Here is a 54088-nt window from a genome sequence, read left to right on the forward strand (position 1 = left end):
ACAGCAGGTCCTGGACCTCCTACACATCCCCACCAACGTCTACAACTCGACCGAAGCCCAGTGAAGCGGGGGCCCAAAACGCGATCGAGAAGTGCGGAACGTCAGCCGACAACACCCCCTCAACGGGGGATTGTGGAGTCCGGCAACGAGGCGCTCTCGGAAGTGGAGAGACATCGGGCCCCTCGCCCATGACCGGTTCGCACGCCGTGCAATCGACCAAGAAATGCCAGTTCAGAGGATGTAATGATTGGTTTAGTGTGCCGGGTCTGCTCCGCCGATTCGGTTCGCATTCGCATCCGACTCGCGGCGCCGTGACCGTGGCGTTCCTTGGCGAGTTCATGACGATTCGTCACGGAATTAACCTGGCCGAAATCTGGGTCATCCGATCGGGCCCCCCAGTCCGGGGGCGGGGAGTCGTGCGGCGCGCCGGTGTGATTCGGGGGACATCGCCCGGGTGCGGCCGGCCCCGGCGCCCGTCCGCCCGGGTCAGGCGTCGGGCAGCGCGAGCGCCCCGTCGTCCCCGGCAACCGCCAGCCCGTCGTCGACGAGGCCCGCGAGCGCCCGCGCGAGCTGTGCGGCATCCGACCACACCGCGTCGAGCTCATCGCGGGGGACCGGTCGGTGCGCCGCACGCAGCTCCCGCATGACGAGCCCGCGTACCTGCCGGTCCGAACCCGCGAACCGGGACTGCACCGCGCGCCGGGGCCCGGCGTACGACGGGTGGCCCGCACCGCGCCACGCGCACGCCGTCGCGATCGGGCACACGTCGCAGCGCGGGGATCGCGCCGTGCACACCGTGGCGCCGAGCTCCATGGCGGCCGCGTTGAACACGCGCGCCGCGGCATCCGACTCCGGCAGCAACGCCGACATCGTCGCGATGTCGCGCGCCGCCGACGGCGGCCCCGGCTCGGCCTGTCCGAGCGTCGCTCGCGCGATGACGCGCCGGGTGTTGGTGTCGACCACCGGATGCCGCATCCCGAACGCGAACGCCGCGACGGCCCGCGCGGTGTACGGGCCGACGCCCTGCAGGGCGAGGAGGTCGTCGAGTGCCGAGGGCACCTCGCCGCCGTGCCGCTCCACGACCTCGACGGCCGCGCGGTGCAGCCACAGCGCCCGCCGCGGGTAGCCGAGACGGTCCCACGCCCGCACCGCCTCGGCGGGCGGCTCGGCGGCGAGCGCGGCGGCCGTCGGCCACCGTGCGATCCACGCCTCCCAGCGCGGCACGACGCGTGCGACCTGGGTCTGCTGCAGCATGAACTCGCTCACGAGCACGGCCCACGGGGACACCTCCGCAGCCCGCCACGGCAGCGGACGCGCGGCATGTGCGAACCACGGGTTCAGGGCGGCCGAGAGGTCGGCGGTATCGGAACGCGGCATCCACTCAGCCTATGTCGGGCCGGATGCCGCGGAGCTAGGCTCCTTGGCATGGAGCTCGTCACCACGCCGCGCGTCACGTTCCTCCGAGGGCTCGCCGACGAGATCCTGCAGCACTACGGGCGCGGACGCATGATCGTCGCGATCGACGGGCCGCTCCGGAGCGGAAAGACACGGTTCGCCGACGACCTCGCCGCGGTGCTCCGCGAGCGTGGGCACCGGGTGTTCCGCGCCAGCATGGAGGGCTTCCACCGATCACGCGAGGCGCAGGGCGACTTCGGTGAGGACACACCTGCCCGCTACTACCGCTACGGCTTCGACGAGTCGGCCCTGCGTCGCGTGCTCGTCGAGCCGTTCCGGATGGGCGGGTCGACGGCGTTCGTGACGAGCGTGTTCGACCCGTCGCGCGACGCCTGGGTCGAGCCGAAGTGGCTCACGGGACCGGCCGACGCGATCCTGGCGATCGACGGTCGCTTCCTGCTTCGGCCGCGGCTCAGCGACCTGTGGGACTTCCGCATCGCGCTCGACGGCGAGCCCGTCGATCCCGCCGACGTGCTCGCGTACGCCGAGAGCGACCCGCGGCTCGTGGCGTCTGCGGTCGTCGACGACCGCGAACCCGAGCATCCGAGGCGGCGGTTCTTCGACAGCTGCTGAGCCGTGCTCGTCACGCCGCGTCGGCGCCGCGGTCACGCCGAGAGGGCGGCGAGCACGCGCTCGACGGGGAGGCCCGTTCCGGACGCCTCGACCTCGTGCACGAGCGCCGTGAGCGCCGCGTTGACGGGCGCCTCCAGGCCGGCGGCGGATGCCTCGCGCACGACGGCCCCGTTGAGGTAGTCGACCTCAGTGGGCTGGCCGCGGCGCAGGCTCTGCTGCGTCGACCCCAGGTTGGGCACATTGCCCATGCGCACGCGCATGAGCCACGGCAGGAGCTGGCCGAGCGCGAGCGGCAGGCGCGCGAACAGCCGCAGCCGGCGGTCGCCGAGCCCCTGCAGCGACCCGAAGCGGATGCCGCGCGCGAGGCCCACCCGCACCGCCTCGCGCATCGACGCGGCGACGACCCGGCGCAGTCGCCGATGGTCGACGACGTCCTGCACGCTTCTGCCGACGATCGCGGGCACGGCGTTCAGCATGTTCACGATGAGCTTCGTCCACTGGGCGCCGCGGAAGCCGCCGATCGCGACGACGGGGACGGCCTCGGAGAGCACGGCGGCGGTGCGCCGGCTCTCGTCGTCGGGCGGGCCGTCGCCGCGGCCGAGGTAGCTCGTCGCGGGCGTCGTGACCCGCACGACCCCCGGCTCGGTGTAGTTCGCGGCGATGATCGACAGCAGGCCCATGCACGAGGAGCGCGGAAGCAGCCGGGATGCCGTCGCGACGCCCTCGAGGCCGTTCTGCACGACGACGACGGGCACGCCGTCGACGACCGCGGCGTTCGCCTCGATCGCGGCCGCGGCGTCCTGTGCCTTGGTGCACACGAGCACCAGGCCCGGGCGTGCGGCCAGCACCTCCGAGGCGGTGACGCGTGCGTGCGTCTCGCCGTACCCTCCCGTCAGCCGGATGCCGCCGGAGCGAATCGCCTCGAGCCCCGCACCGCGGGCCGTCACCTCGACCTCGTGCCCGGCCCGGACGAGCAGCGCCGCGAACGTGCCGCCGAGCGCGCCGGCGCCGATGATCCCGATCCTCACCCTCCCAGCGTAGGGGGGCGCCGGCCTCCGGGGCGGTCGGCGGTGCACGGGCTGTTAGCCTGTACGGCGTGAACAGCGGCATCCTCCTCGTCGACAAGCCGAAGGGGATCACGAGCCACGACGTGGTGGCACGCACGCGCCGCCTCGCCGGCACCCGCAAGGTCGGGCACGCCGGCACCCTCGACCCCATGGCCACCGGCTTGCTCGTCCTCGGCGTGAACCACGCGACGAGGCTCCTGCACCACCTCGTCGGCCTCGACAAGGAGTACCTCGCCACGATTCGGCTCGGGTGGGGCACGACGACCGACGACGCCGAGGGCGAACCGATCGCCGCGGCATCCGCCGACCGGCTCGACGCGGTGACCGAGGAGGCCATCGCCGCCGGCATGCGGCGGCTCACGGGCGTCATCGACCAGGTGCCGAGCGCCATCAGCGCGATCAAGGTGGACGGCCGGCGCGCGTATCAGCGCGTGCGCGACGGCGAACAGGTCGAGCTCGCGGCGCGCACGGTGACCGTGGCGGCGTTCGAGCTCCTCGCGATGCGCCGGGGTGACGGGTTCATCGATGCCGACGTGCGCGTCGAGTGCTCGTCGGGCACCTACGTGCGGGCGCTGGCGCGCGACCTCGGCGAGCACCTGGGAACAGGCGGCCACCTCACGGCGCTCCGGCGCACCAGGGTCGGCGCCTTCGACGTCGACGCGGCCGCGGAGCTCGAGGCCCTCGACGTCGGGGCCTCGCTGATGAGCCCGGCGGATGCCGCGAGCCGGGCGCTGCCCGTCGTGCGGCTCACCGCCCAGCAGGCGACCGACCTCGGACACGGCAAGCGCATCGAGGCATCCCGGGCCCTCGCCGCATCGCCCGGCGACGCCGTCGCCGCGATCGGCCCCGACGACCGGCTCGTCGCGATCGTCGAGCGGCGCGGGGAGGCGCTGAAGGTCGTGACGGGGTTCCCATCCGAGGAGGCCGGCGCATGATCGAGTGGTTCACGTGGGTGCAGCTCGCCGTCGCCGTCGCGGCGGGGCTCGTCTGCATCGTGCTCGGCCTCGCCGGACGCGCGCCGAACGATGTCACGAACGGCGCGCTCGCGCTCGTCGAGGTCCTGCTCGTCGTGCAGCTCGTCGTCGCCATCGCCGCGCCCGCGTTCGGAAACGAGGCCACCGGAAGCCTCCTCGAGTTCTACACGTACCTCGTCGGCGCACTGCTGCTCCCGCCCGGCGCGATCTTCTGGGGACTGCTCGAGCGCAGCCGCTGGTCGACCGTCGTGCTGGGGGTCGCCGCGCTCGCCGTCGCGGTCATGGTGTACCGCATGCTGCAGATCTGGACCGTGCAGCAGGCCTAGCCGCGTCTGAGAGAATCGATCGACATGACTGACGTGCAGAGTGCCCGGCCCGAGACCGAACGTGGGCGCCGGATGAGCGGCATCGGGCGTGTGCTCGTGGCCGTCTACGGCGTGCTCGCGCTCGCCGCGCTGGGCCGATCCTTCGTGCAGATCGTGGCCAAGTTCGACGAGGCGCCGCTCGCCTATACGCTCTCCGCGCTGGCAGCGACCGTCTACGTGCTCGCAACCGTGGCGCTCGTTCGCCCGGGCCGAGGCTGGTACCGCGTCGCGTGGGCGACGATCGTCTTCGAGTTCACGGGCGTCATCGTCGTCGGCACGCTCAGCGTCGTGTACCCCGAGCTGTTCCCGCATGACGCGGTGTGGTCGTGGTTCGGACGCGGGTACCTGTTCATCCCGCTCGTGCTGCCCGTGCTCGGCATGTGGTGGCTCGCGAAGCACCGCCCGGCGGCCCCCGCGTCAGCGGCGCCGCAAGGTGCGAGCGGGGCGGATGCCGCGTGAGGACGTTCGAGGGCCTCGGCGCCGTCCCACCGGGCTTCGGCCCGAGCGTCGTCACGATCGGCAAGTTCGACGGGGTGCACACGGGTCACCGCGCGGTCATCGACCGGGTGCACGACATCGCCGCCGCCGAGGACCTGCGGTCGGTCGTCGTGACGTTCGACCGCAATCCGCTGGAGCTCCTCGCCCCCGAGAAGTGCCCCGACTCGCTCGTGAGCGTGCGGCAGAAGCTGGAGCTCCTCGGCTCGACGGGCGTGGACGCGACGCTGCTGCTTCCGTTCGACCGGGCGCTCGCCTCGGTGCCCGCCACCGAGTTCGTCGAGCGCGTGCTCGTCGACGCGCTGCACGCGAAGGCCGTGCTCGTGGGCGCCGACTTCCGCTACGGGGCGCGTGGCGCCGGTGACGTCGACCTCCTCGTCGACCTCGGCGCGACGTTCGGCTTCCGGGTCGAGGTCGTCGACGACGTGCGGCCCGAGTCGGGTCGTCGAGTCTCGTCGACGTGGATCCGCGAGCTCCTCGCCGAGGGCGACGTGCGGCACGCGACCGAGCTCCTCGGCCACGCGCCCACCGTCTCGGGCATCGTCGTGCACGGCGCGAAGCGCGGTCGCGGGCTCGGATTCCCGACCGCGAACCTGAGTCCCGAGTCCGAGGGATTGATTCCCGCCGACGGCGTCTACGCCGGGTGGCTCACCGATGCGGGCACGAGGTATCCCGCGGCCATCTCGGTCGGCGACAACCCGACGTTCGAGGGGGTGCCGAAGAAGCAGGTCGAGGCCTACGTGCTCGATCGCGACCTCGACCTCTACGATCACGTCGTCGACGTCGAGTTCGTCGAGCGACTGCGCGGCATGGTCGCCTTCACGAACATCCCCGATCTTGTCGAGACCATGCGCGGCGACGTCGACCAGGCCCGCGCGGTGCTCGTGGACTGAGCCGGCTCGACCGTCGCCGCTCTGCTCACTCCTCGCCGATCTCGCCGTCGCGAGCGGGCCGCGGCGCCTCCGTGCCGATGCCGGCGAGGAAGCGGATGAGCTCGTGCGCCGTGCCGACGAGCGCGGGCCCGTGCCCGATCGTCCATCCGGCGTCAGTCGCGTGCAGATGGCGGTGCCGGTGGCGGATGCCGCGGGCTGGGCTCCTGGTCGGCATCGCCTCCGCGACGATCGTGGCGGGGTACTCGGGGCTCATCCTCGCCCCGACCGTGGCGACGTGGCTCTGGGTGGCGCTCGCGGGCATCGGCCCGCTCCTGTTCCCCCTCGCGCTCGTGATCGTCAACCTCCGCACCCGCACGCAACAGGGAGCGGTCGCGCTCTCGGGGGTCGTGCAGTCGGTGGGCTACCTGATGGTCGCGGTCGGGCCGTTCGCGGTCGGCGTGCTTCGAGACCTCACCGGCGGCTGGTTCTGGCCGCTCCTCGTCCTGCTCGGCTCCGCGGGGGTCGTCGCGATCGCGGGGGTCGTCGCGATCGCGGGGGTCGTCGCGTCGCGGCCGCGGTCTTCGAGGACGAGCGGTCTCGGACCTGACGTCGCCGGATCAGGCGAGGAACTCGGGGCGGTGCACGAGCGCGGCCGCCCCGATGAGCGGCCCCTCGTCGGAGAGACCCGACGGCACGATCTGCACGCGCGAGACGAACGGGAACGCCGCGCGCTCGGCGACGGCGGTGCGGGCGTGCTCGAAGAGCGCGGGAGAGACGCGGGAGAACCCGCCGCCGATCGCGACGAGGTCGAGGTCGAGGAGGCTCGCGGCCGATGCCACGCCATGCCCGAGCGCGGAGCCTGCCCGGGCGACCGCGGCGACGGCGACGGGATCACCCGCTTCGTGCGCGCGGGCGAGCTCCTCGCCGGTGGAGCCGGTGAAGCCCCGTGTCCGCGCCCACGCCACGGTCCGCGGCCCCGAGGCGACCGCCTCGAGGCAGCCGCGTCCGCCGCACGGGCAGGCGTCGTCGAAGCCGCCGACCTCGATGTGTCCGATGTGCCCCGCGTTGCCGGTGGGGCTCGGGGCGGCACGCCCGCCGAGCACGAGGCCGCCGCCGACCCCCGTCGACACGACCATGCCGAGCAGGTTCGGGACGCCCTGGGCCGCGCCGACCCAGTACTCGGCGAGCGCGATGCACAGGCCGTCGATCCGAAGCGTCACGGGCGCGTCGGGCACGAGTCCGGCGATGGATGCCGCGAGCGGGTGATCGCGCCAGGCCGGCACGTTGAGCGGCGACACGAGGCCGTGCTCGGCGTCGACCGGACCGGCCGCCCCGACGCCCACCCCCGTGAGCACGGTGCCGTCGGGCACGGCTGCCCTCGAGGCCTCGACGACCTCGCGCACCGAGGCGTCGAGCTCGTCGCTCGTCGCGGCCGCGCCCGTGGGGCGTCGGTGCCGGGAACCGGGCAGGAGTCGCCCACGATCGTCGACGAGGGCGGCCTCGACCTTGGTGCCCCCGAAGTCGACCGAGAGTGCCAGGGCCCGCTGCATGGCACCAAGCATAGGCGCGCGGCATCCCGGCCCCGTTGCTCATGTGAGCAGGATCACCCGCGAGCGTTGCCGATGCGCACCGGGCTGCCTACGCTGGAACTCGAGGTGGAAGGATGCATGTGGACGAGGTCGACGAGCTGCTCTCGATCCGGGCGGCCGAGCTCTACTACGAGGAGAACAAGACGCAGGACGAGATCGGGCAGGCGCTGCGCCTGACCCGGTGGAAGGTCGGCCGACTCCTCGCACAGGCCAAGCAGCGCGGATTCATCCGCATCGAGATCCTGCACCCGCGGGCGCGACGGCTGCCCATCGAGCGGCGGCTCCGGGAGGAGCGCGGGCTCGCCGACGCGATCGTCGTCTCGACCGCGGGCGTGCAGTCGCCCGAAGAGCTGCAGGAGCGCACGGCTCAGGCCGCCGCCGACTACCTCACGGCCATCCGGCCGGTGCCACGCACCCTCGGAGTGAGCTGGGGCCGCACCCTCTTCGAGATCTCGCAACACCTCCGCAGCGGCTGGGCCACGGGCGTCAACGTGGTGCAGATCAACGGGGGCGTGAGCCTCAACCGGCGCCCCGGCACCGCCGCCGCGACCGCCGTGGGCATCGCGCAGAAGGGCGGCGGCAGCGCCACGCTCCTGCCGAGCCCCGCCATCCTCGAACGGCTCGCCACCAAGGAGGCCATCGAGTCCGATCGCGTCGTCGCGGCCGTCATCGAGCTCGCGCGCTCTGCCGACGCCTACCTGTTCAGTGCCGGCGCGGCCGACCACAGCTCGGTGCACGTCGAGAGCGGCTACCTCTCACCCGCCGACGTCGACGTACTGGTGCAGAAGGGCGCCGTCGGCGACATCGTGGGACGTTACATCGACTCCGACGGCAACATCGTCGACCCGGCGCTCGACGCGCGCACGGTCGGGCTCACGCTCGACGAGCTCCGCTCCGCCGAGCTCGCCGTCGCGGTCATCGCCGGCAGCGCCAAGCACGCCGTCGCCGACGCGGTCGTGCGCAGCGGCCTCTGCTCCGTCCTCGTCACCGATGAGGCCACCGCCCTCCATCTGCTCAACGGCTGACGCGCGTCGCCACCGTCCGCGCCAGTGCCACCAACACGGAAAGCCAGGTCGCAACCATGCCAGCTCCGATCAGCGCAGGCACCTCCCTCGTCACCGCCCGGGAGCGCGCGCTCGCCGTGCTCGGGGGTGAATCCGACGACGCCACCCTTCGGCGCTACCTGCACGGCATCGCGGGCGTCGATGCGGTGGGACTCGAGCAGCGCGCCGCCGCGCTCGGCACGCGTTCCATCAAGACGACGTCCAAGAAGTGGGCGCTCGACCGCATCATCTCGCTCATCGACCTCACCACCCTCGAGGGCGCCGACACCCCCGGCAAGGTGCGCTCGCTCGTCGCGAAGGCGTTGAACGCCGATCCGGCGGATGCCACAACGCCACGCGTCGCGGCCGTCTGCGTCTACGGCGACATGGTCCCGTCGGCCGTCGATGCGCTGGGCGCGGCCCACGGCGATCCCGATGACGGCGGCATCGCCGTCGCGGCGGTCGCCACGGCGTTCCCGTCCGGGCGAGCCTCGCTCGACATCAAGCTCGCCGACACGGCCGAGGCCGTCGCGGCCGGTGCCGACGAGATCGACATGGTCATCGACCGCGGCGCGTTCCTCGCCGGGCGGTATGGGCTGGTCTTCGACCAGATCGCGGCCGTGAAGGAGGCCTGCCGCCGCCCCGACGGCACGAGCGCGAGTCTCAAGGTGATCCTCGAGACCGGCGAACTCATGACCTACGACAACGTCCGCCGCGCGTCGTGGCTCTCGATCCTCGCGGGCGGCGACTTCATCAAGACGTCCACCGGAAAGGTGCAGCCCGCCGCGACGCTGCCCGTCACGCTCCTCATGCTGGAGGTCGTGCGCGACTGGCACCTGATGACCGGTCAGCGCATCGGCGTGAAGCCCGCGGGCGGCATCCGCGCCTCGAAGGACGCCATCAAGTACCTCGTCACCGTCGCCGAGACGGCCGGCGAGGAGTGGCTCCAGCCGCACCTGTTCCGGTTCGGCGCATCGAGCCTCCTGAACGACGTGCTCCTTCAGCGCCAGAAGATCACGTCGGGGCACTACTCCGGCGCCGACTACGTGACGATCGACTGACCCTTCGATCGCATGAGACTGAGGACGACATGAGCTTTCTCGAATACGCCCCGGCCCCCGAGTCGCGAGCGATCCTCTCGCTCCGCGACCGGTACGGCCTCTTCATCGACGGCGAGTTCGTCGACGGCCGCGGCACGCCCTTCCAGACCATCTCGCCCGCGACAGAGGAGCACATCGCCACGATCGCGAACGCGAACGAGGCGGATGTCGCGGACGCCGTCGCCGCGGCCCGCCGCGCCTACGACCGCACCTGGTCGAGGATGAGCGGCCGCGACCGAGGCAAGTACCTCTTCCGCATCGCGCGACTCGTGCAGGAGCGCTCACGCGAGCTCGCCGTCGCCGAGTCGCTCGACAACGGGAAGCCCATCAAGGAATCGCGCGATGTCGACGTCCCGCTCGTGGCCGCGTGGTTCTTCTACTACGCGGGCTGGGCCGACAAGCTCGACCATGCCGGCCTCGGCGGCGACCCCCGTTCGCTCGGCGTGGCCGCACAGGTGATCCCGTGGAACTTCCCGCTGCTCATGCTGGCGTGGAAGATCGCGCCGGCGCTCGCGGCCGGCAACACCGTGGTGCTGAAGCCCGCCGAGACCACCCCGCTCACGGCGTTGATCTTCGCCGAGATCCTGCAGCAGGCGGAGCTCCCGCCCGGCGTCGTGAACATCATCACGGGCGCGGGCGACACCGGGGCGGCGCTCGTCGCGCACGACGGTGTCGACAAGGTGGCCTTCACGGGCTCGACCGCCGTCGGGCGCGCGATCGCCAAGCAGATCGCCGGCACCGACAAGAGGGTCACCCTCGAACTCGGCGGCAAGGCCGCGAACATCGTGTTCGACGACGCGCCCATGGACCAGGCGATCGAGGGCATCGTCAACGGCATCTTCTTCAACCAGGGCCACGTGTGCTGCGCAGGCTCGCGCCTGCTCGTGCAGGAGAACATCCACGACGAGGTCGTCGAGCGGCTGAAGCTTCGCCTGGCGACCCTCCGGCTCGGCGATCCGCTCGACAAGAACACCGACATCGGCGCGATCAACTCGAAGGAACAGCTCGAGCGCATCCACGAGCTCTCCGAGATCGGTGTCGCCGAGGGGGCCGACCGCTGGAGCGCGCCGTGCGAGATCCCCGAGAACGGGTTCTGGTACGCGCCGACCATCTTCACGAACGTGCAGACCTCGAGCCGCATCGCGCGTGACGAGATCTTCGGGCCGGTGCTCTCGGTGCTCACGTTCCGCACGCCCGCCGAGGCGATCGCGAAGGCCAACAACACGCCGTACGGCCTGTCCGCCGGCATCTGGACCGATAAGGGCAGTCGCATCCTCGCGGTCGCCGATCAGCTGCGTGCGGGCGTCGTCTGGGCCAACACGTTCAACCGCTTCGACCCCGCTTCGCCGTTCGGCGGCTACAAGGAGTCGGGCTACGGCCGCGAGGGCGGACGCCACGGCCTTGCCGCGTACCTCGCGCCGGCGGCGACCGTCGGTCGAGGAGGCGCGCAGTTCTCCACTGGTCGAGGAGGCGCGCAGCGCCGTCTCGAGACCGGTGCGGCCGCAGCACCCGCTGATCTCGATACGGCTTCCGAGCGGCCTACTCGATCAACCGAGACCGCAGCGAAGCCGGCGCGTCGCACCCGCCGAACCGCCAAGCCCGCGAAGAAGGGAGCCGCGAAGTGAGCCGCCTCGCCGTGCCGAAGACCTACAAGCTCTACATCGGCGGCGCATTCCCGCGCAGCGAATCCGGACGCACCTACGAGGTCGTCTCGGCTTCGGGTGCGTTCCTCGCGAATGCCGCGAAGGCATCGCGGAAGGACGCCCGCGATGCGGTGGTGGCCGCGCGCGCCGCCGTCTCGGGCTGGGGCGGAGCGACCGCCTACAACCGCGGCCAGGTGCTCTACCGTATCGCCGAGCTCCTCGAGGGGCGCCGGGCCCAGTTCATCGCGGAGATCGAGGAGGCCGAGGGCGTCACGCGCGCCGTGGCGTCCGCCCAGGTGGACGAGTCGATCGATCGCTGGGTCTGGTACGCGGGGTGGGCCGACAAGTTCGCCCAGGTCGCCGGCAATGCCAACCCGGTCGCCGGGCCGTACTTCAACATCTCGGTCCCCGAGCCGACCGGCGTCGTCGCCATCGTCGTGCCGCAGGACTCCTCCCTGCTCGGGTTCGTCTCCGCGGTCGCTCCCGCGCTCGTCGCGGGCAACTCGGTCGTGGCGGTCGCGAGCGAGCGGTTCCCGCTCTCGGCCATCAGCCTGGCCGAGGTGCTCGCGACGAGCGACGTGCCGAAGGGCGTCGTCAATGTGCTCACGGGCTCGCCGGCCGAGATCGCGCCGTGGCTCGCGAGCCACGCCGACGTGAACGCGCTCGACCTCGTCGGCGCGGGCGACCTCGACTGGATCTCGCTCGAGATCGAGGCGGCCGACACGCTGAAGCGGGTGCTCCGCCCCGAGCAGGGTCCGGATGCCGCGGCGCCGGCGCTCGGGCGCATCAGCGCGTTCACCGAGACGAAGACGGTCTGGCACACGAAGAGCCTGCGGTAGGCGGCGCGTGTCCGGGAGCAACGGCGCGTCGGACGAGTGAGCCGGCTGGTCTCCGACCCGTTCGACCACCGCGTCACGAAGCAGGGCGGGCTGATCGTCTCCCGCGGCGCTCGCCCATCGGGAGACCGCCCGAGCACTCGTCGAGCTGAAGGCCGACTGGCGGGTCGAGGAGATCCGCCGGGTCGTCGACCTCGTCGAACGCCACGGACTGCGCGGCCGGGTGGTGCTGCAGAGCTTCAGCCTCGAGACGCTCTTCGCCGTGCAGCAGGTGTCGCCCACCACGCCGCGCATCATGCTCATCCGCGAGCTGCCCGCCGAGCCCGTGGCACTCGGCGAACGACTCGGCGTCATCGGGTTCGGCACGACCGCGGCATCCGTCACCGCCGTGCCGGGCGCGCTCGAGGCGCTGCTCGAGGCGGGCGTCGCGGTGCTCTGCTACACCCTGAACACGCACGAGACGTGGCAGGACGTGAGCGAGCTCGGCGTCGACGGCATCATCACCGACCAGCCGAGCGAGCTCGACGAGAGGCTCGCGGTCACCGCGCCCGGGACGTGATCGAGGCTCAGGCCACGTCGAGGCCGAGCCGATCGGCGGCCTCGTGGAATTCGTCGTGCATGCGCGCCGAGAACAGCACGAAGCGCACGAGGGCCGGTGCCCGCTCTGCCTCGGTCGCCGCGTCGAGCGCCACGACCGCGGTGTCGTCGGCGGGCCAGCCGTAGATCCCGGCCGAGATGGCCGGCATGGCGACGGAGGTCGCGCCGAGCTCGGCGGCGAGGTCGATCGAGTTGCGGTACGCGTTCGCGAGGAGCTTCCGCCGTTCGTCCGCCTCGGGGCCGGGCCCGGGCCAGACCGGGCCGACGGCGTGGATGACCCATCGCGCCGGCAGCCGTCCCGCCCTGGTCGCCACGGCCTCACCCGTGTGCACCCCGTTGGGGTGGGAGGTCGCGCGGAGCCGTCGGCACTCCTCGAGGATCGCCGGCCCGCCCGCGCGGTGGATCGCGCCGTCGACGCCACCGCCGCCGAGCAGGCTCGAGTTCGCGGCGTTCACGATGGCGTCGACGCGCTCGCGCGTGATGTCGCCGAGAACGATCTCGATGCGCCGCATCCGCCGGCTATCCGCGGTTGTTGGAGAGCTCGAAGATGCGCAGCAGTTCGGCGACCGCGTCGTCGCGCTGGTCTCCGCCCGCCTCGTACATGTCGGTGACATGCGTGCGCAGGTGGTTCTCGACGAGCAGCTTGTTGAGCGAGCCCAGCGACTTCTGCACCGCGAGCGAGAGCGTGATGATGTCGACGCAGTAGTCCTCGTTCTCGATCATCTTCTCGATGCCGCGGAGCTGACCCTCGATGATCTTCGTGCGGTGCAGGGCGCGCTTCTTGATGTCGTCGATCACTACAACAGGATACCGCGCGGGTCCATGTACCCCTCTGAGGTATCACGCGGCGCGCGGGGCGATACCGTTGGGGCATGGTCCGTGCCTCCGTTCGCGCCGTCCTCGCACTCGCCGTCCTCGCGCTCGCGCTGGGCCCCGCCGGGGCGGCCGCCGCGGTTCCGGTCGCATCGGCGGCCGCCGGGTCCGCGGCATCCGTCACGGCACTGCCCGCAGATGTCGACGACTTCTCGTTCGCGTCCTTCGACGCGGTGTACGAGCTGAGCCGCGACGAGAACCTGCGTTCGGTGCTCGACACGACCGAGACCCTCGTGGCCGTCTTCCCGGAGTTCGACCAGAATCGCGGCATCCGGCGGGCGATCCCGCTGCGCTACCAGGGGCACCCGACCGACATCCGGGTGGACTCGGTGACGGACGAGACCGGCACGCCGCGGCCGTTCGAGGTGGAGCGCGACGAGGAGGGCGTGTTCCTGCTCATCACGATCCGTGCCGACGACTACGTGCACGGCGAGCAGACCTACGTCATCAGCTACCGCCAGCACAACGTCACGCTCGAGCCCGATGACGCGGACCTCGACGAGTTCTACTGGGACGTGAACGGAACCGGTTGGGCGCAGCCGTTCGGGCGCGTCCGCGCCGAGTTGCGGATGTCGGAGGAGGTCGCCGAGGGCTTCACGGGCGCCGTGGCGTGCTACCGCGGATGGGAGGGCTCCTCGACGCCCTGCGAGTCGCTCGAGGCCGCTGAGTCGATGCCGCCCGTCGTGACCGCGGAGGCGGCCGGCCTCGGACCGTACGAGAACCTCACGATCGCGGTCGGCTTCGACGCCGCCACGTTCGAGCCGCGCGACGAGTCGTTCGGCGCCTCGGCCGCGGCCGTCACGGGCGCGGTCGGCGCGGTCGGCGCCGTCGCGGCCATGGTCGCGGCGATCGTGCTGCGGCTCACGCGCTGGCGCGACCACCCCGGCCGCGGCACGATCATCGCGCAGTACGAGCCGCCGCGCGTGAGCGCCATGGTGTCGTCCGACCTCGTCGGCCAGTCGGGCAAGGGCGTGACGGCGACCATCCTCGAGCGGGCGGTCGACGGGGAGCTCCGGATCGTCGAGACCGGCCGCAAGCGCTACGCCGTCGAGTTCATGGGCGGCGAGGCGGGCGACGCCGACGCCCGATCGGTCGTGTCGGCACTGTTCAGCGGCCTGCCGACGCGGGGCGCTCGCCGAGACCTGAAGACCCGCGACACGACGCTCGGCAAGCGCCTGCTCGCGATCCGCCAGCGCGTCGGGAAGGGCGTCGTCACCATGGGCCTGCGCCGCAGGCCCGACCTGGGGATCCGCGTGCTGCTGGCGGTCGGCGCGGGGGCCTTCGCGACGCTCAGCCTCGTCTTCGGCATCGTCGCGATCGACGACAACATGGGCGGCGCGTGGCCCGCGCTGCTGTTCATCGTCGCGATCGCCGCGGCGATCACGGCGATCATCGCGGTCGCCGTCGTACGCCCCCTCACCGAGGCGGGCCGTGGGCTCCGTGATCACCTCGAGGGCCTCCGGCTGTACATCCGACTCGCCGAGGCAGACCGCCTCCGCGTGCTGCAGAGCCCGAGCGGCGCCCTGCGCGTCGACCGCCCAGGTGCGACGACGGCAACGGTCGATTCGGCCGTGGTATTGAAGCTCCACGAGCGACTCCTGCCCTACGCGGTGCTCTTCGGCCTTGAGCGGGAGTGGAGTCGCGAACTGGCGGCGCTGTACGAGCAGCGCGGCGAGAGCCCCTCGTGGTACGCCGGGCGCGACGGCTTCAACGCGGGGCTGTTCGCGGCATCCGTCTCCTCGTTCACGGCCGCATCGAGCGCCTCGTGGTCGGGATCGAGCTCGAGTTCGTCGTCGAGCGGATCGGGTGGCGGTGGCTCGTCGGGCGGCGGTGGCGGCGGTGGCGGCGGTGGCGGCGTCTGACGCCGCAGAGGCCAGATCCCGGCGGTCAGTCCTCGTCGGCGGACGCGGGCTCGTCGGCGAGCGGCACCCGGCGTTCCTCGTCGACGCCGGGTACCTCGTCGTCGAGGCTGTCGTCGAGCGTGCGCTCGTCGTCCTCGAACGCGAGTTCGCCCTCCTCGAACTCGGTGTCCTGCGCGACCGTGAATTCGTCGTCCTCGGGCGTGACGTCCGCCCCCGCGAGATCGTCCATGCCTGAAGCATAGGCGGAGACGCGGCCCTCCGCACCGTGCGCCAGACGCCCGGCCTCGCCGCTGGCGGCGCGCTCGCGGCCGCGGCGTTCGGATCCGCGTCGCCGACCGCGCCGCGGAACCGCTAGAATGGCAGGGCGCCCGACGAATCCGTTCTTCGGCCGACCGCGTGGACTCAGTCCATGTGCTGCTCGGTTCGGGATTCGGCGTACCGCGAGCTGGGCTCCGATGCCCCGAGCGGCCCGGCCACCGCGACCCGGTGCAGGAGGCGCGCAGCAGTCGGCCAGAAACGGGAGGACCATGGCCCAGCAGACGAGGCAGCGTCAGCGCACTCGATCGCGTGACGACGACGCGCCCATCATCCCGATCCTCGCGCGCAAGGTGCGCGAAGTCGAGACCAAGGCCCAGAAGGGCAGGCTCGGACCGACGAACCGCACGAAGTTCCAGGTGATCGCGCTCCTCATGCGGGAGGAGCGTGCCCGAGTGAAGGCCGACCCCGACCTCACCGACGCCGCCCGTGCCGAGCTCCTCAAGCGCCTCGACGGCATCGCGCAGATCCTCGCGAAGACGGCCGCACGCGACACGAGCCTCATCTCGCTGCTCGAGCCCGATGCCTCGATCTCGACGGTCGCGCAGCGCTTCCGCCGCGACTGGCTGCTCGAGTCGGGGGCTGAGCTCAGTCCCGACGAGCTCATCATCACGCGCGAGATCGCCGCGCCCGCACCCGAACTTGCCGAGAACCAGGTCATCCCGGCGTCCGTGCGGGCACGCCAGCTCGCGAACCCGTTCCTCCCGCCGGACTTCTCGCGCGCCGCGTCGCCCATGGTGCCCGTGCGCCGGCTCGCGAACTGGGAGCTGCTCGGCCCGCTGTTCAAGTCGTTCGAGATCGGTTCCGGGGGCCAGGCCGCTTCGATGGATCTGCCGGAGGCGCCCGCGGTCGACCGGCTCTCCCCACGCGGCCTCGAGCTCATGAAGCACCAGGCCCGATTCATCGAGGCGGCACGGCTCGGCCACCGCTCGTTCCTGCTGGCGGACGAGCCGGGTCTCGGCAAGACCGCCCAGTCGGTGCTGGCGGCATCCGTCGCCGACGCGTATCCGCTGCTCGCGGTCGTGCCCAATGTCGTGAAGATGAACTGGGCGCGCGAAGTGGAGCGCTGGACCCCGCACCGCAGGGCCACCGTCATCCACGGCGACGGCGACACCCTCGACGCGTTCGCCGACGTGGTCGTGGTGAACTACGACGTGCTCGACCGGCACATGGCGTGGCTGTCGACGCTCGGCTTCCGCGGCATGGTCGTCGACGAGGCGCACTTCATCAAGAACCTGCAGTCGCAGCGCTCGCGGAACGTGCTCGCGCTCGCCGACCGGATCCGTCGCACGACGCCCGGCGGCGACCCGCTGCTGCTCGCGCTCACCGGCACGCCGCTCATCAACGACGTCGACGACTTCCGGGCGATCTGGCAGTTCCTCGGCTGGATCGAGGGCGACAAGCCGTCTCCGGCGCTCCTCGGCAGGCTCGAGGAGACGGGCCTCACGCCCGCCGACCTCGGGTTCTACCCCGAGGCCCGGCGCATCGTGATCGACCTCGGCATCGTGCGTCGCCGCAAGGTCGACGTCGCCGCAGACCTGCCGGCCAAGCGCATCGCCGACCTGCCCGTGGAGCTCGACGACGAACTCGGGCGCTCGGTGCGCGCCGCCGAGCGCGAGCTCGGCAATCGGCTCGTGGGCCGTTTCCGTGCGCTCGTCGAGTCGCGGAACCTCCGCATCGGCAGCCTCGACGACGACCTGCGCGACCAGTTCATCCGCACCGTCGCACACGCCGAGCTCGAGGAGTCGAAGTCGGCGAAGTCGGGAGAGAACGTCTTCACCATGGTGCGGAAGATCGGTCAGGCGAAGGCGGGCCTCGCGGCTGACTACGCCGCCCAGCTCGCGCGGTCGGTGGGCAAGGTCGTGTTCTTCGCCAAGCACATCGACGTCATGGACCAGGCCGAGGCCGCCCTCGCCGCCCGTGAGCTCCGCACGGTCTCGCTGCGCGGCGACCAGACGGCGCTGCAGCGCCAGGCCGCGATCGACGCGTTCAACAAGGACCCCGAGGTCGCCGTGGCCGTCTGCTCGCTCACGGCCGCCGGCGTCGGCGTCAACCTGCAGGCCGCCTCGAACGTGGTGCTCGCCGAGCTCAGCTGGACCGCGGCCGAGCAGACGCAGGCGATCGACCGCGTGCACCGCATCGGCCAGGACGAGCCGGTCACGGCGTGGCGCATCATCGCGGCGCACACCATCGACGCGCGCATCGCCGAGCTCATCGACTCGAAGCAGGGCCTCGCCCTGCGAGCGCTCGACGGAAGCGACGTCGAGCCCGGCTCCGCCGACTCGGTGCAGCTCGACTCGTTGCAGCACCTGTTGCGCTCGGCCCTCGACGACACCCTCTAGGCGCGGAACCGAGCACCGCTCGGCAACGCTATAGACTGCGGCAGTCGAAGCGCCCCGCCGCAGTGGCCCCGACAGCACCCATGTTCGAGTCGAGCACCCTGGAGTCGTCCACACCATGAAGATCGGGATCCTCACGAGCGGCGGCGACTGCCCCGGCCTCAACGCGGTCATCCGCGGGGCCGTGCTGAAGGGCGTCATCTCGCACGACACCGAGTTCGTCGGGTTCCGGTGGGGCTGGAAGGGTGTCGTCGAGGGCGACTTCACGTCCATCACGCGCCACGACGTGCGCGGCCTCTCGAAGCAGGGCGGCACCATCCTCGGCTCGAGCCGCACGAACCCGTTCGAGGGCGAGCACGGCGGCCCCGAGAACATCCAGCGGATGCTCGACGAGAACGGAATCGAGGCGATCATCGCGATCGGCGGCGAGGGAACGCTGGCGGCCGCGCAGCGGCTCACCGACGCGGGGCTGAGGATCATCGGGGTCCCGAAGACCATCGACAACGACCTCGCGGCGACCGACTACTCGTTCGGCTTCGAGACGGCCGTCGAGATCGCCACCGAGGCGATCGACCGACTGCGCACGACCGCCGAGTCGCACAACCGGTGCATGGTGCTCGAGGTCATGGGCCGCCACGTCGGCTGGATCGCGCTGCACTCGGGCATGGCAGGTGGCGCGCATGCCATCCTCATCCCCGAGCAACCGATGGGCATCGAAGAGATCTGCCATTACGTCGACTCGGTGCGGGAGCGCGGCCGGGCCCCCCTCATCGTGGTCGCCGAGGGCTTCAAGCTCGACACGATGGAGGAGGCGCACTCGCACCTCGGCCTCGACGCGTTCAACCGTCCGCGACTGGGCGGCATCGCCGAGAAGCTCGCCCCCATGATCGAGGAGCGCACCGGCATCGAGTCGCGCCACACCGTGCTCGGCCACATCCAGCGCGGCGGGGCGCCGAGCGCCTACGACCGGGTGCTCGCGACGCGCCTGGGCATGCACGCGGTCGACGCCGCCTACGACGGCGCGTGGGGATCCATGGTCACCCTCCGCGGCACCGACATCGAGACCGTGTCGATCGCCGAGGCCGTCGGGAGCCTGAACCGCGTCCCGCAGCACCGCTACGACGAGGCGAAGATCCTCTTCGGCTGACCTTCGGCGAGTTCAGGGAACACGGATGCCGCTGCCACAGGTCTGCGTCTGCTACCTCCTGCGCGAGCACGCGGGCGGCACCGAGGTGCTCCTCGGACGCAAGAAGAAGGGCCTCGGCATCGGCAACTTCGTGGGACTCGGCGGCAAGCTCGAGCCGGGGGAGTCCGCGGTCGACGCGGCCGTGCGGGAGGTCCTCGAGGAGTCCGGGCTCGTGGTCGCGGCATCCGACCTCGAACCGCGCGGGCTCCTGAGCTACCATTTCCCGCACCGCGAGTCGTGGAGCCAGGAGTCGAGCGTCTTCGTCTGCCACACGTGGGCGGGGGCGCCGCGCGGCTCCGACGAGCTCGATCCCGAGTGGTTCCCGATCGAGCTCGTGCCGTATTCGGAGATGTGGGACGATGCGCGCCGCTGGCTGCCCGGTGTGCTCGTCGGGGCATCCGTGCGTCGCACCTTCGTGTTCGGCGCCGACCTCGCGACCGTGGTGGAGGAGCGGGAGTCGGTCGCGGGCACCGGACCCACCGAGGTCTTTCCCACGCCGGGATGCGGGGGATAGCACCATGAGCGCAAGCCCGCGTCGCGCACCATGGCGATCTGGGGCATCGTCCTCAACGCCGTGATGCTCGGCGGTGCCGTGCTCATGACGCTCGGCGCCCCGGCCTTCGGACTCGCGTTCCTGCCGTTCGCATGCGCCGACGACGGCGGCGGATGCCACGGCCCCCGTTCAGGCGTAGAAGCCGCGCAGCAGCGCCTCGGTGCCCTCGACGTGCTCCGCCATGGCGGCCGCGGCCTCGTCGGGGTTGCCTCGCAGGATGGCGCCGACGATGACCCGATGCTGTTCGTCGGAGTGCGCGATGTTCGGCGCGAGCAGCGGGATGCCGTCGAGGAGTTCGTTCACGCGCATGCGCACGTCGGCGACGAGCGGGATGAGGCTCGGGGCACCCAGCACCTCGGCGATGAGCAGGTGCAGCCGGGAGTCCGCCATGCGGTACTGCGTGCCCGGCGCGGACCGGCACTCCTCGTACGCCTGCCAGAGCCGCTCGCGGTCGGCGGCGCTCAGCTCGCTCTCCGCGGCGCGACGCGCGGTGCCGACCTCGATCACGGCGCGAAGCGCGAGCGTGTCCTCGAGGTGCGTGGCCTGCGCGAGCCGATCGCCCTCGACGCCGACCGGCCTGGGGGAGGGCGACGGCAGTTCGGGGGCGACGAACGTCCCGCCGCTTCGTCCGCGGCGCGAGACCACCCACCCGGCCTCGGCGAGCGACGCGAGCGCCTCACGGAGCGTGTCGCGGCTCACCTCGAGCATGCCGGCGAGCTCGCGTTCGGGCGGGAGCCGGTCGCCCGGCCCGATGAGTCCCAGCCGGATCGACTGGAGCAGGCGCTGCACCGTCTCCTCGAACGCGTTGGCGGGCCGGGCGGGCGTCAGCAGGAGGCCCGCACTCAGCACCTCTGCTGTGGCATCCGCGTCGCCTTCGTCCCCCTGTCGAGCCATGCGTCGAGCCTAGAGGGGCGTGACGTATGCGGAGCTGATGCCCCCGTCGACGAGGAAGGTGGAACCCGTGATGAACGACGCGTCGTCGCTCGCGAGGAAGGCGACCGCGGCGGCGAGCTCCTCGGGCTGGGCGAACCGGCCGACGGGGATGTGCACGAGCCGGCGTTGCGCTCGCTCGGGGTCCTTCGCGAAGAGCTCCTGCAGGAGCGGTGTGTTCACCGGTCCGGGGCAGAGCGCGTTCACGCGGATGCCCTGCCGGGCGAACTGCACGCCGAGCTCGCGGCTCATGGCGAGCACGCCGCCCTTCGACGCCGTGTACGAGATCTGCGACGTCGCCGACCCGAGCACCGCCACGAACGAGGCGGTGTTGATGATCGACCCGCGGCCCTGCGCCACCATGTGCCGAAGCGCCGCGCGCGAGCACAGGTAGACCGACTTCAGGTTCACGTCCTGAACCCTCTGCCAGGCGGGCAGCTCGGTCGTCTCGATCGAGTCGTCGTCGGGCGGCGAGATGCCGGCGTTGTTGAAGGCGATGTCGACCGACCCGTAGGCGCGGGCCGCCTCGTCGAACAGGTGGTCCACCTGCTCCTCGTCGGTCACGTTCACCTGCACGAAGAGGCCCCCGACGAGCTCGGCGGCGGCGGGGCCCGCCGTGGCATCCATGTCGCCGATGACGATGTGGGCGCCCTCGGCGGTGAGGCGCTTCGCGGTGGCGAGGCCGATGCCGGAGGCGCCGCCGGTGATCACGGCGACGCGGCCCGCGAGCCGCTGGGTCAGGTCGATGCGGGGGAGATCGGTCATGGTGCTCCTGTTCGTGGTCTCGAGACGCTGCGCTACTCGACCACCGGCTGGTCGACGGCGATGAAGACGTTCTTCGTCTCGGTGAAGGCGAGGGGTGCGTCGGGGCCGAGCTCGCGGCCGAGTCCCGACTGCTTGAACCCGCCGAACGGCGTGGCGTAGCGCACCGACGAGTGCGAGTTGACGCTCAGGTTGCCGGACTCCACGGCACGAGCCACGCGGACGCCGCGGCTGAGGTCGCGGGTCCAGATCGAGCCCGACAGGCCGTACTCGCTCGCGTTCGCGAACCCGATCGCGTCGCCCTCGTCGTCGAACGGGAACACCGATACGACCGGGCCGAAGATCTCCTCGCGCGCGGCGCGCGAGTCCCGGGCCGGCGTCAGCACGGTGGGTGCGAACCAGAAGCCGGGACCAGCGGGGGCTGTGCCGCGGAACGCCACGTCGGCGTCGTCGGGCACGAACGAGCGCACCCGTTCGAGGTGCTGACGCGCCACGAGCGGCCCCATCTCGGTGGTCTCGTCGGCGGGGTCGCCGACCTTGACGCCCTGCACGGCCGGCTCGAGGAGCTCCATGAACCGCTCGTAGGCGCTCCGCTCCACGAGGATGCGGCTGCGGGCGCAGCAGTCCTGTCCGGCGTTCTCGAACACGCCGTAGGGCGCGGTGGCCGCTGCGCGCTCGAGGTCGGCGTCGGCGAACACGATGTTGGCACTCTTGCCGCCGAGTTCGAGGGTCACGCGTTTCACCTGCGCCGCGCAGCCTGCCATGATGTGCCTGCCGACCTCGGTCGAGCCCGTGAACACCACCTTGCGCACCGTCTCGTTCGTCACGAAGCGCTCGCCGACGACCGATCCCTTGCCGGGGATCACCTGGAACAGTCCCTCGGGGAGCCCGGCCTCGAGGGCGAGCTCGGCAAGGCGCATGCTCGTGAGGGGCGTCCACTCGGCCGGCTTCAGCACGACGGCGTTGCCGGCCGCGAGCGCCGGCGCGAAGCCCCACGACGCGATGGTCATGGGGAAGTTCCACGGTGTGATGACGCCGACGACGCCGAGCGGCTCCTGGAACGTGACGTCGAGTCCGCCCGCGACGGGGATCTGGCGGCCGAAGAGGCGTTCCGGTGCGGCCGAGTAGTACTCGAGCACGTCGCGCACGTGTCCCGCCTCCCACCGGGCCTGACCGATCGGATGTCCCGAGTTGCGCACCTCGATGGCCGCGAGCTCCTCGACCGCGCCGTCGACGGCCGCGGCGAACCGGCGCAGCCTGCGCGCCCGGTCGGAGGGGGCGACGGCCGCCCAGTCGCGCTGTGCGACGGCGGCGCGCGCGATCGCGGCATCCGTCTCCTCGATCGACGACGCCGTGACGGTCGTGACGACCGCTCCGTCGGCGGGGTTCACGATCGTGTGGCTCACGAACGGCTCCTTCTCATGCGGTGGGTGCGCGCGGCGTCGACGAGACCGGCGAAGAGCCGGCGATCGGCTGCGTTCTCCTCGGGGTGCCACTGCACGGCGAGCCCGAACGGCACCGAGTCGAGCTCGACGGCCTCGATGACGCCGTCCTCGCTGCGGGCGGTGACGGTGAGCCCGTCGGCGACCTCGTCGAGCGCCTGGTGGTGGTAGAAGTGCACAGGCAGCGACCGTGAGCCGGGGCCGAGCACCGACGCGAGGCGCGACCCGGGCTCGACGGCGACGTCGCCCTCGCCGAAGACGGCGGGCGCCGGCTGGTACTTCTCACTGCCGACCACGTCGGGCAGATGCTGGGTCAGCGTGCCGCCGAGGGCGACGTTGAGCACCTGCGCGCCGCGGCAGATGCCGAGGAACGGCAGTTCCACGGCGATCGCCTCGGTGAGCAGCGCGTGCTCCCAGGCATCGCGGTCGGTGCGTGGTGCGCCGGTGCGGGGGTGTGCCTCCTGGCCGTAGCGGGCCGGGTCCACGTCGGCGCCGCCCGCCACGATCAGTCCATCGAGGGTCGCGACGACCGAGCGGGCGATCTCGCGGGAGACGGGCTGCGGCGGCAGCAGCACGGCGATGCCGCCGGCGTCGGTCACGGCGTCGAGGTAGACCTTCGGCAGGAACGACGCGGGCACGTCCCAGACGCCGGTCTGCGCCTGTTCGAGGTAGGTGGTGACGCCGATGACCGGCGCCGCCCCGTGGCGCGCGACGATCTCGTCGTGCTCGTCGCGGTCAGAGTCGTTCGAAGCCACGCACCCGCTCCCAGTCCGTGACGGCCGTGTCATACGCGGCGAGCTCGACGTCGGCGTTGGTGAGGTAGTGGTCGACGACCTCGTCGCCGAAGGCTTCGCGCGCGAGTGCGGATCCGGCGAAGAGGTCGGCCGACTCGCGCAGCGTCGCGGGCACGCGGGCCACGTCGCTCTCGTAGGCGTTGCCCATGAACACGTCGCCCGGCTCGAGCTCGTTGTCGATGCCGTGCAGGCCGGCCGCGATGAGCGCGGCGACCGCGAGGTACTGGTTCACGTCCCCGCCGGGCACGCGGTTCTCGACGCGCATGCTGTGCCCGTGGCCGACGACGCGGAGCGCACACGTGCGGTTGTCGAGGCCCCACGCGATGGCGGTCGGTGCGAAGCTGCCTGGCACGTAGCGCTTGTACGAGTTGATGTTCGGCGCCGAGAACAGGGTGAGCTCGCGCATCGCGGCCACCTGCCCGCCGAGGAAGTGGCGGAACAGCTTCGAGATGCCGTGCGGGGCATCCGAGTCGCTGAAGACCGCGCCGTCGTCGTCACTGCGCAGCGAGATGTGGATGTGGCAGCTGTTGCCCTCGCGCTCGTTGAACTTCGCCATGAACGTGAGCGACTTGCCGTGGTGGTCGGCGATCTCCTTCGCCCCGTTCTTGTAGATCGAGTGGTTGTCGCACGTGCCGAGGGCGTCGGTGTAGCGGAACGCGATCTCCTGCTGGCCGAGATTGCACTCGCCCTTCACGCCCTCGCAGTACATGCCGGCGCCGTCCATGGCGTTGCGGATGTCGCGCAGCAGCGGCTCCATGCGGGTCGACGCGAGCAGGGCGTAGTCGATGTTGTAGTCGCTCGCGGGAGTGAGATCGCGATAGCCCTTGCGCCAGGCGTCGCGGTACGAGTCGTCGAAGACGATGAACTCGAGCTCGGTGCCGACGTAGGCCGTGAGGCCGCGCTCGGCGAGGCGCTCGAGCTGCCGCTGCAGGATGCGACGTGGAGACGCCTCGACCGGGCGTGCGTCGAGCCACCGCAGGTCGGCCGTGACGAGCGCCGTGGCATCGAGCCAGGGCGCCATTCGGAGCGTCGGGAGGTCGGGGACGAGCGCCATGTCGCCGTAGCCGCGCTCCCAGCTCGACATCTCGTAGCCGTCGACGGTGTTCATCTCGACGTCGACGGCGAGCAGGTAGTTGCACGCCTCGGCGCCGTGCTGGGCGATCTCCTCGAGGAAGAGCCTCGCCGAGGAGCGCTTGCCGACGAGTCGGCCCTGCATGTCGGTGAAGGCCACCACCACGGTGTCGACGTGGCCGTCGGCCACGGCGCTGCGGAGCTGGTCGAGCGAGAGGTATCCGGTCGGTGCCGACATCCGTGAGCTCCTCCTCGAGCGGGTTTGAATGGTCTGCTACGGCGACCATTACATCACAGCCGCGGGTGCCCGCGACAGCGCGAAGGTGCCGCAGTTCGACGGTCTCCGTCGGCCGTCCCGAAAAAAAGGTCTGTACGGGCGACCATTGTGCGCCCTATAGTCGGGGCCAACCGCATCGCACCCCGCGCCCGCCCCCAAGGCCGCGCGATGAGAGCAAGGGAGCCATCGATGGCGAAAGACACCCTCAGGGTCTCGGGAGTGAAGTACACGACCGCCGACTCCGGATACTTCGAGAAACGCGGACTCACCCGCGCCGCGGGCGTGTGGGGTCTCTGGGGCCTCGCCGTCGCCGCGGTCATCTCCGGCGACTTCTCGGGCTGGAACTTCGGTATCGAATTCGCCGGGTTCGGCGGCATGCTGATCGCCTTCGTCATCCTCGTCGCCATGTACTACGGCCTCATCTTCTCGATCGGGGAGATGGCCTCGGCCATGCCGCACACGGGCGGGGCGTACTCGTTCTCGCGCGCGGCGATGGGACCGTGGGGCGGATTCATCACGGGCCTCGCCGAGACGATCGAGTACGTGGCGACGACCGCGGTCATCGTGTACTTCTCCGCGGCGTACGCGGACGGCATCACGAGCGAGCTGCTCGGCTTCTCCATGGCGCCGTGGATCTGGTGGGTCATCCTCTACCTGGTCTTCATCGGCCTGAACTCGGCGGGCGCGAACATCTCCTTCAAGTTCGCGATCGTCGTGTCGATCATCTCGATCGGGATCCTGCTCGTCTTCTCGGCCATGGCGCTGTTCTCCGGGCAGTTCGCCTGGGACAACCTCTTCGACATCGCCCCTGATGCCGGCCAGACCGCGTTCCTGCCGCACGGCGTATTGCCGATCCTCTTCGCACTGCCGTTCGCGATGTGGTTCTTCCTCGGCATCGAGGAACTGCCGCTCGCCGCGGAGGAGTCGCACGACCCGGTGCGCGACATCCCGCGTGCCGGCCTCTGGGCACGTGGCACCCTCATCGTCACGGGCCTGCTCGTGCTGTTCCTCAACACCGGCGTCATCGGCGCGGAGGCCACGGGCACAGCGGGGGAACCGCTCCTCGACGGATTCCGGGCGATCGTCGGCGACCAGCTCGCCGCGCTCCTCGCGCTCTTCGCCCTCGTCGGCCTGCTGGCGTCGCTGCAGGGCATCATGTTCGCCTACGGTCGCAACATGTACTCGCTCTCTCGCGCCGGGTACTACCCGAAGTTCCTCTCCCTCACCGGGGCGCGCCGGACGCCGTGGCTCGCCCTCCTCGCGGGCGGACTCATCGGCTTCGTCGCGCTCGTCGTGGTGGACGCGGCAGGCGGCGCGGGCGGGGTTGCCGGCGCGATCGTGCTGAACATCGCGGTGTGGGGCGCAGTGCTCGCGTACCTGCTGCAGATGGTGGCGTTCGTGATCCTGCGACGTAAGTACCCGAACGCGAAGCGGCCGTACGTGAGCCCGTGGGGCATCCCGGGCGCGGTCGTGGCCGCCGTGATCGCTGCGCTCATCTTCCTCGGATTCCTGTTGAACCCGACGTTCCTGCCCGCCATCGTCGCGATCATCGTGGTCTACGCGGTCATGCTGCTCGTCTTCGCGCTCTGGGGCCGGCACCGGCTCATCCTCTCGCCCGAAGAGGAGTACGCGGTCTCGGGCGGCCTGCACGGCGACCCGCAGGCGGAGGGCTACGGCGGCGAGGTCGAGGCGGAACTCCTCGCAGCCGACGGCGTCGACACGCCGGAAGCCGAGTCCGACAAGGTCTGAGCAGTGCCGACGGGCGGCGAGCGGATGTCTCGCCGCCCGTCTCCGCGCGCCCTCGGCGGTAGGCTCGAATCGAATACCAGGCGCGGCGATCCCGCGCGTAACGAGGCAATGGAGCCAACACCGTGTCGATGACCCGACCCGACCACCTTCCCGAGCACACCATCGCGGAGGAGCATGTGACGAAGCCCGACGAACCGAAGCCGGCCACCCGAATGGAGACCGACTCGCTCGGCACCGTCGCGGTCCCGGTCGACGCGTACTGGGGCGTGCACACCATGCGCGCACTCGAGAACTTCCCGATCTCGAAGCGTCCGATCTCGGTCTACCCCGAGCTCATCGTGGCGCTCGCGTCGGTGAAGCAGGCCGCGGCCCGCGCCAATCGCGAGGTCGGCGTCCTGAACGCCGAGAAGGCGGCGTGGATCGACGAGGCATGCCAGCGCGTCATCGACGGCGATCATCACGACCAGTTCGTCGTGGGCGTGATCCAGGGCGGCGCGGGCACCTCGACCAACATGAACGCGAACGAGGTCATCACGAACCTCGCGCTCGAGCTCGCGGGCTACGCCAAGGGCCGCTACGACATCCTGCACCCGATCGACGATGTCAATCGCAGCCAGTCGACGAACGACACGTATCCGACCGCCCTGAAGATCTCGCTCGCGTTCTCGCTGAAGACCCTGCTGGCCGAGCTGGAGCTCCTGCGCCAGTCGTTCGGCCGCAAGGCAGACGAGTTCCACGGCATCCTCAAGGTCGGACGCACCCAGATGCAGGACGCCGTGCCGATGACGCTCGGCCAGGAGTTCCACGGATACGCGACGACCCTGGGTGAGGACCACGCCCGGCTCACCGAGACGATCTGGCTGCTCTCCGAGATCAACCTCGGCGCCACCGCGATCGGTACGGGCATCACCGCGGATCCGGGCTACGCCGCGGCAGTCGTGCGGCACCTCCGCGAGATCACGGGACTGGACCTCGAGACTGCACCCGACCTCATCGAGTCGACGAGCGACGCCGGGGTGTTCATGTCGTTCTCGGGCTCGCTGAAGCGCAGCGCCATCAAGCTCTCGAAGATCTGCAACGACCTGCGCCTGCTCTCCTCGGGGCCGCAGGCGGGACTGGGCGAGATCAACCTGCCGCCGCGGCAGGCGGGCTCGAGCATCATGCCGGGCAAGGTCAATCCCGTCATCCCCGAGGCGGTGAGCCAGGTGGCCTACGCCATCGCGGGCACGGATGTCACGGTGACCATGGCCGCCGAGGCCGGCCAGCTGCAGCTCAACGCCTTCGAACCCGTCATCGCGCATTCGCTGCTGCAGTCGATCACGTGGATGCGCCAGGCTTGCTGGACGCTTCGCGTCAACTGCGTCGACGGCATCACCGCGAACGTCGATCGCCTGAACGCCATGGTCGCGTCGAGCGTCGGCGTCATCACCGCGCTCATCCCGTTCATCGGATACACCGCGGCGGCCTCGCTCGCCAAGCAGGCGCTGGCGACAGGCCGGCCGGTGGCAGACCTCGTCGTTGAGGCGGGCCTGATGACGCGTCACGACGTCGAGCGGCAGCTCGCGCCGTCGCGGCTCTCGGGCATCCACCCGGTCACTCAGGCGATCCCGGTCATCGACCTGCACGGCGAGCCCTCGGAGTAGCGCCGGGGCCATCCGGCGTCAGGTGTTTCCGTTCCCGCGGGGGGTTGCCCTTGCAGTGGCAACCTGGCGCGCGAATGGAAACACCGGGCGAGGTTCGGTTCACGCTGGCGCCGGTGAGCGAGCGGATGCCGCGCCGACGTGTGGCAGCCGCCGGTTCGCCCGGGCCCTGAGGGCCGAGCGGTGACCGACGGCCACCGCGCGGAGTGGGCGGGTCAGCTCGTCGCGTCGTCCGCCTCGACGTCGTCGGAGCCGGTGTCGCCGGCGTGGTCGCACTCGTGCTCGCCGTCGCCACCCGCACCGCGCTCACCGCCGATCCTGCCGGCGCCGTCCCCCATGCGCGCCTGGTCGCCATCGCCCGTGCCCTCGCCGTGCGCACCCGACGTGTCATCCGACGCGCCGGACCCGTATCGGTACTGGTGCTGGCTCTGGTGCTGTGTCTCGGTCGTCGCCGACTCGGCGGCGACCTCCGACGTGCCCGCATCGGCGGCGGCCGCACCCATGGTGAGGGTGCCGACGACGGCGGCGCCGGCCAGGCCGGCCATGATCAGGCCGGCCCGCCGTGCGCGGCCGCCTCGCCGCGGCGACATCGCCGCGGTGGTCGTGGAGTTGCCTTGGTCGTTCATGAGGGATCCTTTCGTCCACGGCAGCGGGGAGTTGCCGTGTCTCCACGATCGCGACCTCCGCTATGCGCGACCAATGGCGACGCGGCGGAAACGCTGGATATCAGGTGGGGACTACCTGAGTCGGAGCCCGCGACTGCGGTCCGACCTCGAGTCGGCTCGAGTCGGCGTGCCGAGTGTGCACTTGGCGCCCCGCGTCGGGCGCCAAGTGCACACTCGGCGGAGGGCGGCGCCGAGGCGACCCGGCGGAACCGCCGCACGTCGCGTGGCAGACCGGGCGCGAGCGCCGTCCCGCTAGATCACGCGGCAGTGCGTGGTGAGCGAGCCGATGCCCTCGATGCTGACCGTGACGGTCGAGCCGTCGCGCAGGAACACCTGGGGGCTTCGGGAGTATCCCGCGCCGCCGGGGCTGCCCGTGGAGATGAGCGTGCCGGCCGGGATCGTCGCCGATCGCGACAGGTAGGAGATGATCTCGGCCACCGTGCGCACCATCTCGTTCGTCGAGGCATCCTGCAGGATGCGCCCGTCGAGGTTCGTGGTGAGCCAGAGGTCCTGCGGATCGGGGATCTCGTCGGCGGTGACCACGACGGGGCCCGTGGGCGTGAAGCCGTCGAACGACTTGCACCGCGACCACTGCGCCTCACTGAACTGCAGGTCGCGCGCCGTGATGTCGTTGACGACGGTGTAGCCCCACACGTAGTCCAGCGCGTCGCGGACATGCACGCCGCGCGCCGGGCGACCGATGATCACGCCGAGCTCCGCCTCGTAGTCGACCTGCTTCGTCAGGTCGTCGGGCCAGGTGGTGGTGGCGCCGTGACCGGCGAGCGAGTTCGGCCACAGCGAGAAGACGGTCATGGCCGTCTCGCTTCGGAGCTTCAGCTCCGAGGCGTGCGCAGCGTAGTTGGCGCCGATCGCGATGACCTGGGCCGGCCGCAGCACGGCCGATGAGTGCCGCACCTCGTGCACGGGCGTGAGCGAGGCGCCCGCGGCGAGCGCCGTGTCGACGGCCTCGCGCACCTCGGCGAGGCCGCTCGGGCCTTGCTCGATGAGGTCCTGCAGGTCGCGCGGCGGGGTCTCCATGACCTCGTCGAGGAACAGCGCCGCCTCAGCCACGACCGCCGAGAGTCGAGGGGTCATCTGGCCTTCGACTCTCAGGTGCGCGAACTTCACCTCTTCAGGCTATCGAGCGCCGATCGGGCGAAGCCGTGCGGTATCCACAACGAAGCCGGGTGAGGCCGCGATGGCGTCGACAGCGCCGGCGCGGGGCTCAGGACTGCGCGGGCGTCGCGGCCGCACGCCAGAGGTGCATCGACGCGTAGCTGCGCCACGGGGCCCACCGCAGGCCGGCGACGTCGAGTTCCCTCGCCGTGGCCGGGAGCCCGAGTCGGGCGGCGCCGTTGCGGAGCGCGAGGTCGCTCGTGAGCAGGATGTCGGGGGCCCGGGTGACCCGCATGGCGAGGTACCCGGCCGTCCACGGGCCGATGCCCGGCACCGCGAGCAGGTCGGCGACGAGCTCGTCGCGGTCACGCTCGGGCGCCACCACGAGGTCACCCGAATCGAGCCGGCGCGCCACGTCGACGATCGTGCGGATGCGCGCCCGGGGCCCGCGCAGCACGGCCTCGCCGCCCTCGGCGATCGCGCCGGCGGTCGGGAAGTGGAGGTCGGGTTCATCGCCCGAAGCCGACGGCATCCGCTCGCCGAGCTCGGCTGCGAGCCGACCGAGCGCGGTGCGTGCCGATGCCACCGACACCTGCTGCCCGACGAGCGCCCGGAACACGAGCTCGTGCGCGTCGAGGCTTCCGGGCACGCGCATGCCGGGCACCGCCGCGACGGATGCCGCGAGCGCGGGGTCGCCGGAGAGGGCCGCGTCGATCGCCACGGCGTCGGCATCGAGGTCGAACAGCCGCCGCACCCGCGCCACGAGCGGCGCCAGGTCGGCGAGCGTGGAGAGCCTCGCCTCGACGTCGATGGCCGGCGCGTGGGCATCGTCGTGCGCCGTGAAGCCGACCAGGGCGGGGCCCCCGGGCAGGCCAAGGGTGCGCCGGTAGGTGCCGGCGTCGGTCGTCTCGACGCCAGGGAGCATCCGTGCCCGGAGCCAGGCGAACACGCCCGCGGCATCGAACGGCGCCCGCGCGGGCAGGCGCAGCCGCACGATGCCGACCGGATCGGCGGTGGGGTCCGCCGACGGAGCACCGGGCCCGGTCGACCGTCCGTGCCGGCGAAGCCGCGCCGCTGCCCGCAGCTCGAGGGGGCTGCGCTCGTAGACCTCGCGGATGGTGTCGTTGAACTGGCGGACGCTGCCGAAGCCCGACGCGAAGGCGACATCGGCCACTGGCAGCGTCGTGCCGGTGAGCAGCGACCGGGCGGTCTGCGCGCGGTGCGCGCGCGAGAGGGCGAGCGGCCCGGCACCCAGCTCGGCCGTGAGCACGCGGGCGAGGTGACGCGGCGTGTAGCCGAGGCGTGCCGCGAGCCCAGGCACCCCTTCGCGCTCGACGACGCCGTCGGCGATGAGGCGCATGGCTCGAGCGGTGAGGTCGTCGCGCAGGTCCCACTGGGGCGATCCGGGCACCGCATCGGGCAGGCATCGCTTGCACGCGCGGAGGCCCGCCTCGTGCGCTGCGGCGGCCGTGAGGTAGAAGCTCACGTTCGTGGGCTTGGGCGCGACCGCGGGGCAGCTCGGCCGGCAGTAGATCCCGGTCGAGTGCACGCCCGTGATGAACTGGCCGTCGAAGCGGGCGTCGCGCGACTGCATGGCGCGGTACCGCTCGGCGAACACCGGGTCGTCGAGCGGATCGGCGGTGGAGCGAAGGGGGCGCGGTGCCGGAGTCATTCCTCCAGCGTCGCATGCGCCGCCGACATCGACTGGCGGAAATCGGACATCGCCGGCCTCGCTAGGGTGGATGGATGCCGCAGTCCACGCTCGCCCGCCTGCAGGACGACCTCGGAGTCGCCGTCTCCACCGATGCCGACGTGCTCGATGCCAGCCGCGAAGACAGGTCGGGCTGGCGCAGCGCGACGCCGCCGCTCGCGGTCGTGCACGCGGCATCCGTCGCCGAGGTGCAGCAGGTCATGCGCATCGCGTACGCGACCGGGACGCCCGTGGTGCCCCGCGGCGCGGGCACCGGCCTCGCGGGCGGCGCCATCGCGAGCCCCGGGGCCATCGTGCTCGACCTGTCTCGGATGAACCGGATCCTCGAGATCTCCGAGGCCGACGAGCTCGCCGTCGTCGAGCCCGGCGTGCTGAACGGCGACCTCAACGACGCGCTCGCCCCGCTCGGCCTCTGGTTCGCGCCCGACCCCGCGAGCCGTGCGATCTCCACGATCGGCGGCAACATCGCCACGAACGCGGGCGGGCTGCTCTGCGCGAAGTACGGCGTGACCCGCGAGGCCGTGCTCGGGCTCGCGGTCGTGCTCGCGGACGGCCGTCTCCTGCGCACCGGTCACCGCACCGTGAAGGGCGTCACGGGCTACGACCTCACCGCGCTCATGACGGGATCAGAGGGTACCCTCGGCGTCATCGTCGAGGCCACTTTGCGCCTGCGCCCGATCGCCCGGGGCGAGGTGGTCACGGTCGCCGCGGCGTTCTCGGGCGTCGACGCGGCGGCCGCGGCATCCGCCGCCGTCGCCGCCGCCCGCATCCGCCCGGCGGTGCTCGAGCTCATCGACGCGGCCGGACTCGCCCGGGTCGCCGCCCACCTCGGGCCTCACGGCATCGCCGGCACCCCGATCGAGCACATCGCGCCCGGCGAGACGTTCCTGCTCGCGCAGAGCGACGCCGAGGGCGCCGGCATCGAGGCCGACCTGATCGCCGAGATCTTCGCCGCCACGGGCGGCCGGGTCTCGCGATCGGCGGATGCCGCGGCCGGCGAGCGCCTGCTCGACATCCGCCGCGCCATGCATCCCGCGCTCGCCGCCTCGGGTCAGGTGCTCATCGAGGACGTCGCCGTGCCGCGCTCGCGGCTGCCCGAGATGTTCCGCGCGATCGAGGAGATCGGCCGCCGCTACGACATCGAGATCCCCACCATCGCGCACGCGGGCGACGGCAACCTGCACCCGAATTTCGTGTTCACGGGCGACGAGGTGCCGGACCACGTGTGGGCCGCCGCCGACGACATGTTCCGCACCGCGGTCGCCCTCGGTGGGACCCTGACGGGCGAGCACGGCGTCGGTGTCCTGAAGCGGCGATGGCTCGCCGATGAGCTCGGCGACGACTCGTACGAGCTGCAGCGGGGCATCAAGGCGTTGTTCGACCCGACCGGCATCCTCAACCCGGGCGTCATGTTCGAGGCATCCGCCCGCTGACCGCCCGCTGACCGCCGCGGTCGATATGCTGCGCGAGTGAGCTCTCCGCAGTCGTCGCCCACGCCGAACCCGTCGCCCGCGCCACCGATCTGGACCGCGCCGCCCGCAGCGCGCCCACGCGGCGGGGCGTTCGCCGCGGTCGGCATCGTGCTGGCGGGAATCGTGGGCCTGCTCGTGGTCGCGTACCTCGCGCCGGCGCTGGGAGTGTCGACGCTCGTCATCGGATCGGTGCTCGCATTCGTGCCGCTCATGATCGTGCTCCTCGCCGTGCGCTGGGTCGATCGATGGGAGCCCGAGCCGAGGTGGGCGCTGTGGTTCGCCTTCCTCTGGGGCGCGGCGGTCTCGGTCGCGGTGGCGCTGGTCGTCGACCTCGGGGTGCAACTGGTGTTCGCCTTCGCCGCATCGGGGCGCCCGGGCGAGGGCATGCAGGCCGTCGTGCAGGCTCCCCTCGTCGAAGAGTCAGCGAAGGGCGCGGGCGTGCTCCTGCTCTTCGCGTTTCGGCGCTCGCACTTCGACGGCCCCGTCGACGGGCTGGTGTACGGCGCGACCGTCGCCGCCGGGTTCGCGTTCACCGAGAACGTGCTCTACTTCGGCGCCGCGCTCGCCGAGGGCGGCGCCGACGAACTCGGCACCACCTTCGTCGTGCGCGGACTCTTCTCGCCGTTCGCTCACGTGCTGTTCACGGCCTGCACCGGCCTCGCCATCGGCATCGGCGCCCGTCGCGGGGGCCGTGCGGGTGTCGTCGGCTGGTTCCTCGGCGGCCTTCTCGCCGCCGTGCTCCTGCATGCCTTCTGGAACGGGTCGCTCGTCTTCGCCAGCGACGCCGTCGGCCTCTACTTCACCGTGCAGGTGCCGATCTTCATCGGATTCATCCTCCTCACGTGGTTCCTCCGTCGCGAGGAGATGCGCGTCACCCGCACGCGGCTCGCCGAATACGGCGCGGCGGGCTGGTTCAGCCCGACCGAGGTCGAGATGCTCGCGTCGCCCGCGGGTCGCCGCCAGGCGGTGGCGTGGGCGCGCAGGCAGACCCCTCCCCGCACGGCCGCGATGCGGAAGATGATCACGGATGCCACGCACCTGGCGTTCACCCGTCACCGGCTGCTCACCGGCCGTGGTGACGTGCGGACGGCCGCCGACGAACGGGCGCTGCTCGCCGCCGTCACGGCCGACCGGGCGGTGCTGCTGCGGTGATGCCGCCGGGTGGGCGCCAGCTCGCCGCGGCTATACTGGCCGCATCCCTGAATCGACGGCGATCGGAGACGACATGTCTGCGCCGGAGCGGCATCCGCAGTGGGGCGACGCGAGCTCGCTGCGCGACCGCCTGCTGCGCGCCCAGCAGGACGCCATCGAGACGGGCGAGGTGCCGCTCAGCCTGCGCCCGGTGGTGCGCGCCTCGTGGGAGCGCGCCATCCGCGGTGCGATCGACCCCGACCGCGCGCTGCCGCGCATCGAACTCGACGAGCACGAGTTCCGCGAGTACCGCGCGACGCACGCCCTGACCCCGGTGATGCCGGTCATCCGTCGTCTGCTCGTCGACGGCGCGGATGACGCGGGCCTCGTCGTCGCCGTCGGCGACGCGCACGGGCGACTGCTCTGGGTGGAGGGCGACCCGGGACTCCGCCGGCGCGCCGAGGACATGCTCTTCATCGCGGGCGCCGACTGGTCGGAGGCGAGCATCGGCACGAGCGCGCCCGGCACCGCGCTCGAGCTCGGCCGCGCCGTGCAGATCCGGGGCGCCGAGCACTACAACCGCATCGTGCACCCGTGGAGCTGCACCGCCGCCCCCGTGCACGACCCTGCCACCGGCGCGATCCTCGGCGTCATCGACATCACGGGCACCGACCTCGCCGTCGCCCCGCACACCATGTCGCTCGTCTCGGCGACGGTCGCCGCGGTGGAGGCCGAACTTCGTATCGCGAACCTCGAATCCGCGGTGCGCGCGACGATCCGCCGGTCGCACATCCGGGCCGTCGCCCCCGTGCGCACGTCGCTCACGGTGCTCGGCGAACGCCGGCCGCGCCTCGGTGAGCAGGAGCTCAGCCCGCGGCACGCCGAGATTCTCACGCTCCTCGCATGGCATCGGCGCGGCATCGGGGCCGAGCGGCTCGCGGCGCTCCTCCACGAGGGCGACGTGTCGCCCGTCACGCTCCGCGCCGAAGTCGTGCGCCTGCGTCGCCTGCTCGAGGCCGCGGGGGAGCCGCAGCTCGAGTCGCGCCCGTACCGCCTCGGTCGCGAGGTCGATCTCGACGCGGCATCCGTCGCCCGGCTCCTCGGGCAGGGATCGCTGCGACGCGCCGCCGAGCGCTACCCGGGTCCCGTGCTGCCCTCATCGACCGCGCCCGGCATCGTCGAGATCCGCGAGGAGCTCGCCGGCCGGATTCGCGAGTCGATGTTGTCGGATGCCCCGCCCGACCTGCTGCTCGAGTTCGCCGAGCGGGACGAGCACCGCTACGACGTCGTGCTGTGGCGGGCGCTCCTCGAGATCCTGCCGCCGCGTTCGCCGCGACGGGCGTCGGTCGTGGCGCACCTGGAGCGCATCGAGTCCGCGCTGCGCTGAGCCGACGCATCCGTGACTGCAACCTGACTGCAACCCCCGGGCAACGGGTACGCAACGGCTCCCCGCCTACCGTGATGATCACCCCGCACTGCGCCTGCGGTGCGGGGACCCAGACAACGACGTCACGAGGAGACACGATGACCGTGTACACCGCGCCAGGCACCGCCGGCGCCCTGATCGAGTTCAAGCCGCGATACGAGCACTTCATCGGCGGCGAGTGGGTGAAGCCGGTCGGCGGCGCCTACTTCGAGGACATCTCACCGGTGAACGGCAAGCCGTTCACCGAGGTCGCCCGCGGCACCGCCGCGGACATCGACGCGGCGCTCGACGCCGCGCACAAGGCCGCACCGGCGTGGGGCCGCACGAGTGCCGCGCACCGGGCGAGCATCCTGAACGCCATCGCCGACCGCATCGACGCGAACCTCGAGAAGCTGGCCGTCGCCGAGACGTGGGACAACGGCAAGTCGATCCGCGAGCCGCTGAATGCCGACCTGCCGCTCGCGAGCGATCACTTCCGCTACTTCGCGAGCCTCATCCGGGCGCAGGAGGGCAGCTTCACCCCGATCGACGAGGACACCGTCGCGTACCACTTCCACGAGCCGCTGGGCGTGGTGGGGCAGATCATCCCGTGGAACTTCCCGCTGCTCATGGCCGTGTGGAAGCTCGCACCGGCGCTCGCCGCGGGCAATGCGGTGGTGCTCAAGCCGGCGGAGCAGACGCCCACGTCGATCCTCGTGCTCGTCGAGCTCATCGCCGACCTGCTGCCGGCCGGCGTCCTCAACGTCGTGAACGGCTTCGGCATCGAGGCAGGCAAGCCGCTCGCGTCGTCGAACCGGATCCGCAAGATCGCGTTCACCGGCGAGACCACGACTGGCCGGTTGATCCTGCAGTACGCGTCGAACAACATCATCCCCTCGACCGTCGAACTCGGTGGCAAGAGCCCGAACATCTTCTTCGAGTCGGTCTCCGACCGGCGCGACTCGTTCTACGACAAGGCGCAGGAGGGCTTCAGCCTCTTCGCGTTCAATCAGGGCGAGGTGTGCACCTGCCCGAGCCGGGCACTCATCCAGCGGTCGATCTACGACACGTTCCTCGACGACGCGATCGAGCGCACGAAGAAGGCACGCCAGGGCAACCCGCTCGACACCGAGACGCAGGTGGGCGCGCAGGCCTCGAACGACCAGCTCGAGAAGATCCTCAGCTACATCGACATCGGCAAGCAGGAGGGCGCGAAGCTGCTGCTCGGCGGCGAGCGCGTCGACCCCGGCGGCGACCTGAGCGAGGGCTACTACGTGGCGCCGACCATCTTCGAGGGCGAGAACCGCATGAGGCTCTTCCAGGAGGAGATCTTCGGCCCGGTCGTCGCGGTGACGAGCTTCAAGGACTACGACGACGCCATCAGCATCGCGAACGACTCGCTCTACGGCCTCGGCGCCGGGGTGTGGAGTCGTAACGGCAACGAGGCATACCGCGCCGGCCGCGACATCCAGGCCGGCCGGGTGTGGGTGAACAACTACCACGCCTACCCGGCGGGGGCGGCGTTCGGCGGCTACAAGTCGTCGGGCATCGGCAGGGAGAACAACAAGCTGGCGCTCGACCACTACCAGCAGACCAAGAACCTGCTCGTCAGCTACAGCGAGAACCCGCTCGGGTTCTTCTGATCGGAGGATGTCATGTCGATCGGATTCACCGACGGCCGGGTGGTCGCATCGGTCACGGTGGCGGGGGAGGCCTCGCCGCGCGTGGAGCTCTCACCCGCGGCGGGCGCCCTGCTCGCACGGCTCTGGGCCCAGCACGGGCCGCTCATGTTCCACCAGTCGGGCGGATGCTGCGACGGCAGCGCTCCCATGTGCTACCCCGCGGGCGACTTCGTCACGAGCGATGCCGACGTGCTGCTCGGCGAGCTCGACCTCGGGCCGGATGCCTCGGGGGAGCCCCGGATCGCGCCGTTCTGGATGTCGGCGGAGCAATTCGCCTACTGGCGGCACACCTACCTCACCGTCGACGTCGTGCCGGGGCGGGGGAGCGGCTTCTCGGTCGAGGCGCCGGAGGGCGTGCGGTTCCTCATCCGGTCGCGGCTCATGGAGCCGACGGGGGCCCGCCTCACGTGATCGCCCGCACAGGACGTCGCACACAAGGAGACTCGCCGCCCTGTGGTGTGGCACTGCCGACATCGCTACCAGACGACGAGTTCTCGGGTTCCAGCGTGCAGGCTGTTCGCAGTCAGCGCAAGAGCGCGGTGGACGGTTGTCCCGGCGGGCGGCGTCGGTTTGGATGGAGGGCATGACTGACACCAACAGCAAGCCCGAGGTCGACGCGCCCGTGGGCCCGGCCCCCGCAGACCTCGTGGTCGAGGACATCGTCGGGGGCACGGGCGCCGAGGCGACGCCCGGCTCGACCGTCGACGTGCACTACCTCGGCATCGAGTACGAGACCGGCGAGGAGTTCGACTCGTCGTGGAGCCGCGGCCAGTCCATCAACTTCCCGCTGCAGGCCCTCATCGCCGGATGGCAGGAGGGCATCCCGGGCATGAAGGTCGGCGGTCGTCGCCAGCTCACGGTCCCGCCGCAGAAGGCCTACGGGCCCGCGGGCGGCGGCCACCAGCTCTCGGGCAAGACGCTGATCTTCGTGATCGACCTGCTCGGCGTGAGCTGAGCCCCGCCACCCGATCGAGGAGGCCGCCGGTGAACCCGGCGGCCTCCCACCCTTTTCCGTGCAATGGATGACGGCGGCGAAGGGGGCGGCGTCAGGGGGTTAGCATCGAAATGCCTATCCCGAGGCACGACGACGTGACCCAGACCATGACGCCCACGCGCAGCACCTCAACCCGCGCGATGCTCGCGGCGTTCGCGCCGTACCTCATCGCGTCGGCGGCGCACCTCGTCATCCTCGGCGGCGGGCCGGGCTGGGCGATCACCGCCACGAAGGCGCTGCTCATGCCGCTCCTGGTGCTGGCGGTCGCGATCGTCGCCCGCCCGCTCGCGGGCGCCACCGCTCGATACCTCGTGCTCGCGATAGTCCTCTCCTGGGCCGGCGACATCGCGCTCTCGTTCCCGGGCACGATCGGGTTCGTCGTGGGCCTCGGCTGCTTCCTCGGCGCCCACGTCGTCTACATCGCACTGTTCCTCGGGATGCCTCGGGCCCGGCGTCGCCCGCCGGCCTGGACGCTCGGCTACCTCGCCTGGTACGCGGGGTTCCTCGCGCTCCTCGGCCCGCACTCCGGCGCGCTCCTCGTGCCCGTCGCCCTCTACGGCCTGGTGCTCGCCGCGAACGACGAACCGACGCTCGACGACTTCGCGCCCGGCGACCTCGCCGGACCGCTCGAGCTCCCGGCAGGAACCTACACGGTCGCCATCACGGCGGCGGATGCCGCGGATGCCTCGTCGCCCGCGATCGGGCCCATCACCTGCCGCTCGAGGCGGGCGTGAACGACACCGCGGTCGCCCACCTGAACGAGGCAGGCGATCCCACCGCGACGCTCTTCACGAACGACACGGCGCAGCTGGCGGCAGGCGAGGGCCGGCTGACGGTGCGCCACGTCGCCGCGGCGCCGGCCGTCGACGTGCTCGCGGGCGGCAGCCCTGTGATCACCGCGCTGGCGAACCCGGAGGAGGCGAAGCTTGACCTCGCGGCCGGCACTGTCTCTGCGGCGGTCGCGGCGACCGGCACGACCGATCCCGTGATCGGGCCCGCCGATGTCGAGGTCGCGGAGGGAGCCAACACGATCGTGTACGCGTGGGGCAGCCTCGAGGCCGACAACCTCGCGCTCGCCGTGCAGACCGTCGCGGTCGCAGGCATGCACTCCAGCCCCGACGGCGTCCCCGCGGGCTCCACGGGCCTCGTCGCGACGAACGGTCCCGACTCGGGCGCCTGCGTCTGGGCCGCGGTGATCGGCGGCTCGCTGCTCGCGGCGGTCGAGCTCATCTGGGTCGCGGTACGTCGCCGGGTCGCGGCGGGTGCGGAGCGCTGATCAGGATGCTGCGGGCGAGGGTCTCGGTCGTGGGGGGCCCGGCCGCCGGCCCGTCGTCATCGGAGGCGCCGGCCGTCTCCGCGCCGCCTTCGCCGCAGGCCGCCGTGCCCGACATCCCGCGCTCATCGGCCGCCCTCTCCGACCGGCCACCGCTGGCGGCTCCGGCGCCGGTGCGCCTGGTGGTGCCCGACCTCGGCATCGACGTGCCCGTCGAGGCCGTCGGGCTCGATGACCAGGGCCGGATGGGCCTGCCGGCGAATCCGGCGGTCGCCGCGTGGTACCGCTTCGGCTCCGCGCCGGGCAGTGCGACGGGCTCGACCGCGATCGCCGCGGCGGAGCCGCTGGACGGCGAGCCCGCGCAGTCGGGCGACTCGATCGTGCGCGGCGAGCTGCACGAGGACGACGGGGGCCTGAACGCGGGCGTCAGGCGTCGCGACCCGGCGGCGTCGCCGGTCGCTTGAGCCCTCGGTCGGACCCGTTCGCGGGCCGGGCCCGTTCGGGCTCGGACGTCTCCTGCACCCGGTCGACGAGCCGCCGCCACGGACCCGTGAGCTGGCGTTCCGCGAGGGTCGCCTCGTGCGGCTCGCACCGGATGCGATAGACGTACCGGTCGGGCTCAGGCGGCACGGGCGGCACCTGCTCCCACGGCACCTGCCGGATGAGCAGGTACCAGTCGTCGCGGTCGGGCTGCTCGTCGACGTGGACGTGCCACACGAGCCGGAGCCCCGCCAGTCCGCCGCTCCGCGACACGAAGACGTCCATGTCGCGATGCTACTCCGGTGCGTGGGCGCGGGGTCGGGGTGGCACCGGAGCCGAGGATCCGCTACGGGGCCGGCGGCACCCCGAGGCCGACCTCCGCCCACCCGGCCGCGATGGCCCGCGCCTCACGCGAGGTCGCCCCGTAGCGATCGTTCGCGGCGCGCACGATCTCGCTGGCGAACGCCCGGAAGTCGCTGGTGGGCCGCAGGCGTCCGGACGTGAGCACGTCGTACCAGACGCGGCCGGCGTGCTCCCACGCGAATCCGCCGAGTTCGACCGCGGCGAGCGCGAACGCGCGATTCGGGATGCCCGAGTTCAGGTGCACGCCGCCGTTGTCCTCGTCGGTGTCGATGTAGCGGTCGAAGTGGGCGGGCTGCGGGTCGCGGCCGAGCACGTCGTCGTCGTAGGCGGTGCCGGGCTCGATCATGGAGCGGATGGCGCGGCCCTCGACGGCGTCGGTGAATACCCCCTCGCCGATGAGCCACGTGGCCGACTCGGCGTCTTGACCCATGGAGTACTGCTCGACGAGCGCGCCGAACACGTCGGAGACGTGTTCGTTGAGTGCGCCCGACTGCCCCTGGTAGCGGAGCCTGGCCGTGCGCTCGGTGACGCCGTGTGCGAGCTCGTGGCCGACCACGCTCAGCGAACTCGTGAAGCTGCGGAAGATCTCGCCGTCGCCGTCGCCGAACACCATGCGCTCGCCGTCCCAGAAGGCGTTGTCGTAGTGATCGCCGAAGTGCACGGTCGCCTCGAGGGGCATGCCCGCGTCGTCGATCGAGTCACGGGCGAACACGCGGGCGAACATCTCGAAGGTGTCGCCGAGGCCGTCGTACGCCTCGTCGACCGCCCGGTCGCCCGTGTCGGGCTGGCCCTCGCGGCGTACGAGGCGGCCGGGCAGCACGTCGTCGTTCTCGGCGTCGGAGATGCGCCGGTCGGGTCGGGGGCCGGTGCCGGGGGCCGCGGCCGGGCGTTCGTCGCGCGCAGCGTGGTCGTGGATGACGAACGTCGGCGGTTCGCCGGTGATGCGCCATTCGAGCATCGACCAGTCGCGCACGAGCGAGCGACGGGCGGCGTCGGCCGCCACGTCGAATCGCGGGTCGTCGCTCGCGGCGATGCGCGCGAGCAGGTAGGGCGGCACGATCGCCGCGTGCCGCGACGGATGGGGGGAGGGCCGGGGCATCCGCGTCATGCACCGATCGTGGCATGATCCGCCGGCAGCCATGGGAAGCTGAAGGGGTGTCCGCCACGCTTGTCGCCCCATCCGAGGTGCGAACCCACCCGATTGGCCTCGTGCCGGCCGCGTTGGTGTGCGGTGCGGCCGTGCTGCTGTTCGGCTTCATGCTGCCGATCCCGGGCTACGTGATGCTGGCGGCGGGGCTCCTCGCCGCGTGGCTGACCGACCGGTCGGGCCGCACCAGCCGGCTGCTCGCCGACCTCGCGCTCATCGCGCTCGGCCAGGTGATCATCTCGACGATCTCACTCCGGGCCGACATCAGCTATCCCAGCATGATGCGCTTCGCGGTGGTGCTCGGGTCCGCGGTGGCGGTGCCGTACCTGATCTCGCGCTACGTCTACGGCGACCGGGTCATCCGATTCCCGTGGCGCACCGGGCGCCGGTGGACGCGAACGCAGTGGCTCTACCTCATCGGAGTGATCGCGGCCGGATGGCTCATCCTGCCGTTCTACTTCATCACCTCGGGCGTCTACCAGAACTGGCCCACGGTCACCGCGCCCGATGAGATCGTGCGCCTGTTCATCGGCGTCAACGCCGTGGGCACGTGGGACGAGCTGTTCTTCATCTGCACGGTCTTCGCGTTGCTTCGGCGCCACTTCCCGACGTGGCAGGCGAACATCCTGCAGGCCGTCGTGTTCGTGTCGTTCCTCTGGGAGCTCGGCTACCAGTCGTGGGGGCCGCTCCTCACGATCCCGTTCGCGCTGATCCAGGGCTACACGTTCAAGCTCACGAAGTCGCTCACCTACGTGCTCGTGGTGCACCTGCTCTTCGACGCGATCGTGTTCGCGGTGATCGTGTACGCGCACAACGGGTGGCCGGCGATCTTCCCCCTCGTGCCGGTGTGAGCGAGGGCGAGCGGATGCCGCGAGCCGACGACGGCTCGTCCGCCGACGCCGTGCAACTCGACCGCGTGCTCGACGTGGTCGAACGTGTGCTCGGCGACCGCGTGGTCTCGGCGGTGCTGTACGGCTCGGCCGCAAGAACATCCGACTCATCGACGGACGCGAGCTCGCCCGACGTGACGTGACACGCCAGCCCGAAACAATCTGTTCAATAGGATGACTAACTGCCGAGTAGGTCCACTAAACTGAACATCTTGCTAAACTGTCCAGTGTATTGAACGTACCGGAGGTGGTTGTGATGCGGGCGAACGTCCTGAGTGACGCGATCGCACGCGCCCAGAAGGCAGAGCTCGCGCGTCGCGCGGGTATCTCCCGCACGACTGCGTTGCACCTCCGTGACGACATCTCACGAGCACGCGTATCCACGTTACGCGAGTTGGCGCTCGCCCTCGGGTACGACATCCGCATCGACCTCGAGCGGGCGAGCGATCCCCTTGCGTCGGCCGCGGCCCGATCCCTGCTTGGCGACCTCGATGAGTCAGCCGAGTATCGCGAGTGGGTGGAACGACTGCAGCGGTACTGCCCGAGCGGTGAGCCGCTGGGCATCGTCGATGAGGCCGCCAGGGTCTCTGCGCCGCAGCACCGCGGCGGGAGTGTGATGCTCAGCGGACGCAACGACGCCGACCGGTTGGTCTCCGCCGGTGTCGCATCCGGTGCGCGCTGGGCACTCTCGGGTGCTGCGGCACTCGAAGCCCTCGGCTCAAACGGCGGAGGCACCGTGCTCATGTGGTCAGAGGATGTGACGCGAGCTGCGCAGCTCCTCGGTGGCACCCACCGTCGAGTGAAGGCTGAAGCAGCCGCTGACGTCGTCATCGCTCCGGCGCATCCGAGCGTGTTTGAGGGCTCTACCCAGGTCGACGACGTCGTGCTCGTGAGTCCGGTGCAGGCGATCATCGACTCGTTCGGGCTCGGTGGCGAGGTCGGGGCCACGGCCCGACGCGTTGCGGAGGCGTGGTGAACGATGGCGAACCGACGGAAATGGGGCGTGGGCTCCGATCAGTACGTGAAGCGCCCGGGGAGCAATGAGGCCACGAGGCGCGAGCGTCGGGAGGCTGAAGATCAGGACGAACAGCTCGCCCTGACCGGAATCACCTGGGCCTGGTCGGGAATCGACCTCGACGTGATCGGGGGAACGGGAGACGTGGAACGGGTACGCCATCGCTTCCGTGCGAACCTGCCGACAATCGTGTGGGATGCGGCGAGGCTGGAAGGGAATACCTTCACACTTCCCGAGGTGCAGACCCTGCTCGACGGGGTGACGGTCGAGGGCAAACGCCTGGAGGAGCAGCAACAGGTGCTCGCCCTGAACGACGCCTACAACGAACTCGACCGCATGGTCGGCGCGGGCGAGTTCACGTTGAGCAAGGAGACATCCGATCGGCTGCACGCGCTCGTGGCCCGGTATGAAGCGATCGAGGCCGGCAACTTCCGTGGCGAAGGCAGCGTCACCGGCGGCGGGTCAGTTCGACTCTCCACGGGTGGCGTCGTCGATGGCCGGCCCCATGGGGAGGGCGGCGAGCTGCTCCGGACTGCCTACCAGGATCTCCTTGACTACCTCCGCGGGATCGACGACCCGAGGCAGCGGGCGCTCGTCTACGCGGCGGCCACGACGCGGCATCAGCTGTACTTCGACGGCAACAAGCGCACGGCGAAGCTGATGGCGTCGGGCGAACTCATGAAACACGGGTTCGATGCGATCTCCGTGCCGTATTCACGGCTACACGAGCAGAACCGCGCGCTCGACCGGATGTTCGAGACCGACGACGCGACCGCCTACATGCGCCTACTGGCGGACTGCGCACGCTGAGGCACGGCGCGCCGCTCACACGCAACGTCAGAACGGCACCGGGTCGTACAGTTCGATCAACGACCGCCACTCATCTTCGAACGAGTCGAGCGGATCGGGTGGAATCGGCGGGTCGTCGATGAACGACTCCGCTTGAGCGACCGGCGGATCCACCCCTTCACCCGCGCCCACCGGCATGAACGGCCGCTCGGGCAGGGTTCGCAGCACATGCCCGGCAGGCGAGGTCCACCGCATGACGCCGCCCTCCTCTTGCACGACGCGCCAGCCGCTCTCGTGCTTGAGCCGATGGTGGTGTCGACACAAGGCTCCGAGATTCGTGTCGGCGGTCTCGCCGCCGTGGGCGCGCGCCACGGTGTGGTCGAGATCCGCGTATTCGGCGCGGCGGGAGCAGCCCGGGAAGCGGCACCGCCCGTCGCGCACCCGCACGAACCCGTCGAGGTCGGCCGGTGCGCGATAGTGGTCGCGGCCGTAGCTGAGCGCTGTGCCGATCTCTGGGTGCACGAGGATACGGCGCAGCGACGGGGCGTGCGCGGCGAGCCGCAGGGCACTGTCTCGGTCGATCGGGCCGTACCCTTCGAGTTCGGCGGGCTCATCGTCGAGGCCGAGCAACGTGAGCATCGGCACGGTCACGTTGATGCACGGCCGCACGGCCCCGGTCGCGCCCGCCACACCCCATCGCGTGCGCTCGTCGTCGGCGAGCACGCCGCCGAGCAGCAGGTCGGCGGCGAGGTCGGCGGCCCGCTGTGCGGTCGTGCGGGTGTCGCCGGACGCCTCGCGCGCGGCCAGCACCGTGAGGCGGGCGTCGATCGCGACTGCGCGCTCGGCCTCAACGTAGAGCCCGAACCAGGCCATTCCGTCGGGCGCGGGATCGACGCAGACGTGTCGCTCGGCGACGGCGCGCGCATGCCGGTCGGCGAGGGGCTCTGGATGCATGCGCTCGCGCACTCGGCGCATGCGGCGACGGAGGTCGGCGTTCGTCGACACGATGCCGAGGGCCGTCGCGTCGGATGCCGCATCGAGGGCGACCCGTTCGACGGCGTCGGCGACCTCGGCCGGCAAGTCCTGCGTGAGTTCGAGCACGGACCGCACCTGCGTGAGCGCCAGTTCGCCGGCCGCGAGCGCGTCGAGTGTCGCCCTGCGCGGCCCGGTGAGACGCTCGGCCTCGGCGACCAGGCGCGACGCGGATGCCTCGTGTTGGCCGAGCGTGGTGGCGAGCTCGGCCACGAACGAGCGGGTGGCCATGTCGCGCTCGCGCGACGTGCTCGCGGCCGTGACCCCCTCGACCACGGCCGCGAGCTCACGCGCCCGCTGGACGCGGCGGTACTGGTCAGCGTGGATCCGCCGGATGGCACTCTCGCGCGCGGAGATCGCTGCCAACTCACGCTCGAGCGCCGCGTGCGGCATGGCGTCGGGGGTGGCTGGCATGGGTCCATTCAAGCAGGACCCCCTGACATTGGTAGGGCGCCGAAAGCGCTGGTCATCGAGAGCATCGAAGCCCCCAAGCCCTTCAGAATAACGTGGAAGACAAACCCCTCGAACCGGGGGTGAACGTCGCGTCGCGACATCCGCCGACCGCGCCCTTCGATTCGCTCTGACCGAGCGCCGACCCGACCCAGCACCCGGCGTCCCCGAGAAACGAACGCCCTGAAGTGGGCAACTTCGACTTCATCAAGGCCGACTGGCCCGGGATCGCCACCGAAGCCGCGCGCGCCGAGTTCTACACGTTCTGCGTCCTGCGGTCGAGCCTCTTCCACGCCCGCCGCACCGTCGAGCTCGCCGTCTACTGGCTCTACCGAGCGGATGCCTCGCTGCAGAAGCCGTACGAGAACGACCTCGCCTCCCTCCTGCACGAACCGACCTTCAAACGGCTCGTCGGCCCCGCGGTGTTCACGAAGATGAACCTGATCCGCAAACGCGGCAACGACGCCGTGCACAAGACGTTCAAACTCTCCGGCCATGAAGGCGCACCCAACGGCGTCGGCCGGGTCGACTACGTGCTCTGGGGCGACGACGGGCTGCCCCTCGGCATCGTGGAGGCCAAGCGCACCAAGCGCGACGCCCGCAACGGACAGCACCAGGCGAAGCTGTACGCCGATGCCCTCGAGCGGAAGTACGGGCAGCGACCCGTCATCTTCACCTCGAACGGGTACGAGCACACCGAGACCGACCTGGAGGAACTCAAGCGCATGCTCACGGAGAGCGGCGAGTGCGGCGTGGAGGAGCTTGCGCCTGCCATCGAGTCGGCGCATGGGCTCGGGCGATTCATCCGCTCGAACATCTGGCTGGTGCGCTCCGTCGCCCAAGAAGCGCTGGCGAGTCTCGTGACGCAGAACCGACTCGGCTCACCGCAGATCTCGTTCGTCGACCTCATCGTCAACCGGCTGGCGCAGACCGGGTCGGTTCCGATCGGCGCACTATATGGCGATCGGCGCAATATGGCGATCGGCGCACTATATGGTCGGCCGTTCTCGGAGAAGGCGCCCGGCGGGCCCGAAGACCTCTTCACCGAGGCGGAGATCGTCGACCTCGAGGCCGTGCTGAACGCGGTGGACGCCACCGCAGAACCGGCGGACGCAGCCCGCACCGCGTGACGCCGACCCGCCGGCCGACGCCCGTTACTTCAGCTGACCGCGGATCTCCCCGGGCTGGTTGTTTGCATTGTGCACGTTGACGTAGTAGTCGCCGGGGTTCGCCTCGATCGCCGCGAGCAGCGCGGCATCGGCCGTCGTGCAGGTGCTCACCTCGAAGCTCGTCTCGTTCTCGACCATGAGCGGCACGACGACGGGCCCGGGCACGTTGCGCGCTCCGACGTGGATGTGCGCAGCGGCGGCGGGCGACGAGAGCCCAGTGACCTCGAGCGTGTAGCAGAGCTCGTTGCCGTCGATGTCGTACGAGAACCAGCCGTGCGCGCCGCCGATGGTCGGAGCGGGCACCTCCTGGCCGGTGTTCAGCGGGATCGCCGGGCTGCCCGGCGGCGTGGCCTGCGCGGCGCCGGCGGCGCCCAGCGTCAGGGCTGCGGCGGCGGCAACGGCGAGAGCAATGCGGGAGCGCCGGGTGGTCATCATGATGTTCACTCACTTCCTCCTACGGATGCCCCGCACGCTACGCCGACCGTCCACGGCCCACAAGGTCACGACTCGACGGATGCCCCGTGGTCGCCGAGCCACGCGAGCAGCACCGCCGCGTGGTTGACCTGCTCGTCGCGAGCGCCGAAGAGCAGGGTCACGCGGTCGTGCTCTGCACCGAGCCCGAGGAGTGCCTCGGCCGCGGCATTCCGGTCGAGCTCCTCGCGGTAGCGCGCCGCGAACTCGTCGAAGCGCTCGCGGTGGTGGTGCCATTCGGTGCGCAGGTCGGGCGAGGGTGAGACGTCCTTCGCCCACTCGTCGAGCTCGGCCCGCTCCTTGCGCACGCCGCGCGGCCAGAGCCGGTCGACCAGCACCCGGTAGCCGTCGGATGCCTCGGCCGGTTCGTAGACGCGCTTGATCCGGTAGCCCATGGGGCCAGTCTGGTCGTCTTCGCGGGGAATGTCACCGAGGTGGCATGGCCGTCGGGTCGCATCGATACGCTCGATCCATGCGCGCGATCGTGCTCGACAGCTACGGACCGCCCGGGCGGGTGATGCACCTCGTCGAGGTTCCGCGCCCGGCGCCCGGCCCTGGCGAGGTGCTGGTGCGGGTGCGCGCCGTGTCAGTGAACTCGTGGGACGTCGACGTCGTGATCGGTGGAGTATTCAACCGCATGGCGGCGCCGTTCCGCCCGAAACATCGCATCATCGGGTCGGATGTCGCGGGCGAGGTCGTCGCGGTCGGCGAGGGTGTCACCCGTCATCGGGTGGGCGACTGCGTGTTCGGCGAGCTCACCGCGGCAGGGTGGGGCGGCTTCGCCGACTTCGTCGCGGGCCCAGTGGACGCCCTCGTGCCGCTGCCCGCCGCCGTCGACGACCTCACCGCGGCGGCAATGCCGCAGGCGGCGAGCATGGCGCTCCAGGCCCTCGGCGATCGCCGAGCGCTCGAGGGTCGCCGAGTGCTCATCGTCGGCGCCGGCGGCGGAGTCGGCACGTTCGCGCTCCAACTGGCGACCGGTGCCGGGGCGCGGGTCGCCGTCGTCGATCGCGCGGCGAAGCTGGACCGGCTGCGTGAGCTCGGGGCATCCGACGTCTTCGAAGCCGGCGCGATCCCCGCCGCGGCGGGCCCGTTCGATCGGATTCTCGACGTGGTCGGCGCGCTGTCCGCCGCGGAGCTCCGGCGCCTCCTCGCACCCGATGGCCACGCCGTCGCGATCGGCGGTCGCCCGCGGCGCATCCTCGGCTATGCGCTCGCGGGTGCGCGCAGTGCCCAGCGAGACGGGGGTCGCACCGTGCGCCTCCTCGCAGCGGTGCCGAACCGCGACCTGCCGGAGCTTGCGGCGCTCGTCGCCGCAGGATCGCTGCGCGCGATCGTCGACGGTCCGCACCCGCTCGACACCGTGCCCCACCAGCTCGAACGGCTCCGCGCCGGCGAGGTGTTCGGCAAGGTCGTCATCGTGCCGTGACGTCGGTGCGCACTGCGACCGGCGGCCCCGAGGCATCCGCTCTGCTAGAGTATGGAGGTTGCCGTGAAACGGCCGCGCATCAAGAGAGCCCAGGCACAAGGCCCCGGGCAGCGCGCAACGAAGAGGAAGGGGATCCCATCTATGGCACTCGAAGCAGATGTCAAGAAGGCGATCATCGAAGAGTACGCGACGCACCCCGGTGACACTGGATCCCCCGAGGTCCAGATCGCGCTCCTCACGAAGCGAATCAAGGACCTCACCGAGCACCTGAAGGAGCACAAGCACGACCACCACTCGCGTCGCGGCCTGCTGCTCCTCGTCGGTCAGCGTCGTCGTCTGCTCGGCTACCTCGCCGACGTCGACATCAACCGCTACCGCTCGCTCATCGAGCGTCTCGGTTTGCGTCGCTAGGCGTGTGTCGGCGCCGCACTCGTGCGGCGCGTGACGGCATTCCGCGCGGCTCTCGCTGACACCGCGATCTTCTTGCGAAGGCCCCCTGCCCCCGGCAGGGGGCCTTCGTCATGTCACGACCGGATGCCCCGAGCGGACGCCCCGGCGGATGCTCCGACCGGACGCCCGGCCGGAGGTCACGGACTGGATGCTCCGAGCGCCCGCCCGGCCGTGACGGCTCGCCAGGAACAGGATGAGCGTAGTGGGGACCACGAGCAGGATGCCGACCGCTCCGCCGGCCTCGGGCCGGACCTCGAACGGCACGCCGACGGCCCGGCCCACGCCCCAGTTCACGGCGTTGACGGCCATGGCGATCACGGCGTCGATCAGCGCCTCGCGTCGGCGTGGCTCCTCGGCGGCGCGTGGGTCGTGCTGCTCCTCGAGATCCTCGTCATCCGGCCGCCGCTGAACGCGCGCATCGACCTCGTCATCGCCGGCGCCGAGCCCGGGCAGTCGCCGTTCCACTACCTCTACATCGCCGCCGACGTGGTGCTCGTGCTGCTGCTCGCGACCCTCACGGTCGTGAACGCCCGGCGCACGATCCCGCGTGCCGTCGCCCATCGGGAAGCACCGGTTCGCTCTTCTCCGGTCGAAGGATGATGTCGGCGACACGCCGACCGCACACGGCGTGTCGCCCCGATCATCCTGCGACTCGTCACGCCGCAGCACGCCGAACCCCGCGAGCCGACGTGTCAACCCCGTAGCGGACCGGGGAGCCTCCCCGTAGCGTCGCTCGCAGACGAGAGGAGAGCCGCATGGCAGCGCAGCTGGCGGGCCGCAAGGTCGCCTTCCTCATGACCGACGGCTTCGAGCAGGTCGAGTTCACCGAGCCCTGGGAGGCGGTGAAGCAGGCGGGCGCCGAGGTCGCGCTTGTCTCGCCCATCGAGGGCACCGTGCTCGGCTTCCACCACACCGACAAGGCCGACACGTTCGACGTCGACCTCGACATCGCCACGGCCGACGCGTCCGCGTTCGACGCCCTCGTGCTGCCGGGTGGCGTCGTGAACGCCGACCACCTGCGCATGGACGTGCACGCCGTCGCGTTCGTGCGGGCGTTCTTCGAGCAGCACAAGCCCGTCGCCGCCATCTGCCACGCCCCGTGGCTCCTCATCGAGGCCGACGTCGTACGGGGCCGTCAACTCACGTCGTATCCGAGCCTCAAGACCGACCTCGTGAACGCGGGGGCCGACTGGAGCGACGAGCAGGTCGTCGTCGATCAGGGCCTCGTGACGAGCCGCCGACCCGCCGACCTGCCCGCCTTCATCGGCAAGATGATCGAGGAGATCGCCGAGGGCGAGCACGCCGGGCAGACGACCTAGGCGGACGCGATCACGCGGTGCGCGCCCGGTAGGCCCGCACCGCCATCCGGTTGCCGCAGCGCGTGCTGCAGAACCGGCGGGACGCGTTCTTCGACAGGTCGACGAAGATACCCTCGCAGTCCTCGGCGTCGCACTCGCGCAACCGGTCCATCCGGTCGTAGCGGATGACGTCGACGAACGCCATGGCCGCCTCGACGAGGATGCGCCGGGAGAGCGGCGCGTCGGGCTCTGTGGCGTGGATGTGCCAGTCGATGTCATCGTGGCGCACCAACCGGGGCAGCGCCCGCGCCTCGGCGAGCAGGTCGTTGACGGCCGCGGCCGCGTCGTCGCGCTCGAGCAGCCACAGCCCACGCAGCCGGGTGCGCGCGTCGCGCACCTCGGCGAGCTCGCGCTCGTCGCCGTCGCGGCGCCCGGAGTACTTCCACGTGTCGAGCAGGCGGGCGAGCTGCGCCGGATCGCCGAGCTCGTCGTCGCCGGAATCGGATGCCCCGGGCGCGGTGTCCGCGAGCGCGGCGACGAACGCCAGGCCGGCCTCCGTGTCATGGGTGAAAATCATTTGACTCCTGACACTCGATGAGAGTACTGTCACGAGCATAACCACTTTCGGGCATGACAGGGGGCAATGACGTGGGCGGTACACGCGGCATCATCGGCATCGTGCTGGGCCTTGCGGCCGGCCTGGCGTTCGGGGCGGGCGGCGCCATCGTCAAGCCGCTGCTCGAGTCCCCGGGCTCGTCGCGCTGAAGTTCGACCTGCGTCCGCTCTGGCGCGCGAAGTGGACCGTGCTCGTCTACGCCGTCATCGCAGTCGCCGGCGTCCAGCTCGCCTTCTACACCGCGATCGCGCGCATCCCGGTGAGCACGGCCCTCCTCATCGAGTACCTCGCCCCGGTCGCGCTCGTGCTGTTCGCGTGGGTGCGCACGAGGCGCGTGCCCCAGCTCGTCGTGCTCGCGGGCTCGGTGGTGGCGATCGCCGGCCTCGTGCTGGTGGTGGGTCCCGCCGGCGGCGCACTCGACCCCTTCGGCGTCGTGATCGCGGGCGTCGCGATGCTCGGCGTCGCCGTGTACTACCTGCTCGGCGAGCGCGACGACCTCGGCGTACCGCCGATCGCACTCGCCGCATCCGGGCTCCTCATCGGCGCCGTCGTGCTCGGCATCGCGGCCCTCAGCGGCCTCGTGCCGTTCGAGGCCGCGTTCACCGACGTCGACTTCCTCGGCGGCACCGCGCCGTGGTGGGTGCCGGTGTTGATGGTCGCCGCCATCTCGACGGCCTTCGCGTACGTCGCCGGCATCCAGGCGATCCGCATGCTCGGCACCCGGCTCTCCTCGTTCCTGGGCCTCTCCGAGGTGGTCTTCGCCGCCGTCGTGGCGTGGGCGCTCCTCGGCGAGGCGATCGGCCCGGCGCAGCTCATCGGCGGCCTGCTCATCCTCGGCGGCATCGTGCTCGTGCGGCTCGAACGGCGGGCATCCGACACCGCGGCGATCGCCCTCGACGTCGACCTCGTGCCGGTCCCCGTCCGTGCCGGAGCGGCCGACGAGCGGCCCAACCTCGCGCAGTAGGCTCGGCCCATGCGCTTCGGCATCGTCATCCTCCCGCAGGCCGACTGGCCCGAGGCCGCCAGGCGGTGGCGCGCCGCCGACGAGTACGGCTTCGACCACGCGTGGACCTACGACCACCTCGCGTGGCGCGGGCTGGCCGGCGAACGTTGGCATGCCACCGTGCCGACGCTCACAGCCGCGGCGACCGTGACGAGCCGAATCCGCCTCGGCACCTTCGTCGCCTCCCCGAACTACCGGCACCCTGTGCCGTTCGCGAAGGACATCGCCACGGTCGACCAGATCTCGGGCGGCCGCATGCTCCTCGGCGTCGGCTCCGGGGGCACCGGATTCGATGCGTTCGTGCTCGGGCAACCCGAGCTCATCCCGCGGCAGCGCTTCGAGCGCTTCGCGGAGTTCGCGGAGGCGCTCGACGTGCTGCTGCGCTTCGAGCCGCCCGGCTCCGACGGGATCTCGTTCGAGGGCACGTGGTACACGGCCGTCGGCGCACGCATGGTCGGAGAGCCGTCGCAGCATCCGCGGATGCCGCTGCACCTCGCCGCCGACGGACCCAGGGCGCTCGCCCTCGCGGTGCGCATCGCCGACGGCTGGGTCACCACCGCCGGCGCCGCCGACGACCCGGCGGCGTGGTGGCGCCGGGCGGGCGAGCTCATCCGCCGTCTCGACGACGCGTGCGCCGACCCCGGACGCGAGCCGACGTCGGTCAGCCGGACGCTCCTGCTCGACGGCGAGGGGCGGTACAGCCTCGCGAGCGTCGACGCGTTCGACGAGGCGGTCGGGCGCGCTGCAGAGCTGGGCTACACCGACGTCGTCTCGCACTGGCCGCGCGAGCACGGCATCTACGCCGGCGACGAGTCGGTGCTCGACGAGGTGGCGGGTCGGCTGGCCCGACGCAACGGATAGCCTGAGGCGCATGCCCGCTCGACGTTCGAAGCCCCTCGCCAGCTGGGAGCCCCTGCCATACCTCGTGCTGCTGGTGCTGCTGCTGCTCACGGGAGTCGTGCGTCCCGACGCGCTGCCCGTGCTGTTCTGGGGCCTGATGGTGCTCGTCGTCGCGGCGCTCGGCTGGCTCGTCGCCGCGCTCGTGCGTTCTGGCCGACACGAGAATCCCGACCGTTGGGGCGACCTGTCGTCGCTCGACGGACTCGACCTCGTCGACACCGCCCGCCGTGAGCGCGTCGTGCGCTCGGTGGTGCCCGTCGACGACACGCAACGGCACCAGCCGGCCATCGAGCTGGCGCGGCTGCACGGCGGCGCCGAGCAGTACGCCGTGCTCGTGCCCCGATCGAGCCGCTGGCTCTCCCGCAGGTACCGCATCGGCGTGCAGCTCGTGGGCGGCGACCGTCCGCGGCACGCGGGGTTCCTGGGCCGGGCGGCCGAGGAACGCTGGACGGAAGTGCTCGACGACCTCCGCGAGCAGGGTCGCTTCGTGCGCGTCCCGACGCTCGTCACGGGTGCATCGCGCCCCTTCGGCGTCGATCTCGACCTCAGCGGCCTCGAGGGCCTCGCGGACGCCGGCCGCGACGGGTGACTGCGGCTCGCGGCATCCCGCTCGATCAGGACTCGGTGGCCTCGCTGGAGGCGACGGCCTGCTCGGTCTCCTGGCGTGCGAGCTCGGCGCGCACACGATCCATGTCGAGCGCCCGCACCTGGGAGATGAGGTCGTCGAGCATCGCG

The 54088-nt window shown here is 71.4% G+C and carries 59 protein-coding genes and 1 pseudogene (1 of these 60 cut by a window edge); 37 read left to right on the forward strand and 23 right to left on the reverse strand.

The genetic code is table 11. The features are described 5' to 3' along the window. Nucleotides 1–486: 486 nt before the first annotated feature. Entirely contained in the window at nucleotides 487–1377 is an 891-nt protein-coding gene (locus IEX31_RS07465) for an iron-sulfur binding domain-containing protein (protein ID WP_188742813.1), read from the reverse strand. Between the two features lie 48 nt (nucleotides 1378–1425). On the opposite strand from IEX31_RS07465, the gene IEX31_RS07470 reads away from it, so the two are divergent. After that, entirely contained in the window at nucleotides 1426–2028 is a 603-nt protein-coding gene (locus tag IEX31_RS07470) for a nucleoside/nucleotide kinase family protein (protein ID WP_188742814.1), read from the forward strand. A 32-nt stretch (nucleotides 2029–2060) separates the two neighbouring features. Here the strand turns inward: IEX31_RS07470 and IEX31_RS07475 are convergent, their stop codons facing one another. After that, entirely contained in the window at nucleotides 2061–3056 is a 996-nt protein-coding gene (locus IEX31_RS07475) for a ketopantoate reductase family protein (protein ID WP_188742815.1), read from the reverse strand. A gap of 68 nt (nucleotides 3057–3124) precedes the next feature. Between IEX31_RS07475 and truB the strand changes: the two genes are divergently transcribed. From truB to IEX31_RS07495, 4 genes are read left to right on the forward strand one after another with little or no spacing between them, the layout of a single operon-like run. Next, a complete protein-coding gene (gene truB, locus IEX31_RS07480) occupies nucleotides 3125–4030 on the forward strand; it encodes a tRNA pseudouridine(55) synthase TruB (protein ID WP_373285509.1) in 906 nt (301 codons plus the stop codon). Next, nucleotides 4027–4395 (forward strand): hypothetical protein, encoded by a 369-nt coding sequence (locus IEX31_RS07485; protein ID WP_188742816.1) that lies wholly within the window; start codon nucleotides 4027–4029, stop codon nucleotides 4393–4395. The genes truB and IEX31_RS07485 overlap by 4 nt, the downstream gene beginning before the upstream one ends. A 24-nt stretch (nucleotides 4396–4419) precedes the next feature. Next, entirely contained in the window at nucleotides 4420–4893 is a 474-nt protein-coding gene (locus IEX31_RS07490) for a hypothetical protein (RefSeq protein ID WP_229662178.1), read from the forward strand. Further along, a complete protein-coding gene (locus IEX31_RS07495; RefSeq protein WP_188742817.1) occupies nucleotides 4890–5822 on the forward strand; it encodes a bifunctional riboflavin kinase/FAD synthetase in 933 nt (310 codons plus the stop codon). The genes IEX31_RS07490 and IEX31_RS07495 overlap by 4 nt, the downstream gene beginning before the upstream one ends. A 25-nt stretch (nucleotides 5823–5847) precedes the next feature. On the opposite strand, the gene IEX31_RS07500 is transcribed toward IEX31_RS07495, so the two are convergent. Beyond that, nucleotides 5848–6123, reverse strand: coding sequence for a hypothetical protein (locus tag IEX31_RS07500; protein ID WP_188742818.1), 276 nt, complete (start codon nucleotides 6121–6123; stop codon nucleotides 5848–5850). A 295-nt stretch (nucleotides 6124–6418) separates the two neighbouring features. Then, entirely contained in the window at nucleotides 6419–7351 is a 933-nt protein-coding gene (locus IEX31_RS07505; RefSeq protein ID WP_188742819.1) for an ROK family protein, read from the reverse strand. A gap of 113 nt (nucleotides 7352–7464) precedes the next feature. Here IEX31_RS07505 and IEX31_RS07510 point away from each other — a divergent pair, with 113 nt between their 5' ends. The 5 genes from IEX31_RS07510 (at nucleotide 7465) to IEX31_RS07530 (ending at nucleotide 12571) form a co-directional block, all read left to right on the forward strand. Further along, nucleotides 7465–8415: a sugar-binding transcriptional regulator gene (locus IEX31_RS07510; protein ID WP_229662179.1), complete on the forward strand. Its 951-nt coding sequence runs from the start codon at nucleotides 7465–7467 to the stop codon at nucleotides 8413–8415. A 56-nt stretch (nucleotides 8416–8471) separates the two neighbouring features. Next, on the forward strand, nucleotides 8472–9494 hold the full coding sequence (gene deoC / locus IEX31_RS07515; protein ID WP_188742821.1) for a deoxyribose-phosphate aldolase: 1023 nt from the start codon (nucleotides 8472–8474) through the stop codon (nucleotides 9492–9494). A gap of 29 nt (nucleotides 9495–9523) precedes the next feature. After that, nucleotides 9524–11158 (forward strand): aldehyde dehydrogenase family protein, encoded by a 1635-nt coding sequence (locus IEX31_RS07520; protein ID WP_229662180.1) that lies wholly within the window; start codon nucleotides 9524–9526, stop codon nucleotides 11156–11158. After that, nucleotides 11155–12015 (forward strand): aldehyde dehydrogenase family protein, encoded by an 861-nt coding sequence (locus IEX31_RS07525; protein WP_188742822.1) that lies wholly within the window; start codon nucleotides 11155–11157, stop codon nucleotides 12013–12015. The genes IEX31_RS07520 and IEX31_RS07525 overlap by 4 nt, the downstream gene beginning before the upstream one ends. 145 nt (nucleotides 12016–12160) lie before the next feature. Continuing rightward, on the forward strand, nucleotides 12161–12571 hold the full coding sequence (locus tag IEX31_RS07530) for a glycerophosphodiester phosphodiesterase family protein (protein WP_188742949.1): 411 nt from the start codon (nucleotides 12161–12163) through the stop codon (nucleotides 12569–12571). Between the two features lie 7 nt (nucleotides 12572–12578). Here the strand turns inward: IEX31_RS07530 and IEX31_RS07535 are convergent, their stop codons facing one another. Together IEX31_RS07535 and IEX31_RS07540 are read right to left on the reverse strand one after the other, a co-directional pair. After that, nucleotides 12579–13121: an O-acetyl-ADP-ribose deacetylase gene (locus tag IEX31_RS07535; protein WP_188742823.1), complete on the reverse strand. Its 543-nt coding sequence runs from the start codon at nucleotides 13119–13121 to the stop codon at nucleotides 12579–12581. 7 nt (nucleotides 13122–13128) lie between these two features. Next, nucleotides 13129–13407 carry a metal-sensitive transcriptional regulator gene (locus IEX31_RS07540; RefSeq protein ID WP_188742824.1) on the reverse strand — a complete coding sequence of 93 codons (279 nt, stop codon included), beginning with the start codon at nucleotides 13405–13407 and terminating at the stop codon, nucleotides 13129–13131. 74 nt (nucleotides 13408–13481) lie between these two features. Here IEX31_RS07540 and IEX31_RS07545 point away from each other — a divergent pair, with 74 nt between their 5' ends. After that, nucleotides 13482–15344, forward strand: coding sequence for a DUF2207 family protein (locus IEX31_RS07545; protein WP_188742825.1), 1863 nt, complete (start codon nucleotides 13482–13484; stop codon nucleotides 15342–15344). A gap of 25 nt (nucleotides 15345–15369) precedes the next feature. On the opposite strand, the gene IEX31_RS07550 is transcribed toward IEX31_RS07545, so the two are convergent. Further along, a complete protein-coding gene (locus IEX31_RS07550) occupies nucleotides 15370–15573 on the reverse strand; it encodes a hypothetical protein (RefSeq protein ID WP_188742826.1) in 204 nt (67 codons plus the stop codon). Nucleotides 15574–15871: 298 nt separating this feature from the next. Between IEX31_RS07550 and IEX31_RS07555 the strand changes: the two genes are divergently transcribed. The 3 genes from IEX31_RS07555 (at nucleotide 15872) to IEX31_RS07565 (ending at nucleotide 19698) form a co-directional block, all read left to right on the forward strand. Further along, complete coding sequence (locus IEX31_RS07555) at nucleotides 15872–18001, forward strand: DEAD/DEAH box helicase (RefSeq protein ID WP_188742827.1); 2130 nt, start codon at nucleotides 15872–15874, stop codon at nucleotides 17999–18001. Between the two features lie 115 nt (nucleotides 18002–18116). Beyond that, nucleotides 18117–19145: a 6-phosphofructokinase gene (locus IEX31_RS07560; RefSeq protein ID WP_188742828.1), complete on the forward strand. Its 1029-nt coding sequence runs from the start codon at nucleotides 18117–18119 to the stop codon at nucleotides 19143–19145. A gap of 25 nt (nucleotides 19146–19170) precedes the next feature. Continuing rightward, the gene (locus tag IEX31_RS07565; RefSeq protein WP_188742829.1) at nucleotides 19171–19698 is read left to right on the forward strand and encodes an 8-oxo-dGTP diphosphatase; all 528 of its coding nucleotides are present in this window, start codon (nucleotides 19171–19173) and stop codon (nucleotides 19696–19698) included. A gap of 168 nt (nucleotides 19699–19866) precedes the next feature. Here IEX31_RS07565 and IEX31_RS07570 read toward each other — a convergent pair whose 3' ends face one another. From IEX31_RS07570 to IEX31_RS07590, 5 genes are read right to left on the reverse strand one after another with little or no spacing between them, the layout of a single operon-like run. Next, on the reverse strand, nucleotides 19867–20631 hold the full coding sequence (locus IEX31_RS07570; RefSeq protein ID WP_188742830.1) for a FadR/GntR family transcriptional regulator: 765 nt from the start codon (nucleotides 20629–20631) through the stop codon (nucleotides 19867–19869). 9 nt (nucleotides 20632–20640) lie between these two features. Further along, the gene (locus IEX31_RS07575) at nucleotides 20641–21432 is read right to left on the reverse strand and encodes a 3-oxoacyl-ACP reductase (RefSeq protein WP_188742831.1); all 792 of its coding nucleotides are present in this window, start codon (nucleotides 21430–21432) and stop codon (nucleotides 20641–20643) included. A 32-nt stretch (nucleotides 21433–21464) separates the two neighbouring features. Next, nucleotides 21465–22835 carry an aldehyde dehydrogenase family protein gene (locus tag IEX31_RS07580; RefSeq protein WP_188742832.1) on the reverse strand — a complete coding sequence of 457 codons (1371 nt, stop codon included), beginning with the start codon at nucleotides 22833–22835 and terminating at the stop codon, nucleotides 21465–21467. Continuing rightward, on the reverse strand, nucleotides 22832–23626 hold the full coding sequence (locus tag IEX31_RS07585; RefSeq protein WP_373285510.1) for a gamma-glutamyl-gamma-aminobutyrate hydrolase family protein: 795 nt from the start codon (nucleotides 23624–23626) through the stop codon (nucleotides 22832–22834). The genes IEX31_RS07580 and IEX31_RS07585 overlap by 4 nt, the downstream gene beginning before the upstream one ends. Further along, the gene (locus IEX31_RS07590; protein ID WP_188742834.1) at nucleotides 23607–24974 is read right to left on the reverse strand and encodes a glutamine synthetase family protein; all 1368 of its coding nucleotides are present in this window, start codon (nucleotides 24972–24974) and stop codon (nucleotides 23607–23609) included. The genes IEX31_RS07585 and IEX31_RS07590 overlap by 20 nt, the downstream gene beginning before the upstream one ends. A gap of 228 nt (nucleotides 24975–25202) precedes the next feature. Here IEX31_RS07590 and IEX31_RS07595 point away from each other — a divergent pair, with 228 nt between their 5' ends. Further along, nucleotides 25203–26762, forward strand: a complete 1560-nt coding sequence (locus IEX31_RS07595; protein ID WP_188742835.1) for an amino acid permease — start codon at nucleotides 25203–25205, stop codon at nucleotides 26760–26762. A gap of 212 nt (nucleotides 26763–26974) precedes the next feature. Continuing rightward, nucleotides 26975–28405 carry an aspartate ammonia-lyase gene (locus IEX31_RS07600; protein WP_229662198.1) on the forward strand — a complete coding sequence of 477 codons (1431 nt, stop codon included), beginning with the start codon at nucleotides 26975–26977 and terminating at the stop codon, nucleotides 28403–28405. 212 nt (nucleotides 28406–28617) lie between these two features. Here the strand turns inward: IEX31_RS07600 and IEX31_RS07605 are convergent, their stop codons facing one another. The 3 genes from IEX31_RS07605 to IEX31_RS07615 all read right to left on the reverse strand — a co-directional run bounded on the left by IEX31_RS07605 (nucleotide 28618) and on the right by IEX31_RS07615 (nucleotide 31855). Continuing rightward, nucleotides 28618–29028, reverse strand: coding sequence for a hypothetical protein (locus IEX31_RS07605; protein WP_188742837.1), 411 nt, complete (start codon nucleotides 29026–29028; stop codon nucleotides 28618–28620). Between the two features lie 291 nt (nucleotides 29029–29319). After that, nucleotides 29320–30195: a fumarylacetoacetate hydrolase family protein gene (locus tag IEX31_RS07610; RefSeq protein WP_229662182.1), complete on the reverse strand. Its 876-nt coding sequence runs from the start codon at nucleotides 30193–30195 to the stop codon at nucleotides 29320–29322. A gap of 97 nt (nucleotides 30196–30292) precedes the next feature. Further along, nucleotides 30293–31855 carry a DNA-3-methyladenine glycosylase 2 family protein gene (locus IEX31_RS07615; protein ID WP_188742838.1) on the reverse strand — a complete coding sequence of 521 codons (1563 nt, stop codon included), beginning with the start codon at nucleotides 31853–31855 and terminating at the stop codon, nucleotides 30293–30295. A gap of 74 nt (nucleotides 31856–31929) precedes the next feature. Between IEX31_RS07615 and IEX31_RS07620 the strand changes: the two genes are divergently transcribed. The 8 genes and pseudogenes from IEX31_RS07620 to IEX31_RS07660 all read left to right on the forward strand — a co-directional run bounded on the left by IEX31_RS07620 (nucleotide 31930) and on the right by IEX31_RS07660 (nucleotide 40315). Then, the gene (locus IEX31_RS07620; protein WP_188742839.1) at nucleotides 31930–33327 is read left to right on the forward strand and encodes an FAD-binding oxidoreductase; all 1398 of its coding nucleotides are present in this window, start codon (nucleotides 31930–31932) and stop codon (nucleotides 33325–33327) included. Between the two features lie 36 nt (nucleotides 33328–33363). Further along, on the forward strand, nucleotides 33364–34518 hold the full coding sequence (locus IEX31_RS07625; protein ID WP_229662183.1) for a PrsW family intramembrane metalloprotease: 1155 nt from the start codon (nucleotides 33364–33366) through the stop codon (nucleotides 34516–34518). Between the two features lie 73 nt (nucleotides 34519–34591). Then, nucleotides 34592–35884 (forward strand): sigma-54-dependent transcriptional regulator family protein, encoded by a 1293-nt coding sequence (locus tag IEX31_RS07630; RefSeq protein WP_188742840.1) that lies wholly within the window; start codon nucleotides 34592–34594, stop codon nucleotides 35882–35884. Between the two features lie 137 nt (nucleotides 35885–36021). After that, on the forward strand, nucleotides 36022–37545 hold the full coding sequence (gene exaC, locus IEX31_RS07635; protein WP_188742841.1) for an acetaldehyde dehydrogenase ExaC: 1524 nt from the start codon (nucleotides 36022–36024) through the stop codon (nucleotides 37543–37545). A gap of 12 nt (nucleotides 37546–37557) precedes the next feature. Next, the gene (locus IEX31_RS07640) at nucleotides 37558–37995 is read left to right on the forward strand and encodes a DUF779 domain-containing protein (protein WP_188742842.1); all 438 of its coding nucleotides are present in this window, start codon (nucleotides 37558–37560) and stop codon (nucleotides 37993–37995) included. Nucleotides 37996–38167: 172 nt separating this feature from the next. After that, nucleotides 38168–38539, forward strand: a complete 372-nt coding sequence (locus IEX31_RS07645; protein ID WP_188742843.1) for an FKBP-type peptidyl-prolyl cis-trans isomerase — start codon at nucleotides 38168–38170, stop codon at nucleotides 38537–38539. 281 nt (nucleotides 38540–38820) lie between these two features. Continuing rightward, nucleotides 38821–39854: pseudogene (locus tag IEX31_RS07655) on the forward strand (lysoplasmalogenase family protein). 29 nt (nucleotides 39855–39883) lie between these two features. After that, entirely contained in the window at nucleotides 39884–40315 is a 432-nt protein-coding gene (locus tag IEX31_RS07660) for a class F sortase (protein WP_188742844.1), read from the forward strand. Here the strand turns inward: IEX31_RS07660 and IEX31_RS07665 are convergent. Further along, complete coding sequence (locus IEX31_RS07665) at nucleotides 40278–40616, reverse strand: protealysin inhibitor emfourin (RefSeq protein WP_188742845.1); 339 nt, start codon at nucleotides 40614–40616, stop codon at nucleotides 40278–40280. The two genes, IEX31_RS07660 and IEX31_RS07665, sit on opposite strands and share 38 nt — an antisense overlap. 61 nt (nucleotides 40617–40677) lie before the next feature. Next, nucleotides 40678–41802 carry a M4 family metallopeptidase gene (locus tag IEX31_RS07670; RefSeq protein WP_229662184.1) on the reverse strand — a complete coding sequence of 375 codons (1125 nt, stop codon included), beginning with the start codon at nucleotides 41800–41802 and terminating at the stop codon, nucleotides 40678–40680. A 101-nt stretch (nucleotides 41803–41903) separates the two neighbouring features. On the opposite strand from IEX31_RS07670, the gene IEX31_RS07675 reads away from it, so the two are divergent. The 4 genes from IEX31_RS07675 to IEX31_RS07690 all read left to right on the forward strand — a co-directional run bounded on the left by IEX31_RS07675 (nucleotide 41904) and on the right by IEX31_RS07690 (nucleotide 44556). Then, on the forward strand, nucleotides 41904–42692 hold the full coding sequence (locus tag IEX31_RS07675) for a CPBP family intramembrane glutamic endopeptidase (RefSeq protein ID WP_308423490.1): 789 nt from the start codon (nucleotides 41904–41906) through the stop codon (nucleotides 42690–42692). A gap of 14 nt (nucleotides 42693–42706) precedes the next feature. Beyond that, nucleotides 42707–42874, forward strand: a complete 168-nt coding sequence (locus tag IEX31_RS07680) for a hypothetical protein (RefSeq protein WP_188742847.1) — start codon at nucleotides 42707–42709, stop codon at nucleotides 42872–42874. Between the two features lie 113 nt (nucleotides 42875–42987). Continuing rightward, nucleotides 42988–43707, forward strand: coding sequence for a helix-turn-helix domain-containing protein (locus IEX31_RS07685; protein WP_188742848.1), 720 nt, complete (start codon nucleotides 42988–42990; stop codon nucleotides 43705–43707). A gap of 27 nt (nucleotides 43708–43734) precedes the next feature. Beyond that, a complete protein-coding gene (locus tag IEX31_RS07690) occupies nucleotides 43735–44556 on the forward strand; it encodes a Fic family protein (protein WP_229662186.1) in 822 nt (273 codons plus the stop codon). A 27-nt stretch (nucleotides 44557–44583) separates the two neighbouring features. Here the strand turns inward: IEX31_RS07690 and IEX31_RS07695 are convergent, their stop codons facing one another. Then, nucleotides 44584–45981, reverse strand: coding sequence for an HNH endonuclease signature motif containing protein (locus tag IEX31_RS07695; protein WP_188742849.1), 1398 nt, complete (start codon nucleotides 45979–45981; stop codon nucleotides 44584–44586). A gap of 224 nt (nucleotides 45982–46205) precedes the next feature. On the opposite strand from IEX31_RS07695, the gene IEX31_RS07700 reads away from it, so the two are divergent. Beyond that, a complete protein-coding gene (locus IEX31_RS07700; protein ID WP_229662187.1) occupies nucleotides 46206–47147 on the forward strand; it encodes a type I restriction-modification enzyme R subunit C-terminal domain-containing protein in 942 nt (313 codons plus the stop codon). 24 nt (nucleotides 47148–47171) lie between these two features. On the opposite strand, the gene IEX31_RS07705 is transcribed toward IEX31_RS07700, so the two are convergent. Both IEX31_RS07705 and IEX31_RS07710 read right to left on the reverse strand, forming a co-directional pair. Then, nucleotides 47172–47621 carry a CHRD domain-containing protein gene (locus tag IEX31_RS07705; RefSeq protein WP_188742955.1) on the reverse strand — a complete coding sequence of 150 codons (450 nt, stop codon included), beginning with the start codon at nucleotides 47619–47621 and terminating at the stop codon, nucleotides 47172–47174. 65 nt (nucleotides 47622–47686) lie between these two features. Next, the gene (locus IEX31_RS07710) at nucleotides 47687–48052 is read right to left on the reverse strand and encodes a DUF488 domain-containing protein (protein WP_188742850.1); all 366 of its coding nucleotides are present in this window, start codon (nucleotides 48050–48052) and stop codon (nucleotides 47687–47689) included. 77 nt (nucleotides 48053–48129) lie between these two features. Between IEX31_RS07710 and IEX31_RS07715 the strand changes: the two genes are divergently transcribed. Next, entirely contained in the window at nucleotides 48130–49086 is a 957-nt protein-coding gene (locus IEX31_RS07715) for an NAD(P)-dependent alcohol dehydrogenase (RefSeq protein WP_188742851.1), read from the forward strand. Between the two features lie 141 nt (nucleotides 49087–49227). Beyond that, nucleotides 49228–49497 carry a 30S ribosomal protein S15 gene (rpsO, locus tag IEX31_RS07720; RefSeq protein WP_130351110.1) on the forward strand — a complete coding sequence of 90 codons (270 nt, stop codon included), beginning with the start codon at nucleotides 49228–49230 and terminating at the stop codon, nucleotides 49495–49497. Between the two features lie 108 nt (nucleotides 49498–49605). On the opposite strand, the gene IEX31_RS07725 is transcribed toward rpsO, so the two are convergent. Next, nucleotides 49606–49854 carry a hypothetical protein gene (locus tag IEX31_RS07725; RefSeq protein ID WP_188742852.1) on the reverse strand — a complete coding sequence of 83 codons (249 nt, stop codon included), beginning with the start codon at nucleotides 49852–49854 and terminating at the stop codon, nucleotides 49606–49608. Nucleotides 49855–49905: 51 nt separating this feature from the next. Here IEX31_RS07725 and IEX31_RS07730 point away from each other — a divergent pair, with 51 nt between their 5' ends. Together IEX31_RS07730 and IEX31_RS07735 are read left to right on the forward strand one after the other, a co-directional pair. Then, nucleotides 49906–50136 (forward strand): hypothetical protein, encoded by a 231-nt coding sequence (locus tag IEX31_RS07730; protein ID WP_188742853.1) that lies wholly within the window; start codon nucleotides 49906–49908, stop codon nucleotides 50134–50136. 155 nt (nucleotides 50137–50291) lie between these two features. Beyond that, nucleotides 50292–50855, forward strand: a complete 564-nt coding sequence (locus IEX31_RS07735) for a type 1 glutamine amidotransferase domain-containing protein (RefSeq protein WP_188742854.1) — start codon at nucleotides 50292–50294, stop codon at nucleotides 50853–50855. 10 nt (nucleotides 50856–50865) lie between these two features. Here the strand turns inward: IEX31_RS07735 and IEX31_RS07740 are convergent, their stop codons facing one another. Beyond that, nucleotides 50866–51411: a CGNR zinc finger domain-containing protein gene (locus IEX31_RS07740; protein WP_188742855.1), complete on the reverse strand. Its 546-nt coding sequence runs from the start codon at nucleotides 51409–51411 to the stop codon at nucleotides 50866–50868. Nucleotides 51412–51464: 53 nt separating this feature from the next. Between IEX31_RS07740 and IEX31_RS19260 the strand changes: the two genes are divergently transcribed. From IEX31_RS19260 to IEX31_RS07755, 4 genes are read left to right on the forward strand one after another with little or no spacing between them, the layout of a single operon-like run. Then, nucleotides 51465–51599 (forward strand): hypothetical protein, encoded by a 135-nt coding sequence (locus tag IEX31_RS19260; RefSeq protein WP_268236967.1) that lies wholly within the window; start codon nucleotides 51465–51467, stop codon nucleotides 51597–51599. A 38-nt stretch (nucleotides 51600–51637) separates the two neighbouring features. Further along, entirely contained in the window at nucleotides 51638–52414 is a 777-nt protein-coding gene (locus IEX31_RS07745) for an EamA family transporter (RefSeq protein WP_229662188.1), read from the forward strand. A gap of 9 nt (nucleotides 52415–52423) precedes the next feature. Beyond that, a complete protein-coding gene (locus tag IEX31_RS07750) occupies nucleotides 52424–53314 on the forward strand; it encodes an LLM class flavin-dependent oxidoreductase (RefSeq protein ID WP_188742856.1) in 891 nt (296 codons plus the stop codon). A 10-nt stretch (nucleotides 53315–53324) separates the two neighbouring features. Beyond that, nucleotides 53325–53942 (forward strand): hypothetical protein, encoded by a 618-nt coding sequence (locus IEX31_RS07755; protein ID WP_188742857.1) that lies wholly within the window; start codon nucleotides 53325–53327, stop codon nucleotides 53940–53942. A 25-nt stretch (nucleotides 53943–53967) separates the two neighbouring features. On the opposite strand, the gene IEX31_RS07760 is transcribed toward IEX31_RS07755, so the two are convergent. After that, nucleotides 53968–54088: the 3' end of a thioredoxin family protein gene (locus tag IEX31_RS07760; protein WP_188742858.1), read on the reverse strand. 278 nt of this gene lie beyond the right edge of the window; only the last 121 of its 399 coding nucleotides appear in the window; its start codon lies off the right edge, out of view; its stop codon occupies nucleotides 53968–53970.

The sequence above is a fragment of the Agromyces bauzanensis genome (genome assembly GCF_014645655.1).
In the GTDB taxonomy this organism is placed as follows: Bacteria; Actinomycetota; Actinomycetes; order Actinomycetales; family Microbacteriaceae; genus Agromyces; species Agromyces bauzanensis.

What these genes read in the sequence shown, in the direction of transcription:
- IEX31_RS07640 (WP_188742842.1), top strand. Translation starts at nt 37,558, where the DNA reads ATGTCGATCGGATTCACCGACGGCCGGGTGGTCGCATCGGTCACGGTG.
- IEX31_RS07510 (WP_229662179.1), top strand. Translation starts at nt 7,465, where the DNA reads ATGCATGTGGACGAGGTCGACGAGCTGCTCTCGATCCGGGCGGCCGAG.
- IEX31_RS07710 (WP_188742850.1), bottom strand. Translation starts at nt 48,052, where the DNA reads ATGGGCTACCGGATCAAGCGCGTCTACGAACCGGCCGAGGCATCCGAC.
- IEX31_RS07485 (WP_188742816.1), top strand. Translation starts at nt 4,027, where the DNA reads ATGATCGAGTGGTTCACGTGGGTGCAGCTCGCCGTCGCCGTCGCGGCG.
- IEX31_RS07755 (WP_188742857.1), top strand. Translation starts at nt 53,325, where the DNA reads ATGCCCGCTCGACGTTCGAAGCCCCTCGCCAGCTGGGAGCCCCTGCCA.
- IEX31_RS07680 (WP_188742847.1), top strand. Translation starts at nt 42,707, where the DNA reads ATGCCGCGAGCCGACGACGGCTCGTCCGCCGACGCCGTGCAACTCGAC.
- IEX31_RS07520 (WP_229662180.1), top strand. Translation starts at nt 9,524, where the DNA reads ATGAGCTTTCTCGAATACGCCCCGGCCCCCGAGTCGCGAGCGATCCTC.
- IEX31_RS07665 (WP_188742845.1), bottom strand. Translation starts at nt 40,616, where the DNA reads ATGGACGTCTTCGTGTCGCGGAGCGGCGGACTGGCGGGGCTCCGGCTC.
- IEX31_RS07550 (WP_188742826.1), bottom strand. Translation starts at nt 15,573, where the DNA reads ATGGACGATCTCGCGGGGGCGGACGTCACGCCCGAGGACGACGAATTC.
- IEX31_RS07595 (WP_188742835.1), top strand. Translation starts at nt 25,203, where the DNA reads ATGGCGAAAGACACCCTCAGGGTCTCGGGAGTGAAGTACACGACCGCC.
- IEX31_RS07685 (WP_188742848.1), top strand. Translation starts at nt 42,988, where the DNA reads ATGCGGGCGAACGTCCTGAGTGACGCGATCGCACGCGCCCAGAAGGCA.
- IEX31_RS07605 (WP_188742837.1), bottom strand. Translation starts at nt 29,028, where the DNA reads ATGAACGACCAAGGCAACTCCACGACCACCGCGGCGATGTCGCCGCGG.
- IEX31_RS07600 (WP_229662198.1), top strand. Translation starts at nt 26,975, where the DNA reads ATGGAGACCGACTCGCTCGGCACCGTCGCGGTCCCGGTCGACGCGTAC.
- IEX31_RS07535 (WP_188742823.1), bottom strand. Translation starts at nt 13,121, where the DNA reads ATGCGGCGCATCGAGATCGTTCTCGGCGACATCACGCGCGAGCGCGTC.
- IEX31_RS07545 (WP_188742825.1), top strand. Translation starts at nt 13,482, where the DNA reads ATGGTCCGTGCCTCCGTTCGCGCCGTCCTCGCACTCGCCGTCCTCGCG.
- IEX31_RS07490 (WP_229662178.1), top strand. Translation starts at nt 4,420, where the DNA reads ATGACTGACGTGCAGAGTGCCCGGCCCGAGACCGAACGTGGGCGCCGG.
- IEX31_RS07560 (WP_188742828.1), top strand. Translation starts at nt 18,117, where the DNA reads ATGAAGATCGGGATCCTCACGAGCGGCGGCGACTGCCCCGGCCTCAAC.
- deoC (WP_188742821.1), top strand. Translation starts at nt 8,472, where the DNA reads ATGCCAGCTCCGATCAGCGCAGGCACCTCCCTCGTCACCGCCCGGGAG.
- IEX31_RS07590 (WP_188742834.1), bottom strand. Translation starts at nt 24,974, where the DNA reads ATGTCGGCACCGACCGGATACCTCTCGCTCGACCAGCTCCGCAGCGCC.
- IEX31_RS07565 (WP_188742829.1), top strand. Translation starts at nt 19,171, where the DNA reads ATGCCGCTGCCACAGGTCTGCGTCTGCTACCTCCTGCGCGAGCACGCG.
- IEX31_RS19260 (WP_268236967.1), top strand. Translation starts at nt 51,465, where the DNA reads ATGACAGGGGGCAATGACGTGGGCGGTACACGCGGCATCATCGGCATC.
- IEX31_RS07740 (WP_188742855.1), bottom strand. Translation starts at nt 51,411, where the DNA reads ATGATTTTCACCCATGACACGGAGGCCGGCCTGGCGTTCGTCGCCGCG.
- IEX31_RS07555 (WP_188742827.1), top strand. Translation starts at nt 15,872, where the DNA reads ATGGCCCAGCAGACGAGGCAGCGTCAGCGCACTCGATCGCGTGACGAC.
- IEX31_RS07750 (WP_188742856.1), top strand. Translation starts at nt 52,424, where the DNA reads ATGCGCTTCGGCATCGTCATCCTCCCGCAGGCCGACTGGCCCGAGGCC.
- IEX31_RS07615 (WP_188742838.1), bottom strand. Translation starts at nt 31,855, where the DNA reads ATGACTCCGGCACCGCGCCCCCTTCGCTCCACCGCCGATCCGCTCGAC.
- IEX31_RS07645 (WP_188742843.1), top strand. Translation starts at nt 38,168, where the DNA reads ATGACTGACACCAACAGCAAGCCCGAGGTCGACGCGCCCGTGGGCCCG.
- IEX31_RS07465 (WP_188742813.1), bottom strand. Translation starts at nt 1,377, where the DNA reads ATGCCGCGTTCCGATACCGCCGACCTCTCGGCCGCCCTGAACCCGTGG.
- IEX31_RS07735 (WP_188742854.1), top strand. Translation starts at nt 50,292, where the DNA reads ATGGCAGCGCAGCTGGCGGGCCGCAAGGTCGCCTTCCTCATGACCGAC.
- IEX31_RS07705 (WP_188742955.1), bottom strand. Translation starts at nt 47,621, where the DNA reads ATGATGACCACCCGGCGCTCCCGCATTGCTCTCGCCGTTGCCGCCGCC.
- rpsO (WP_130351110.1), top strand. Translation starts at nt 49,228, where the DNA reads ATGGCACTCGAAGCAGATGTCAAGAAGGCGATCATCGAAGAGTACGCG.
- IEX31_RS07505 (WP_188742819.1), bottom strand. Translation starts at nt 7,351, where the DNA reads ATGCAGCGGGCCCTGGCACTCTCGGTCGACTTCGGGGGCACCAAGGTC.
- IEX31_RS07470 (WP_188742814.1), top strand. Translation starts at nt 1,426, where the DNA reads ATGGAGCTCGTCACCACGCCGCGCGTCACGTTCCTCCGAGGGCTCGCC.
- IEX31_RS07620 (WP_188742839.1), top strand. Translation starts at nt 31,930, where the DNA reads ATGCCGCAGTCCACGCTCGCCCGCCTGCAGGACGACCTCGGAGTCGCC.
- IEX31_RS07575 (WP_188742831.1), bottom strand. Translation starts at nt 21,432, where the DNA reads ATGACCGATCTCCCCCGCATCGACCTGACCCAGCGGCTCGCGGGCCGC.
- exaC (WP_188742841.1), top strand. Translation starts at nt 36,022, where the DNA reads ATGACCGTGTACACCGCGCCAGGCACCGCCGGCGCCCTGATCGAGTTC.
- IEX31_RS07570 (WP_188742830.1), bottom strand. Translation starts at nt 20,631, where the DNA reads ATGGCTCGACAGGGGGACGAAGGCGACGCGGATGCCACAGCAGAGGTG.
- IEX31_RS07500 (WP_188742818.1), bottom strand. Translation starts at nt 6,123, where the DNA reads ATGCCCGCGAGCGCCACCCAGAGCCACGTCGCCACGGTCGGGGCGAGG.
- IEX31_RS07715 (WP_188742851.1), top strand. Translation starts at nt 48,130, where the DNA reads ATGCGCGCGATCGTGCTCGACAGCTACGGACCGCCCGGGCGGGTGATG.
- IEX31_RS07630 (WP_188742840.1), top strand. Translation starts at nt 34,592, where the DNA reads ATGTCTGCGCCGGAGCGGCATCCGCAGTGGGGCGACGCGAGCTCGCTG.
- IEX31_RS07695 (WP_188742849.1), bottom strand. Translation starts at nt 45,981, where the DNA reads ATGCCAGCCACCCCCGACGCCATGCCGCACGCGGCGCTCGAGCGTGAG.
- IEX31_RS07670 (WP_229662184.1), bottom strand. Translation starts at nt 41,802, where the DNA reads ATGACGCGGATGCCCCGGCCCTCCCCCCATCCGTCGCGGCACGCGGCG.